The sequence below is a fragment of the Gardnerella sp. DNF01180P genome (assembly GCF_049244205.1).
In the GTDB taxonomy this organism is placed as follows: Bacteria; Actinomycetota; Actinomycetes; order Actinomycetales; family Bifidobacteriaceae; genus Bifidobacterium; species Bifidobacterium swidsinskii.
Window position 1 is genome coordinate 749,728 of the sequence record NZ_CP058386.1, and the last position, 57,671, is coordinate 807,398.

Consider the following 57,671-nt stretch of genomic DNA (forward strand, 5'->3'; position numbering starts at 1 on the left):
ACATGTAGTGTTGTGTTGCAACGCTGCATAATTGTGGGCGAGGCTTCGTACTTTTGTATCGTTCTTCAAGAAGATCCGCCTGCTCAATTACTTGTCGAGCGTACGTCAAAAACTCAGCTCCATCAGCTGTTAATGCAATTCCTTGAGTGGATCTAGTGAAAATTTCAATGTTAAGTTCTCTTTCAAGCTCTTTTACAGAAGAGCTCAATGCCGGTTGTGAAATATATAGTGCTCGTGCTGCTTCATTCATTGAACCGCAGTCAACGATTTTTACAATATACTTCAGTTGTAGCAAAGTCATACGAGCTTCTTTCGTGAGCTAAAAGTTACGATAATCATCAAAAACCACATAAATGAGCCGCTAACGAATCTAGCAAAAGGTATAGGCATAACCTAATTCTTAGTTGCCATAACCATAGTTTCACATAACTATAGTTTTATACATGATCTTAGTAATATAAGCTAAATATTTAAGCAATATTATTAAAGATTTACTCCTACTGAAGCTAAATCTTTACGCGCTTGCTCTGCAGTTGTAAAAACAAAGCCATGCATGCCAACTCTATGAGCTCCATCAATATTTGCTGGTTTGTCGTCGAAGAAAACAGTTGTTTGCGGATTTAATCCAAATCTACTTATAGCAAGTTCAAAAATTTCCGGTTCTGGCTTATGCAAATGCTCAACACCGGAAATAATGGTTCCTTGCAAAAGAGTAGAAAGTTCTGGGAATTTGCGTAACGCAAGTGGGAAAGTTTCTTTAGACCAATTTGTTAAGCCCCATACGCCGTATCCAGCTTTACGTAAATCATGCAATAAATCAACCATTCCAGGCATCATTCGTGTCAAAACTTGGTCATAATGAGCGCAATACCAACGGAAAGCTTCAGCAAGTTCGCTTCCAAAGCGACGTTCGTATTCAGGCATAAGATCTTTCAAAAGCTCGCCGCCATCCATGCGGTCCTCAAATTCATAGAACCCGGCTAAATCGTTCTTTCCAAAGCTTCCATTAGGGCAAATAGTATCAGCTAAATTCGGGAACTGGTTTTGCAAACAGTTTCGGCAATTCCATTCGAGTAGAACTTTGCAATAATCAAACATGACGTCATGGATCTCAATATTTTGTGCGTTAGTCATTTATTTCTACTCCTTCTATTTTGTTTCATACGTTATTTTACATTCGCGTATTTTGTTTCATGCGTTAATTTTGTACACTGCTGATATTATTCCGCGCGCTACTTTATATTAATAAGAATCCCAAGAACATGCGGTAATGCATTTATAATGTCGCTTGCCACAATTGGATGTTCCAAAGTTAAAGCACGCTTTGATTTCACTATGTCTTGCACTAGTTGAGTGTAATTGTTTCCTCCGCTACTGCGTGACGCAAATACTGCGCAAACTCCATGAATCACAGCTGCGCTCGCTGCAATAAGTGCGTAATTTTTGTTGTTCGCATTGTTTTTCTCGTTGTTGTTCGCGTTGTTTTCGTTATCTTTTTCGTGCTGAGCCAGCAATGCTCCTAAAATTCCTGCTAGCACATCTCCTGAGCCTGCAGTTGCTAGCCAGGATGGAGCGTATTGTGCAATATAAATAGGAGAGTGCAATTTTGATGGTGATGCAACTGCTGTTGTTGCGCCTTTAACTAACACAGTTGCTCCAGTAAGATCGGCTGCTTTTTGAGCGTAGTGTGTTGGGTTGCTGGCTATTTGTTGTGCGCTTACTTCTAAATCGTATCTAGTAAAAAGCGAGCTTAATTCTCCTGCGTGAGGTGTGAGAACTACTTTTTCGCAAACTTGTTTTGGTAGTAAGTCTAATGCTCCAGCATCTACGCATATTGGCGGAAGATTGTTATTTAATTGCGTTTCAGCGTTGTCGTTTTTGTTGTCGTTTTTGTTGTCGTTTTCGTTTTCGTTGGAGTATTTTGCAAGTATGCTAGCAATGTATTTTCTTTGAGATAAAGCCGTTTCGTCGTTGCAATGGCTTTCGTCTGGTATGCCGCATCCAACTGTTATTGCGTCGATTTTTCCGTTTAATTGTTCGTATGCTACTACTTCAGGTGATGCTTGCAATACTAAATTTTGTGCACGAAGAGGACCTGAATAACGGACCATTCCAATATTTGCATGTATTGCAGCGCTTGTGCTTAACACTGCTGCTCCGGGATAGTCGTTTGAACCGGTAATTACGCCTAGAACGCCTCTTGAATATTTATTATCGCTTGCATGAGGCGTGCGCAATGGTGTGGAAGCAAGATGAATATCTACTGATATTTCATTATTTGCAGAGTTTTTATCGTCAGTGTGTGAACTGTCAGGTTTTGCAATGTAATTCATACCATCTGTATTGCCAAACATAGTATTAAGTGTAATCGTCGTTAAGCACATGCAGAGTTGGCTAAACATGTGTATTACTGTCTAAACTTATGTATTGTTACAATTTGTAAACATTTTGAAAATATTTGTAATTTTTTTGTTATTCTGCGTGTCGTGAATATTATGGCGTGTCGCTACTAGTTTTGCGTAAAAAATAAACAAAAATGCCTGATTAATAAATTTGTCCAAATGTTATAATCACATTTATTTTTTCGTTGGTATATTAACGTTTTTTAATGCAAGATAAAGCAGAAAGCAGCATGGTCTTTTTTGAAATTTTGCATTATAGCAGATGAAAAATTCACGAAACGCATTTTTGCAAAAATAATTATATTTTTTCACATTTTTTATTGACCGTTACGCATATTTTTCTTATGCTATAAGCGTTATTGCGAATGATTATTTTTTTCATGAATAGCTTTCATGAGTACCTCTCACAATCAACCCATGCAATAACAGTTAAAGATTCCCGAAAGGAACGAGTGTGAAAACTTCACGAATTTTCGCAACTGCAGCTGCGGTTGCATTATTAGCAACTTCTATGGGTGCTTGCGGCTCTGCAAAAAATGCCGAAAATAAGGCGAAGGGCAATCAAGTAAATGTAGTGGCAACTACAACTCAAATTTGCGATTACGTAACTCAAATCGCTTCAACTGCTGACGCAAAATCTGGATTGAGCCTCAATAAGACTGATTCTCAGGGCAAGAAGTCTGTAATCGGAGCTCCTCAAGACAAAGCAAAGTCAACAATTAATTTGACCTGCTTGCTTGCGCCAAACGCTTCTGCTCATGAGCATGAAATGACTCCAGCTCAATCTAAAGCTCTTTCTAAGGCTGATTTGATGCTTGTTTCTGGTGTAGATCTCGAGCACTTCTTGGATCAAGCTGTGAAAGCTACCGGTTTTAAGGGCACTATGGGTGTAACTTCCGGTATTCTCACTGCTGACGAAATCAAGGATCCAAAGGCTGAGACTGCTAAGGAAAAGGATCTTCCATACAAGGTTGATCGCGGTATCGCTAAGGTGCATGCTGAAAAGTGGCCATTCCCTCCAGAAGAAGGCGAGAAGGAGCCTGAATTCCAGTACGATCCACATATTTGGACCAGCACGAAGAACACGATGATTCAGGTTAAGAATATCGGTTATTTCCTCGGAAAAGCTCTTCCTAAGAGTAAATCTATTTTCGATGAGCATGTTGAAAAGTTCGTTAAGTCTTTGACTGATTTGGATGCTTGGGCAACTAAAGCTTTGAATAGTGTGCCACAAAAGCATCGTGTTCTCTTCACTTCTCACGATGCATTCGGTTACTTCTCTCGTGACTACAATGTGAAGTTCATTGGTGCAGCACTTTCTGATTTCAACAGCCAGCAGGATGCTACTGCAGATCATATTCAGAAAGCTGCAGAAGATGTCAAGAAGTCCGGAGCTGTTGCGATTTTTGCTGAGAATTCTAACAATTCCAAGTCTATCAAGGCTGTTGCTGCAGCAGCAGGAGTAAAGGCTGTTATTGGCGACGACGCACTTTATGGAGATTCGCTTGGACCAGTCGGATCTGCAGGCGAAACTTACATCGGTTCCATTGTTCACAATGTTGAAACATTGGTGAAAGCTTGGAATGGTAATGTTCCTGAACTTCCAGATTCAGTTAAGACTGCATTGAAGAAGTAACATATAAATAACAGTAAAAATAATAGTATCGTAACAGTAACTTTAATAGCGAAAGTTTAATAGCGAAAGCAAGAAGTTACTGTTACGAATACTTATTAATAAACTGAAAAGACTGGAAATATAGTGAATAAGAGCGTCCTTGCAATGAAAAATTGCGACCTGGCATACGGTTATAAAACTGTAGTGACTGGTATTAATGGCAGTGTGCAAGCCGGGGAAGCTTTGGCTTTAATAGGTCCAAATGGTTCTGGGAAAACAACGTTTTTGCAGGCTATTATTGGTATCGTGCGCGTAAGTCGCGGTGAACTGAAAATGCCTAAGGCTTTGTCTATTGGATATGTTCCACAGCAGGTTGATTTGGATTTAACGTTCCCGATTACTGCACGGCAAGTTGTTGCAATGGGCTTAAGTAGACAGACAGGTTTTCTTGGATTGCTTAAAAAAGATCAGAAAAAAGCTGTTGAGGATGCTCTTAATCATGTTGGTTTATTAAATCGCGCAGATGTGCGATTTGGTGACCTTTCTGGCGGTCAGCGCCAGCGCATTCTTCTTGCGCGCGCGATTGTTGCAAAGCCAACGCTTATTTTGCTCGACGAACCTTTTAATGGTCTTGATGAACCGAATCGCCGAGAACTTCTTAATATTATGAAATCAGCAAAGCAAGAAGGTATTGCTTTTGTTGTATCTACGCACGATTTAGTTATTGCAGATGCTATTTGTGAAAAAGCGCTACTTTTAGCTGGCAAGCAGATTGCTTTTGGCGCGCTTAAAGAAGTAATGACTAAAGAAAATATTACTCGTGCATATGGTGGAAGCATGCCTGCTGCTTCTGCAGGTCTTACTTTTTCGGAAATTGCGGAAGGCTGATTTTCAATGCTTGCCCAATTAGTTGAGTCATTAAGAAAAGTTCTGGAACCAATTCCTGGTTTTGATTTTATTGCTTCTGCTCCTTATATTTTTCGCCCGTTCTGCTTACTTATAGTTCTATCTATAGCTAGCGGAATCGTTGGTGTATTTGTGAACTTGAGATGTGCTGAATTTAATGCGGAAGCTATTGTGCATGGCATATTTCCTGGAATTGTTGTAGGCGCTTTATACGGTGGCATAGATCAAATTATTCCTGGTGCTGCAATTTGTTCAGTATTTTTAGTTGCTGCATTAGTGTGGGCTTCTCGTTCAACTCGCATAAATGAATCGATTATCGCAACTGTTTTAACTACTTTCTTTGCTCTTGGTGTAGTAATTTCACTAAAAAAAGGTGATATGTCAGGTCAGCTCGAGGCATTGATGTTTGGTAGGCTGCTTGATGTCACTGATGAGCGAATGACTCAAGCAATGTGGATTTGCTTGTTTGCAATTATTGTGCTTTTGGCAACTTGGAAACAGCAGATTATTGTTGCTTTCGATCGAGCAAGTGCTCCATTAATGGGAGTGCATACTCTTTTTGTCGATATTGTTCTTAACGTTGGCATTGCTGCGGTTGTTGTTTCTGCATCTTCAGCTGTTGGTGTTCTTCTTGTGATCGGGTACCTTATTATTCCAGGAGCTAGTGCTCGTTTAGTGTCTAGAACAGTTGGGCGTATGGTTGCAGTTGGTATCTTTGTTGGTATTGCTGGAGTTGTTCTTGGTATGTACGTTATGAATTTGGAGCTTGATCATCCTATTTCTCCTCAAGCTGCAATTGCATTAAGCATGTGTGCAATGTTCGTAGTTGTGCTTATTGTACGCTGGCTATTCCAAGTCATTTCATCTATAGTTTTTGCGCATAAAACTCATACAAGCGGTACCGATATGCATGTTTTAGCAAAATCTTGTAAAGGTAGGGAATAGATGGTAAGTATTTGGCAAATTATTGCTCTACCTATAGTTGAAGCAATTGTTGTAGGTGCTCTATGTGGTTTTGTTGGCTCTCTCGCGCTTCTTAATCAGCGAATATTCTTTACTGAATCTATTACTCATGCTGCTTTTCCTGGAGCAGTATTAGGTGTAGTTTTAACTTCTGCTTATACAATAGATCAAAATATTTTGTCGCTTGGGCTTTTTGTCGGTGCTGCTGTTGCGTGTGTTGTACTTTCTTTAGTAATGTATGCACTTTCGCATCTTAAAGGCATTTCTTCGCAAGCTGCAGCTGGTATTACTTTAACTGTTGGCTTTGCTAGTGGATACTTTTTAAATAAGTGGTTTGCTCCATTGCCATTGCGTATTGAGGGATTTTTAACTGGATCATTGCTTAATTGCACTCCTGCAGACGTAATTTCAGCCTCTGTTGCTTTCTTGCTTGTTTTGGGATTATGGATTTTTAATTCTGCTAATCTTGTGCATTGCTCGTTTGACCCTATTAATTACCGTGCTGCAGGCGGAAGATCAGGTTTTATACAGGGCATGGTTCTTGCTTTGATTATTATTACTGTTTCCGTTATTATTCCAGCAGTTGGTACAGTTGTTTCAGTATCTCTTATTGCTGCTCCTGCTGCAGCATTAAAGGGAAGAATTGCTTCTATAAATAAATTCGTACTTGCATGCGTAATTACTGCTGTTTCAATTGCTTTAATTGGACTAGCTTTAGCTGTAATACTGAAGCTTTCTGCCGGTGGCACTATTGCTATTTGCGCTGGAGCTTTCTTCTTAATAGTCAAGATTGGCGAAAGCATTTTTATAAAAATTAATGATTTTTCATCAAGATTGCATGCAAGGCGAGAAAAAGTAGCCGAAAACGCTATTTAGCAAAAGAGTTTTAAAAGTCGCTCTGTTGTCCTAGAATGTCAACGAATTGCGCGTGAAAAATGCGCGCGATTGACGTCGTTTTTGCGCGTTTTGTTGATTGTTTAATCGCGTAAGTTTATCGACGCCACACAAGTCCAGGTCTGCACATTAGTAACGCAAGACCCCGATAGAAAAGGACAATTATGGCTGAAAATACCATCTCCATCACCGTAAACGAGGAACGCAAGGAGGTGGATGCAAGCTTCACTGGCGCCCAACTTTTCGCGGAAGATAAGAATATTATTGCTGTGCGTTTAAATGGCGAGTTGCGTGATTTGTACACGTCTCTTCATGACGGCGATACCGTGGAATCAGTGGCCCTTGATAGTGAAGATGGCATCGCAATCATGCGTCATTCCGCTACTCACGTGATGGCTCAAGCTGTTCAAGAAATTCGACCAGACGCAAAGTTGGGCGTAGGTCCTGTAATTAAAGACGGCTTCTACTACGATTTCGATGTTGATACTCCATTTACGCCAGACGATTTGAAGCAAATCGAAAAGCATATGCAGCACATTATTAAAGAGTCTCAAAGCTTCCGTCGTCGCGTTGTAACAGAGGACGAAGCGCGCGAAGAAGAAGCAAATCAACCTTATAAGTTGGAGTTGATTGGGGATAAGGAAGCAGCTCTTGATCCTGCTGCCTCTGGCGAAATCAGCAAGCATGAGCTTAGCATGTACGACAATGTAGATCGCGAAGGAAACAAGGTTTGGAGCGATTTGTGCCGCGGACCTCACCTTCCAAACACGCGTTACATTAAGGCTTTTAAGCTTGAGCGTGTGGCTGCAGCTTACTGGCGTGGCTCGGAGCAGAATCCTATGCTTCAGCGCATTTACGGCACTGCTTGGCCTAGCAAGGAAGAGCTTAAAGCTTACACAACTCGCATGGAAGAAGCTGCTAAGCGCGATCACCGCAAGCTTGGTCAAGAGATGGATTTGTTCTCCTTCCCAGACGAGATTGGCCCAGGCTTAGCCGTATTCCATCCAAAGGGTGCTGCAATTATTAACGCAATGGAAGATTATTCGCGCGAGCAGCACAGAAAGCATCACTACAGCTTCGTACAAACTCCGCACATTACTAAGGGTGGCTTATATGAGACTTCCGGCCACTTGCAGTGGTACAAGGATGGCATGTATCCTCCAATGAAGCTTGACGAAGAGCGCGACGAAAATGGTAACGTAACTCGCCAAGGTGCTGACTACTACTTGAAGCCAATGAATTGCCCAATGCATAACTTGATCTTCAAGTCTCGCCAGCGTTCTTATCGCGAGCTTCCTTTGCGCTTGTTTGAGTTTGGTACTGTGTATCGCTACGAAAAGTCTGGCGTTGTGCATGGTTTAACTCGTGTTCGTGGATTGACTCAGGATGATTCGCACATTTACTGCACTCGCGAGCAGATGCGCGATGAGTTGAAGAGCTTGCTTAACTTTGTGCTTGGTCTTCTTAAAGACTTCGGTTTGAACGACTTCTACTTGGAGCTTTCCACTAAGGATGAGCATAAGTTCGTCGGTTCCGACGAGATTTGGGAAGAAGCAACTAATACTTTGGCAGAGGTTGCTAAAGAGTCTGGTTTGGAACTCGTGGACGATCCAGGTGGAGCTGCATTCTACGGCCCGAAGATTTCCGTGCAAGCTCGAGACGCAATCGGTCGCACTTGGCAGGTTTCTACTATTCAGCTCGACTTCAACTTGCCTGAGCGCTTTAAGTTGGAGTACATTGCGGCTGACGGTAGCCACCAGCGTCCTGTGATGATTCACCGCGCACTCTTTGGCTCTATTGAGCGTTTCTTCGCTATTTTGCTCGAGCATTACGCGGGCGCGTTCCCAGCATGGTTGGCTCCAGTTCAGGTAACTGGCGTTCCTGTTGCAGACGAGTTCGCTCCACACTTGCAAAAATTGATTAGCGATTTGGAAGAGAATATGGTTCGTTGCGAAATGGACAACTCTGACGATCGCTTCGGCAAGAAGATTCGTAACGCTTCTAAGTCTAAGGTGCCATTCACTTTGATTGCTGGCGAAGAGGATGTGAACAACAATGCTGTGAGCTTCCGCTTCCGCGATGGCAGCCAATTGAATGGCGTTCCTGTTTCGCAAGCTAAAGAGTGGATTTTGTCCATCATTAAGCAGCGCGTTCAGGTCAATACTGCAGAAGATTTCGAGCGCTACACTAAGTAGCATAAGCTATTTAAGTTATGTAATTTAAATAACGTTACTTAAGCAGCACAGTTTCGCTTGAAAACTAAATTGCAATAAATAAACGAAATAAGCAAAAGTCCACACTTCTTAACGTTGTGTGGGCTTTTGTGTGTATTACAGCCGATTGACTAATATGAGATTGTTTATTGAACCCAAGTTTTATTTGCTTGATTACGCTAGGAAGGTTGCATTCAATGTTGGAATCATTACGCAGCGGGTTTAAGCGCACTATTTCTCCAATTGCAAAATTGCTAGTCCGATTAGGCATAAGTGCTAACTGTGTAACAATTGTCGGAACAATAGCTGTAGTTATTATTGCTTTTGTTACTGCTTTTACTAAACAGTTTGTTGTTGGCACTATATTTTTAACTATTTTTGTGCTTGCGGACAGTTTAGATGGTTCTGTTGCTGCTTTGACAACAGGCGGCACAAAATTTGGTGCATTTCTTGACTCAACTCTCGATCGCATTGCAGACTGGTCATTATTTTCCTCTGTATGCATTTGTTTGTATGAAGCTCACGAAAAAGATATGTGCACTTGGATTTCAACTTTGAATGGCAATGCAATAAAGTGTGTAGGATTATTAAGCTGTTTGGTTGCTCTTATGGCAGCTTTCGTAACTTCATACACTCGCGCTCGCGGTCAGTCAATAAATGTAGATCCTAAAAAAGGTTTAATAACTCGTGCAGATAGAGTTGCTGTGATTCTTGTTGCTATGGGGCTTGTTGGTCTTACAAATCAACTTTTTTGGTTAAGTTTTGCTATGATTCTGCTTGCTATTGGCGGTATTATTACAGTTTTCCAGCGTATTTTTGAAGTAAAGCATGGGCTTGATATAAAAGATAAATAAAATTTGTCGCGAAAGCGCAATAAAATCGTTTCGTTTGATTAACTGTACGTTTTAGGAGTATCATGTCAGGTCATTCCAAGTGGGCGACTACAAAGCACAAGAAGGCCGCTATCGACGCAAAGCGTGGCAAGCTTTTTGCCAAGCTTATTAAGAACATTGAAATTGCTGCACGTTTGGGTGGTGGCGATCCTGATGGTAACCCTACGCTGTACGATGCCATCGTTAAAGCTAAGAAGGCTTCCATGCCTGCTGACAATATCAAGCGCGCTGTAAAGCGTGGTTCTGGTGAAGAAGCTGGCGGCGCAAACTATGAAGAGATTGTTTACGAAGGTTACGCTCCTGCAGGTGTTGGATTGATTATTGAATGCCTTACTGATAACCGTAATCGTGCTGCTGCTGATGTGCGTTCAACTCTTACTAAGGGCAACGGTTCTTTGGCAACAAGCGGTTCCGTGAGCTTCAACTTCGAACGTAAAGGTTTGATTGAAGTTCCATCCGAAGGTGTTGACTACGATAAGCTTTTCGAAGTTGCAGCTGAAGCTGGAGCTGAAGATGTTGCTGATGATGGCGATGTTTATTCTGTTTACACCAATTCCAGTGATTTGGTAACTGTGCGTAAGGCTTTGCAGGAAGCTGGTTTCGACTATGATTCTGCAGATATTATTATGCATCCAAATAATGAGGTTGAATTGAGCTTCGAAGATGCTCAAAAGGTTTCTCGCTTAATCGATAATCTCGATGACTTGGACGATGTTCAGAATATTTACAGCAACTGGACCGCTTCAGATGAAGTTATGGCTCAGCTTGAGGAAGCTGAATAGTCTCCTATGATGATTTTGGGCGTTGACCCCGGGCTTACTCGCTGCGGGGTCGGCGTGATTGAAGCCGGCGTCTCGCGTCGGCTTTCTTTTATTCACGTCGATGTGTTGAGGTCTGAGCCTGATCTTTCGCAAGATTTGCGACTTTTAAAGATTTATAATGGATTAGTTGAAAAAATTGAGCGTTTTTCGCCTGATACTGTGTCTATTGAACGTGTTTTTGCGCAAGAAAATCGAAATACTGTTCTTGGCACTGCACAGGTTGCAGGTATTGCAATGCTTGCTGCAGCTCAGCGCAATATTCCTGTTGCTTTACACACTCCTACTGAAGTTAAACTTGCTGTAGCTGGAAACGGAAAAGCTCAAAAACCTCAAGTAGAGCGCATGGTCGCGCGACTACTTGGACTTAATGTTTTGCCTACTCCTGCTGATGCTGCCGACGCTTTAGCTCAAGCTATTTGTCATGCTCTTCGTCCTTCTGGTGCTTTACAAGGTGGCGAGCGCGAGCAGCATCTAACTGCTGCGCAGAAACAGTGGGCTTTAGCTCAAGCTCAGGCGCGTAAATCTTCTTCTGTCGTTCGAGGCATGTAGGATATTAATAGAACAGATGTTCTATTATAATTGTATTTGACTTTATGTGCTTTAAGCTATGAGTTTTTGTTAAGTGGGAGTGAGTTTATGATTGGAATGCTTGTTGGACAAGTTGCGTCAATTGATGCTCGTTCTGCTCTTATTGTTGTTTCTGGAGTTGGCTATGAGACTTATATGCCTTCTCAAGATTTGTCTTCTTTGCATGAAGGCCAGGAAGTTCGCGTTTATACGTCGCTTCAAGTTTCGCAAGATGCTTTAACTCTTTATGGTTTTACAACTCAAGCTGCTAAACGAATGTTTTTGCAAGTGCAAAAAGTTAGTGGAATTGGTCCTAAAGTTGCTCTTTCTATGCTTTCAACTTTGAATGTTGATCGTCTTTTACAAGCTATTTCTGAGGGAGATGTAACTTCTCTTTCTTCTGCTCCTGGTTTAGGGAAAAAGGGTGCGCAGAAGATTATTTTGGAATTGAAGGGTTCTCTTGATTCTTCAATACTGGCAGATAGTTCTAATGATTCTACTCAATCTAATAAGCAGATTGTTGATTCTAGCGTGCAATGCGTAATAGAGGGTCTTGTTTCATTGGGTTGGAGACAAGTTGACGCTCAAAGAGCAGTTGAGCAAGTTTGTGCAGAGAATAATATTTCAATTCCTATATCTGATGCAGATTTGCCTAATGTTTTACGAATGGCATTAGCTTCACTTGATAGGGGTAGGTAATCATGTTTGTAAAGAATCTAGTATTGGGGGAGTTGAAGTGAGTGAAGAGTATACTTCTGCGCTAAATACTGGTGTTGCTGAAGAATCCTTACGCATGGTTTCTTCAACGCCTTTAGGAAATGAGCAACTCAGTGATGAGGAACTTCGTCCTCGCGCATTAGAAGGTTTTATTGGTCAACCAGTTTTAAAAGCGCAATTGCAACTGTTTTTAGATGCTGCTAAAAAGCGTGATGTTGCGCCTGACCATATGTTATTGGCTGGCCCTCCTGGATTGGGAAAAACTACATTAGCAATGATTGTTGCTAATGAATTGCAAGTTCCTATTCGAATTACTTCAGGTCCTGCTATCCAGCATGCTGGAGATTTAGCTTCTATACTAAGCGCGCTTGACGCAGGTGAGGTGTTGTTTATTGACGAAATCCATCGTTTGCCTCGTGCTGCAGAAGAGTTGCTTTATATTGCTATGGAAGATTTTCGCGTTGACGTTATGGTCGGCAAAGGTCCTGGTGCCTCATCAATACCGCTAACTCTTCCTCGTTTTACTGTAGTTGGAGCTACCACTAGGGAAGGAATGTTGCCTTCTCCATTGCGCGCTCGTTTTGGTTTTACTGCTCACCTTGATTTTTATCCTCACGAAGAGCTTGAAAAACTTATTGAGCGATCTGCTAAAGTCTTAGGAATTCGCCTTATAGATCAAGCTGCTAAAGAGCTATCGTTACGCTCTCGTGGCACTCCTCGTATAGCGAATCGCTTGTTGAGACGTGTCAGAGATTGGGCTATTGTGCATGATTTGTCAGAAGTAAATCATGAAGCTGTTGTTGAAGCGTTAGCTTTATACCAGATTGATACACAAGGTCTTGATCGACTTGATATTGCAGTTTTGAAGGCTATGGTTTGTCAGTTTAACGGTGGACCGGTTGGTCTTAATAATCTAGCTGCAATGGTTGGTGAAGAAGCTGAAACTGTTGAAACAGTATGTGAACCATATCTAGTGCGTGAAGGATTCTTAATTCGCACTCCTAAAGGTCGTGTTGCAACTAGTAAAGCTTGGAAACATTTGGGCTTTAAAGAGCCTAGTAATGTCAGTGAGCTAGCTTAAAATAATTAACTTGGACGGCATTTCGACCGTCTTAGGGTTGGATACTTAAGGAGTTTACTTTGCCTCAATTTTTCCAGCAGTATGGCATGCTTATTATTCTCGTTGTAGCAATGGTTTGCATGATGATGTTCCAGACTCGCAATGCTAAGAAGCGTCAAGCTGAAATGCGTTCCTTCCATGAATCTTTGGAACCAGGTACTGAAATTATTACAATCGGCGGCATTATCGGCAAGATTGTAAGCGTAGATACTCAATATGAAGAGATTGTTATCGATTCAGAAGGTAGCTTGATGCGAGTATCTTTCCGCGCTGTGAACAGATTGTATGTGCGTCCAGCATTTATTAGCGATGAAGAAGCAGAAGAAGCTGCACAAGCTGAAGAAGCTAAGCAAGATGATGCAAATAAATCTGTAAACGAAGATAACGAGCCAGTATCAGAATCTGCAGCTTCTGAAAAGTAATAACTTTTATCTCATAAATTTATAATTTAATACTTAAGTCGTGATGTGTGAGTCAGCACATGTCTCACGCATCACGCGAATATGTGACATTCTTTCCATATTCCAATAACAAGTCTTGTGAAGAAAAGAACGTTAGGATTATGACAGCAACGGATATTACAGTGAAAACGTTGAAAACAGTAAGCAACGATGATGCCGCTTATCTTGCTTCTTTGATTCGTACCGTTCCAGGATTCCCCAATCCTAGTATTATATTCCGTGATTTTCTTCCTATATTTTCAAATGCGCGCTCTTCGCGAATTCTTATTGATTCTTTGATTGATGCCTTGCCTGTGCCAGCTGATTCAATTGATTTGATTGCTGGGCTTGAAGCTCGAGGCTTTCTTTTTGGACCATTATTGGCATCTCGGTTAGGCAAAGGTTTTCTTGCTATTCGTAAAGCTGGTAAGCTACCTCCTCCAGTTATTACTGAGTCATACATGCTTGAGTATGGTCAGGCAAGTATTGAAATTGAAAGCGACGCTATTAAGCCAGGTCAACGTGTGCTTATTGTTGACGATCTTATTGCAACTGGAGGCACTGCAAAAGCTGCTGCAAATATTGTCAAGCGCGCTCAAGGAATAGTTGCAGGTTTTAGTTTTGTTATTGAACTTACTGGTATTAGTGGAATGAGTGAATTATGCGATTATCCTTGCAGCAGTTTAATTACTATGCCAGCTTAAAAGTTTATTATTATCGCTTATTATTAAAGTAATATCCTATTTAAAACAATATATTGGTTTTGCACCTAAAAGAATTGAAAGGAAAAGGCATGGTTGAAAAGCTTAAGTCATCCTTAATAAACATGTCTAAAGGTGTAATAACTCCTGTTATTGTTATTCTTATTTTTTCTCTTACGATAGGTCTTTTCTTATCTCTCACACTTCTTGTGGTTTCTATCGAAGAAGGAACAGGTAATCTTTCTGAATCTGCAATGTCTATGACTTGGGCTGTGTTTATGTTTGCTCAAGGCGTGGGTCTTACTTTTGGAAATTGCATTCTTACGATTATTCCTTTAGGCCTTACTTTTCTACTTATTTCAACGCTTGTATGCTTAATTCGTCGTATTAAAGGTGGGAATATAGCATATTTTACTGGGCTTGTAGTCTGGGCTGCTATTAATGCGATACTTTCTCAAAATACGCATGTTACTTTACTTGATTCTACTTTTATTGTTGCTTGTAAATCTTCTTGTGTTTATTTAATTTCGTTACTTATAGCGGTTTTTCCAAGCAGCTCACTGTTTGTATCTGCTAAGCAGCGTTATAAGCAAATATGTCCTGAGTATATTCAAAAAAATATTCGTATTACTAAGCGAACTGCGGTAATTTTGTTCGGTTTATATGCTTTTGTTGCACTAATAACTGTTGTGGTTTGGGCTTGTACAAATTTTGGTTATGTTAATTCATATTTCAATAAATTAGGCATGCAAAATGGTTCGCGTATTCTTACAACTATTGCTTGCTTAGTTTGGTTGCCTAATGTTGCTATTTGGGCATTATCTTGGATTTGTGGATCTGGATTTAATATTGGATCTGTTGCACAATTTACTTTAACAGTTTCTCAACGTAAATCTTTGCCGCCTATTCCGGTTTTTGGAATATTTCCTGATGCTGTTATTGACGTTGTGCATCGCACTGTTTTTTACTCTATAGTTCCAACTTTATGCTTTATTGTAATGCTTATAACTTTATTGCATAAAAGCGGCTGTGGCTTGCGTTTAAAAAATATTATTGACAAAACCGAGCGTGAGTCTTTTATGTTGAATGCTGTAGAAGCTGCAACTGATAGTGTAGGTGTATCCGCTTTAATTACAATTATGTGGACTGTTGTTTTCTCAATAGCAAATGGTTCATTGGGTGAATGTCGACTTTCTTATATTGGAGTTGACATTATTGAAAGTACTAGGGCTGTTGGTCATCTTACTCTATACGCTTCTGCTGTAGCATGGGTTATTTCGATTTTTAGTATCCTACTTATTTGTGGCGCGCGATATTGCTTTAATCTTATTGCTGCTAGTAAGTCGAATAAACCTGTAAAATCTGCAGAATTAATCGAAAATAAGACTAGTAATAAAAAGAATCAACCTTTGCCTTTGAAAAAAGCTGCTCCTAGGACGGTTTCATCGAAGGCTAAAAGAAAATAATTCCTCACTACTATTTTGGGAAGGAAGGCCGCCGTGCAACAGACACAGAGCAAAGAATCAAACGCAAATGTGCTGATAACCACAGGTGAAAAGCAAATTCGTAGAGTTCTTGTTTCAGTTTTTCATAAAGAGGGACTTGAAATATTAGCTGAAGCATTTAGAAAGGCTGATACTGAAGTAGTTTCAACCGGCTCTACTGCTGCTAAATTGGCTGAACTTGGCGTTCATGTTACTGAAGTTTCTGACGTTACTGGTTTCCCAGAAAGTCTTGATGGAAGAGTGAAGACTTTAGATCCGCATATTCACGCTGGAATTCTTGCAGATATGAGTAATGCTGATCATGTAAAGCAACTTGAAAAGCTAAACATAAAGCCGTTTGATGCTGTAGTAGTTAATTTGTATCCATTCGTAGACACTGTAATGAGCGGTGCTGATAGTGACGCAATTATTGAGAAAATTGATATTGGTGGACCTTCTATGATTCGTGCTGCAGCAAAGAATCATAAGTCTGTTGCCGTTATTACAGATCCTGCAGATTACCAGCTTTTAGCTAATAGAATCGTTTCAGGTGAAGGCTTTAATTTGCAAGAGCGCGAATATTTGGCTGGTAAAGCATTTGCTCATACAGCAGCTTACGATGCTTCTATATCTGAGTGGACAAGTAAAGCATGGCAGAAGCCTGAAAGTTTGAACACAAATGATGAAGAAGATAATCAAAATGCTGAAGCTGTGAAGCTTCCTGCAAACTACACGCGCACTTGGAGTTTAGAGCATACGCTTCGATATGGTGAGAATCCCCATCAGCAAGCAGGATTGTATTTAGATCCTTTGCATAAGGGTGGTTTGGCTCAGGCTGAGCTTCTTGGCGGAAAACCTATGAGCTACAACAATTATGTGGATGCGGATGCTGCTTGGCGTGCAGTTTGGGATTTTGCTCCACAAATTGCGGTTGCTGTTTGCAAGCATAATAATCCTTGCGGCTTGGCAATAGGCGCGACTGCAGTAGAAGCGCACAAAAAAGCTCACGCTTGCGATCCTGTAAGTGCTTACGGTGGTGTGATTGCTGCAAACACTACTGTGACTTTGGAAATGGCAGAAAGTGTGCGCCCAATTTTCACAGAGGTTATTGTGGCTCCAGACTATGAGCCTGAAGCTTTGGAATTGCTTCGCACTAAGAAAAAGAATCTTCGCATTTTGAAGGTTGCAACTCCGCCAGTCTTAGATTTGCAAGTTCATCCTATTGACGGTGGTGCTTTAGTTCAGTCTGCAGATAAGATTGATGCAGTTGGTGATAATCCTGAAAACTGGACGCTTGTTTCTGGAGATCCTGCTGATGCTGACACTTTGCGCGACTTGCAATTCGCGTGGCGTTCGCTTCGTTGTGTAAAGTCTAACGCAATTCTACTTGCGCACGACAATGCTACTGTTGGCATTGGAATGGGGCAGGTTAATCGCGTGGATTCATGCCATTTGGCTGTTGAGCGTGCAAATACTTTGGCTGATGGTGCTGAACGTGCTCGCGGAGCTGTTGCGGCTTCGGATGCTTTCTTCCCATTTGCTGACGGTCCGCAAATTTTGATTGAAGCGGGCGTTCGCGCAATCGTGCAGCCTGGTGGCTCTATTCGCGACGAAGAAGTGTTCGAAGCTGCGCGCAAAGCTGGTGTAACGATGTACACTACCGGTACTCGTCACTTCTTCCACTAAAATTGCTTTAGCTAAGATTCATAGACAAATAAATTAATCAATATTATGGATGCAGCGTTTGTGTACTTCAAGCGCTGCATCTTTGTGTTAGTGCCTAAAACAACTCATGTTTTCTTATCGCGGAGCAGGTATGATACAAGTATGACAGATAGTGAGCATCAGACTAGAAGTGCTAAAACGGAGCATCCGTACGTGTCGGAAAAACGTGAGGGTAAGCCTTATGCTGAATGGATTGTAGCAATTATTATTGCACTTTGCGCATTATTGGCATTTATAGGATATGTAAAAGCCGCCACAGTTGTTATTTCTGTGACGGCTGTACTTCTAGGAGTTATGCGCTTAATTATGCGTCAGCGTAGCCCTTGGAAAGTTCGCTCAGTTGGCTTTGATACTTTCATAAGTATTACGCTCGGCATAGGTTTGCTTATAACATACGCTTCAATTATATTTTTGCTATAACTTTATTTTTAAAGATTGTTCGCAACGTTATTGTCAGATACGTTTTGAACGTACTCATAGCTCATATCTGGCGCTACAGGAGCGTCTGCTTTTGTGTCTGCAAAATTTTGTATTGGTGCAGGATTTGTTTCATTTGATACAGCAAGTTTTTGTGCTGAGTTTGAAAGAAGCTTTGTTAATAGCAAAACTAGGCTAACAAGCGCTGCAGCAAAAATTGGAGCAATCCAGAATACCCACAATTGACTTAGTGGTTTAACTTCCAAATCATGAGAGTTTGCGAATAATGCGATGCCGGTAGAACGAGCAGGATTCAAACCAGCTCCTGTAATTTGATACGTAATGAAAGCGCCAGCTGCGTATGCAATACCGATGTGTGTTGCATAACCGCATTTAGTATTACCTTCATGGTCTGTGCTGCGCAATGCAGTGGCAACAATCAAAATAACAGCAATAACTTCAACTAATAACGCAGATACTATTCCGAAAGACAAGTTTATTTCTTTTAATTGACGTGCAGAAAGAGATGCCTTTTCGAATCCGTTTACTATTGAAACAAACCAATACTTTTTGTCAAAACCTGAGCCTTGACCAACTTGTGACGGATCAATGCTTGAATCCTGCTGAGGAATAATAAGAATAAACAATCCTGCAGCTGCAATAGCACCAAGAACTTGGGCAACAATGTAGCATAATCCTGCAGTGTATGAAGTGCGTCCAGTAAGCATCGAAGCAACTGTTACTGCAGGGTTAAGGTGGCCTCCAGAAATTTTAGATGCAATATATGTCGCTGCAGCATAAGCGATACCAGTGCCTGCGGCAATCATTAAAACGTTGATTCCGTACATTACGGTAGTAAGAGAATAAAAAGTGTAAACAACGAACATCGCTAAAGCTGTAGCAATAAATTCAGTACCAATACGAACAATAAGTGGCGCAGCAGTTTTAGTTGTGCTGCACGGTGTATCTGTAGTTTTAATCATAACTTTCCTTAATTTTAGTTGTGCCGCTTTGTTAATGATTGCAACACAATGAAACCTAGGCTATACTATCACGGCTATGCCATACGGTAACATAGGAAAATGTGGTGTTTTTTGATTTATTGCAAATTTAATAAATTGCCACAGAAATTAGTAAGTTAATGAGTAATGAATTGCTTATATTGCGTATTCTTAAGTAAATTCTGGCGCAAGTATGTATGTAATTCTTTAGGTCACGTTGGGAGAACGATGCCAAACGCATATTCCCGCGCCAATCAGGCGCATTCAGATGACAACAACGCCATTCGACTGCAGAAGCTGCTTGCTGAAGCGGGATTTGGTTCAAGACGCAAGTGTGAAGAGATTATTCTTGACGGGCGTGTTGAAGTAGACGACGAATTGGTTACAACACTTGGTACTCGAGTAGATCCAAAACGTCAAAAAGTGCGCGTTGATGGATCTCGCGTAAAGTTCAACACAAAGCTAGTAACGCTCGCATTGCATAAGCCTAAGCGAGTTCTTAGCGCAATGGACGATCCAAAAGGTCGCTTTACTTTAAGAGATATTGTTGGAGACAAGTACGAGCGAATTTTCCACATGGGACGCTTGGATTACGATTCTGAAGGTCTTATTTTAATGACCAACGATGGCGAGCTAAGCCAGCACGTAATGCACCCAAAGTATGAGGTTGAGAAAACTTATATTGCAACTGTTGAAGGCAAAATCAACGGTATGGTTTGCCGCCGCTTGGTTTCACAAGGTGTAAATCTTGAAGATGGTTGGATTAAGCTCGACCGTTGCGCAATAATCGATCAGAATCACGACACAACCATGGTAAAAGTTGTGTTGCATTCTGGCAGAAATCGTATTGTTCGCAGGATTTTTGGAGCCGTAGGATACCCTGTAAAGCGTCTTGTTCGTACGCAAATTGGCCCTATTAAATTGGGTGACTTAAAAGCTGGATCGTATCGCGTGCTTTCTCAAACAGAAGTGCGCTCGCTTTCTAAGGAGGTTGGCCTGTGATTTGTGTAGCAATTGATGGACCAGCAGGAGTAGGTAAGTCTTCTACTTCTCGTGCTTTAGCGCAATACTATGGTTTTGCGTATTTAGATACGGGTGCAATGTATAGAGCTGCTGCTTGGTGGTGCTTGAAACAAGGTATTGATTTAAGCACGCAACTTGAATTGGATGAAGAAGGAAATCCTGTAAATCCAGCGGATGCTGAACGTTTTAATCAAATTATTGAAGCTGTTGGAGCCTTATTTACTGAAAGTGACGCTGACTTTAGTGTTGATCCTAAGAATCCTGTAGTGACTGTTGAAGGTGAGGATATTAGCGAAGAATTGCGTTCCAGCGAAGTTTCTTCGCATGTGTCTACTGTATCTTCGATTCCTGCAGTTCGCCGTATGCTTATTGCTGCTCAGCGTGCGTATATTGCTTCAGAGTCAGATGAAGATTCTTTCTCTAAAGGTGAGGGAATAGTTGCAGAAGGACGCGATATTACTACTGTTGTTGCTCCTAATGCTCAAGTTCGAGTGCTTCTTACTGCACGCGAAGAAGTGCGTCAAGCTCGCAGAAACAAGCAGAATATTGCGCAAGAAAATTTGCAAAATAATGAATCTAAAAATAATGAATCTGAAGAAGACGATATTCGCGCTCGTGACGCTAAAGATGCTAAAGTTACGCATTTTCTTCAAGCGGCAGACGGTGTTACAACGCTCGATAATTCTGATTTGACTTTTGAGCAGACTCTCGATGCTCTTGTTGAAATGGTTGACGCTGCAATTGAGCAGGATGAGTATGACCGTTATGCGGCTAATCTTGAAGGCTACGATCTTGACGATGAAGACCGTGCGCTTCTTCGAGGCGACGAAGTAAGTCAAGACGATGCAAAAGACTCTAAAGCTGTTGGAGTAATCGCCATTATAGGTCGACCAAACGTTGGAAAATCAACGCTTGTCAATCGTATTTTGGGTCATCGTGTAGCTGTTGTAGAAGATACTCCAGGTGTTACGAGAGATCGCGTAAGCTACGACGCTGAGTGGGCTGGAACTAACTTTAAGCTGGTTGACACTGGCGGCTGGGAAGCAGATGTTGAAGGCATTGATTCTTCTATTGCTCAACAAGCGCAAGTAGCAGTGCGTTTAAGCGATGCTGTGATTTTCCTAGTAGATGGTCAAGTTGGTTTAACAGCTACAGACGAGCGTATTGTTTCAATGCTTCGCGCTGCAGGTAAGCCTATTACTCTGGCAGTTAACAAGGTTGACGATGCTAGAAGCGAGTATTTGACTGCAGAGTTTTGGAAGCTCGGAATGGGTGAGCCTTACGGAATTTCTGCAATGCACGGCAGAGGCGTTGGAGATTTGCTTGATGCAGCTCTCAATTCTTTGAAGAAAGCGAATAAAACTTCAGGATTCTTAACTCCAGAAGGACTTCGCAGAGTTGCTTTAGTAGGTCGTCCAAACGTTGGTAAGTCTTCGCTTTTGAATCATTTAGCTCATGAAGAGCGATCTGTTGTAAACGATTTGGCTGGAACTACTCGTGACCCTGTTGATGAGGTTGTGCGAGTTGACGGCGAGGATTGGCTGTTTATTGACACTGCTGGTATTAAGCGCAGGCAGCACAAGCTTACGGGTGCTGAATACTATTCTTCACTTCGTACGCAAGCTGCGATTGAACGCTCGGAACTTGCTTTGATTCTTTTCGATTCTTCCCAGCCTATTGCAGAGCAGGATTTGAAAGTTATGAGCCAGGCTGTGGATGCAGGTCGCGCAATCGTACTTGTGTTTAACAAGTGGGATTTGATGGACGAATTTTCCAGACAGCGCATGGAACGCTTATGGAAAACTGAGTTTGAGCGCGTAACTTGGGCTGAGCGCGTAAATCTTTCTGCAAAAACAGGATGGCATACGAATCGTCTTGCGCGCGCTATGCGAACAGCTTTAGACAGCTGGGATAAGCGCATTCCTACAGGCAAGCTCAACGCTTTCTTAGGGCGTATTCAGTCTGCTCATCCGCATCCTTTGCGAGGCGGAAAGCAAGCGAGAATCTTGTTTGCCACGCAAGCTTCTACGCGCCCACCGCGTTTTGTAATATTTACAACTGGCTTCTTAGAGCACGGATACCGTCGCTTTATTGAGCGATCACTTCGAGAAGAATTTGGATTCGAGGGAACTCCTATTCAAATCTCCGTAAAAGTACGAGATAAGAAGAAGCGCAAATAAAGCGCGATTAAGTCACAAGTAAGTTGGTGTTAAGTAAAGTAGGAGCGTATATGGCTGGTTTGAGCGAGTTAGCTTTCGATTTGCATCATGCTAGCGAAGATGAGATTTTTCAAGCATTTGTTGATTGGGTTAAAGATAACAAACATGTAGATTTGTGGCCGCATCAAGAAGAATCCATCATGGATTTGCTTGCAGGAGACCACGTTATTTTAAACACTCCAACAGGTTCTGGAAAATCTCTAGTAGCACTCGGCATGCATTTCACAGCACTCGCCACCGGCAGACGCTCCTACTATACTGCGCCAATTAAAGCTCTCGTATCCGAAAAATTCTTCGATTTAGTAGCTATTTTTGGGCGTGACAACGTTGGTATGATTACAGGCGACTCGCATATTAATGCGGATGCTCCAATAATCTGCTGCACGGCGGAAATCTTAGCAAATCAAGCTTTACGTGAAGGCGTAAATGCTGAAGTTGATTGCGTTGCAATGGACGAATTCCACTACTATGGTGATCCAGAGCGTGGATGGGCTTGGCAAGTTCCGCTGCTTACACTTCCAAATACGCAATTCTTACTTATGAGTGCAACTCTTGGAGACGTAACGGATATTGCGGAACGCTTAGAAAAATCAACAAAAAGAAACGTCGATATTATTGCAGACGCTCCAAGACCAATCCCACTCGAATATGAGTACACAGATAAGCCACTTGCCACAACTGTAGAACTCTTATTTAACAAGGGTTTAACGCCAATCTACGTAGTTCATTTTTCGCAAGACGCAGCTCTAGAAACAGCTCAAGCGCTAGCTAGTACGGGAGTTTCTAGCAAAGAGCAGCGAGACAAAATTGCTCAAGCGATTAAAGGCACTAAATTTACTACAGGCTTCGGCAAAATTTTGCAAAGGCTACTGCGCACAGGCGTTGGCGTACATCACGCTGGCATGCTTCCGCGCTACCGCAGGCTTGTTGAACAGCTAGCTCAGCAAGGATTGTTGCCCGTTATTTGCGGCACAGACACTCTTGGCGTTGGTATTAACGTGCCAATTCACTCTGTTGTGCTTACAGCGCTAACAAAGTTTGATGGGAATCGTAGTCGCAAGCTTCGCGCTCGCGAGTTTCATCAAATTGCAGGTCGTGCAGGCAGAATGGGGTTTGATACAGAGGGCTTAGTAGTTGCAGAGGCTCCAGAGTTCGAGATTGAAAACGCGCGCGCTGTTGCAAAAGCTGGCAATGACCCTAAGAAGCTTAAAAAAGTTAAGCGTAAGAAGGCTCCAGAGGGCTTTGTTGTTTGGGGCGAACCAACGTTTACTAAGCTTATTGAAAGTGCTCCAGAAACTTTGAATCCTCATATGGTTGTAACGCATTCAATGATTTTGAACGAAGTTACGCAAGGCGGAGACGCTAGAGCACGCGTTGAAAAACTTATTGAAGATAGTGCGCAAAAGCCGCAAGATAAAGAGAAATTGCTTGAGCGTTGCAACGATATTTTCCAAACTCTGCTCGATACTCAAGTTATTGAATCTAAAAAGCGCGCGAACGGTTCTTGCAATTATGAGCTTGATGTTGCAATGCCTGAAGGCTTTGCGCTGGATCAGCCGCTTTCTCCGTTCTTGCTCGCAGCTTTGGAACTTCTTGACCCAGAATCTCAAAGCTATGCGCTTGACGTAATTTCTATGGTTGAAGCAACTTTAGATGACCCTAAGCCTGTTCTTCGCGCGCAGGAGCGTAAGGCTCGCGATGCTGCAATGGCTGGAATGAAAGACGATGGCGTTGACTACGAGGAGCGCATGGAACGCTTGGCGGAAGTCAGTTACCCTAAGCCTCTTGAAGATTTGCTTGAGCCTGCTTTTGCGCAATATCGCAAGGATGTTCCTTGGGCAAACGACTACTGGATTAAGCCTAAATCTGTGCTTCGAGACATGGTTGAAACTGCTTCCGATTTTACTGGATATATTTCGCGCTATGGCATTGCTAGAAGTGAGGGAACGCTTCTTCGCTATCTTTCGGACGCTTACCGTTCGCTTGCTCGCACTGTGCCAGAAGATATGTTTAACGAAGAATTGCGTGACATTATTTCGTGGCTTCGTCTTGTTGTGCGCTCTATTGATTCTAGTCTTGTTGACGAGTGGGAGAGTGCTGGAGGATCGGATGCTGAAGCTAGCGCTGTAACTACGGCTGCGCCTTCAACTTCTGAGTCTGTAGTTGAGGATCGTCGTGGACTTATTGTGTTGATTAGAAACGCAATGTTTCGTCGCGTGCAGCTTATGGATTTGGAAGATGCGGATACTTTAGGAGAGCTTGACAAGGCTTGGGGTTACGGAGTTCACGAGTGGAATGATGTTCTTGACGACTATTACGATGAGCACGAGTATGTTGGAATAGATGCTAAGGCTCGAAGTGGCGACTTGTTTATTTTGGATGATTCGCTTGAGAAAAGTGAACATTCGTGGAAAGTTCGGCAGATTATTGACGATTCAGATGGGGATCATAATTGGGCTATTACTGGCGTTGTCGATTTAGATACAACTCAAGACGAAGGTGAAGTTGTGTTCTTTGATTACCAAGTTTCGCACGTGTGATTTTTAAAAATGTGTTAACAGAATACGAAATGCAAGACGCAAAATGCAATCGAACGTTTGTTCTATATGTAGTGTAAGCTGGTATTTATGGAGCAGGATTTATTTGCAGCAAGTAGCGCGCCGAGTGATGTAACTCGTCCGTTGGCAGTGCGTATGCGCCCGAGCAGTATTGAAGACGTGCTAGGGCAGTCGCATGCTCTAAAAGAAGGTTCTCCTTTGCGCAGGCTTGCAAATCCGCAATCTAAAGGTTCTCTTACTGCTCCAAGTTCTGTTGTGTTGTTTGGTCCTCCGGGAGTTGGCAAAACTACGCTCGCTTATATTGTTGCCCGTCAGTCTGGTCGCGTGTTTGAAGAGCTTTCTGCTGTAACTTCTGGAGTTAAAGACGTTCGAGCGGTACTTGATCGCGCGCATGAGCGTTTAGTTAGTAATGGTCAAGAAACAGTTTTATTTATTGACGAAGTTCACCGTTTTTCTAAATCTCAACAAGATGCTTTGCTTCCAAGCGTTGAAAATCGCGACGTAACTTTTATTGGTGCTACTACTGAAAACCCGAGCTTTTCAATCATTAAGCCGCTACTTAGCAGATCAATAGTTGTTAAACTTGAGTCACTTAGCGTTGAAGATTTACACACTCTTATAGAACGTGCACTAACTAGCGAAAATGGTCTTAATAATCAGCTTAAAATCGACGATGACGCTATTGATTCTATTATTCGCTTAAGTGGGGGAGATACTCGCAAAACTCTCACTATTTTAGAGGCGGCTGCAGGGGCAGTAACAGGAGATGTTGCGTTACAGCATGGCAAAAAGAAACCTGTTATTACTGCTGATATTGTTTCTAACGTAATGGATACTACTACAGTTCGTTACGACAAAGATGGCGACGATCACTACGATGTGATTTCTGCTTTTATTAAGTCGATGCGCGGAAGTGATGTTGACGCTTCTTTGCATTATTTAGCGCGAATGCTTAGAGCTGGGGAAGATCCGCGTTTTATTGCAAGGCGAATTATGATTGCTGCTGCAGAAGAAGTTGGTATGGCAGCTCCGCAAATTTTGCAAGTAACTGTTGCTGCAGCTCAAGCAGTTGCTTTAATAGGCATGCCGGAAGCGCGCATTATTCTTTCTGAAGCTGTGATTGCTGTAGCAACCGCTCCTAAATCAAACGCAAGCTACAATGCTATTAATCAGGCTTTGCAAGATGTTGATGCTGGAAATATTGGTCAAGTTCCTCTTCATTTGCGTAACGCTCCAACTGCTTTGATGAAAAGTTGGGGAAACCATGACGGGTACAAGTATGCTCACGATTATCCGGGTGCTGTGGCATCGCAACAGTATATGCCAGATGAGCTAGTTGGTCGCGAATACTATCAGCCGTCGAATCGTGGCTACGAGCATGAGCTTACTCAACGCTTATCTCAAATCCGTGCCATTCTTCACAATTCTGAAAATAAAAATAATAAAACTAATTCGTAAATGTTTTATTCATTTATTCACGCACAAGCATAATGTGTTCAACGCTGTCTAATGGGGATACGCGGAACAAAACAAAACGATTGCCGATTACTTGCACGACTTCGGCACCGAGCTTTTGAGCAAGTGCATCAGCAGCTTCTTTGGCGCTTAATCCGGAACCATCTTGCACAGCACACTTCATGAGCTCGTGGTACTGCATGGTTTCGTCTGCTTGCTTCACAGCTGCATCAGTAATATCGTTCTTGCCAACGTATAAAAGTGGGCTAAGCGTATTAGCGAGCGCGCGAAGCTGCTTAATCTGCTTCTTTGTCAATGCCATAAGGAGTCCTTTCAAATGCAAGTTTTATAACGCAAATATTACATAAATTACATAGTGCTTAACGGATTATACAGTATATTGCGAATTGTTGCATGTGATAATACAAATTTATTTATTGCGCATTTATTCCGTAGTTATTCCGTATTTATTGCGCTTGCTGCAAAAGGTGAAATATTTTCAAAATTTTTTATTACAAAGGTAGCATTTTGCACACAATAATCGCGCTTACAACACAAAGAGTAACTACTAATAGCAGTACATCTTTTATACGCATTTTCCATGAGTGCAAGTGAGTTCTTTCAGCTCCAGGCGCGTAGCAGCGTGCATCTAATGCGAGCGCAAGAATGTCAGCATGGCGAATTACTCCTGCAAAACCTGGCACAATTAAAGCTGTTATGGCGTGTACTCGTTGTTTAAAAGAACCATCTCGAATGCTACTTCCTCGAGCGATTTGCGCTAGTGCCACAGAGTGCGCTTCTGCACTAAGTGTTGGTAAGAACCGTAGCGCTAGGCTCATAATAAGTGCTATTTCTTGCGTTGGTATTCCAATATGTCGAAGTGGTGATAGTAATCGTGTGCAAGATTCGTTAAGTGTTGTCTGACTCATTGTTAATACTAGAACTGCTCCAATGATAATAACAAGCGAGAATCGTGTTGCAAAAAGTATTGCATAGTTAATTCCATCGGTTGTAATAGGAATAGTTGCAATATTTGCTAGCACTGTGCCGGTTCGCACTGCGAGAATGTTAAGTAGTCCGGAGAAAACAAATATTGCAATAATCATGTGCAGCGAAGCAATAAGTTTAACGAATGGTATTTTTGCAGCAACAGTTAGAGTAAATGTTACAAAAGCAAGAATAGCTAACTGTATGTAGTTAGTAATACTAAAAGCACTTAGCATAAGAATAAAGCATGATAGAAGCGTCGCGCGTGGGTCAAAAGATTTAAGTAGTGAAGTTGTTTTTGCTTTTGTGGAACTTTCTTTGTTTTTGGTATTTTCAATATTTTTTGCTGTGCTGCATTCTTTATTGCTTGCTTTATTCCTTGTTTTTAATGTTACTAGTCTTGCGCCTAAATTTTCTGCTTCTTGAAGATTATGCGTAATAAGTATTATGGTTACGCCTTGATTATGTAGCATTCCAAGAATTTTTCGGATACGTAACGCAGCTTCAAAATCTAATCCAGCTGTTGGCTCATCCAGTACGAGTACGCGTGGCTTGCAAGCTAAAACGCCAGCTATTGCAACAAGACGCTGCTGACCTCCAGAAAGCGCAGAAGGTGATTTTTCAGCCAAATTCTCAAGGTTCAGTAAGCGTAGTGTTTCATCCACACGTTCTTTAAGAGCACTGTCTTTTAGCCCAAAATTTTTTGGCCCATAAGCGACATCGTTCCGTACTGTATCAGCAAAAAGCTGTTGTTCTGGCAGTTGCATAACGTAGCCAATTGTTTGATGTAGTTTTTGTCGTATTATTCTAGATGTTTTACCTTTAACAGATATGCCATGTACTGTTATATTTCCTGAATTGGCTTTTAACAATCCACACATTGTTTTAGCAAGAGTTGATTTACCGCAGCCGTTTTCGCCCATTATTGCAACTGTTTCGCCGCTTTTAACAGTGAGTGAATAATCGTCAATAACAGCTGGAGAAGTTTTATCATATTGAACAGTTAGTCCGGAAATTTCTACAGCGATATCTGACTTATTTTCTTTGAATCTGCTATCTGTTAAGTTCTTGTTCTCGCTAATTTTAGTTACATGATTATTTGCTAATTCAATATTAGAAAAGTAAGTTTTTAAACCATTAAAGCTTATTTCTTTCAGGTTACCATTTTCTAGTAAAAGTATGCGATTTGCGCGTTTGCATTCCTCAAAATTATGTGTAATTTGAACGATAGTAGTGCCATTTTTGTGCAAATTATCAAATAAAGCATCAACGTCTTTACGTGCGAACGAGTCGAGCATAGAAGTAGGTTCGTCAAGAACAAGCAGTTTAGAATTCATAGCAATAGCACTTGCTAAAGCTACTCGTTGCTGCTGTCCGCCGCTCATAGTGCTAGGGTCAGCGTAACGTTTATCTTCCATATGAACAGTTTTTAAAGCTTCACTGATACGCTTATACATTGCTTTTTGAGGGAATTGCAAATTTTCTAGTCCAAAAGCAACATCTTCTTCAGTAATTGTGGTAATAATCTGGTCTTCAGGACTTTGGAAAAGTGCACCAATATATTTTCGTGCATTTTTATATGATTCAGCACAAGCAGTAGTATTTTCAAAAACTTTTTCGCCGCACAATGTAGCATAACCGCTATCTGGAGCTGTTAAACCTGCAATAATTTTTGCTAAGGTTGATTTACCAGAACCGTTTAATCCCACAATTGCCACGCGTTCGCCAGGATTAATTGTAAGACTTAAATTATTAAGCGTCCAAGTTTTTCCATCATCGTAGCTAAAGCAAATATTTCGCAACACTACTTGCGAATTGTTTTCAATCATGTGCTTCTTAGCTTCGTTCATGCTATTACTTGTGCTGATATTATGCATAACTATTCCGTTTGGGATAATTATTTATTTTCGTGTAGCAGGTTAGAAATTGGTTTGTAAATAAGCATAGTTACTACTACGTGCAAAGCAAGTTTAATAATATTAAATGGCAGTAATGCTGGAAGAATAAGAGCCGCAACCTGCGAAACAGTTATGTGAGCGTAAAGAGGAGTAATAACAAGATTTCCACCTATTGCAAGAGCAATAGCAACAATCGAGCCTGCCAAAAGTGCAATGATTGCGCCTTTTTTGGTATGCATTTTTTTGTATACGATTGCTGCTGTAACGCTAGCTCCTAAAGATACTAGCACTGCCATAACTGTGCCGAGTGGATTGGTAAATAAGTGTGGTGCAAAGCCGAGTATGCTTACGATTGCTGCAGCTGCAGGACCATACGCGAATCCTGCTACGAGACACACGATTCCAGAAGGATCGTATTTAAGATAGCTGAGGTCTGGAATAAGCGGGAATTCTATGAAACTTACCGCCATTGAAAGTGCCACGAATAGAGCGTATTTTGCTATTTTTTCGCTAGACCAGTTAGAGTTCTTTGCATAAGTTTGGTGATTATTTGTATTAGAAATGCCCATGATGGGTCTCCGTTTCTTTCATCCGGACTGTAACCGTTGGCTTCGGAATTTAACCGAATCAGCAGCTTGTAAGCTGCTCGCGGGCTTCAAAAACGTATGAAACACGTATTTTGTTACCGCCAGTAAGGATTTTCACCTTCCCTGAAACTAACTATTCTTTTGTATCTCATGCTAAGAACATTGTTGTGATAATTGTGTGGCGAGGGTAGGTGCGAGAATACAAGTATGAGCAATACGAGTGCATCAAAAAAAATTAGTACTAATAACGCAACTAGCATTGATAAATTAGCTATTGTTGTTGTCACTTATAAGCGTCAAGAGCTTTTGGAGAATTTATTCCATTCGTTTGAATGTTTAAAAGAATGCCCTTGGCGTATTGTTGTTGTTGACAATGAGTGCAGTGACAAAACCGGCGAAATGGTTGCTCGTCTTGAAGCTTCTTTAACTAATCGTTGGGGTAAAGCTCAAAAAGATTGTGAAGGCAATGAACTTCATGTTGTGTATGCTCCGCAAGATGAAAATCTTGGTGGTGCTGGCGGTTTTAGTGCTGGTGTTAAAAAAGCTTATGAACTTGGAGCTAAGTGGTTCTGGGTTATGGATGACGATGTTGAAACAGTGCCTGAATCTATTGAGCGTCTTGCTCCTTGGACTAAGCGTCACGCTGTTGTTCAAGGAAGTCGTTTAGATTACGACGGCGGTAATTTCTACTGGCAGTATGATTTTTTGGTTCCGCTTGGTATTCCAAATCCTATTGCTCCTGCTGCTTTCGGCAGAGCTGGATACAAAGTTATGAATACGATGTGTTTTGAGGGCGGCTTGATTCGTCGAGATATAGTTGAAAAAATCGGCTTCCCGGATTCGCGCTACTTTATTTACTGGGATGATACTACTTACGGGTATCTTGCGAGTAAGGTTACGAACCCTATTGTTGTTCCGGATATTATTCTTCGTCGCACTCGTGATATTCCTAATTGGGATATTGCAGGAGTGCGTCAGCTAAATTCAACATCGGACATGAATCGTTATCATATTATGCGAAATAGAGGCTTTATGGCTCGCTACTTTATGGTTCATGGCGATTTTCGTCCGTTTATGTTTGCGCTTGGAACTGCTTTAACAGCTGCTAAAGAGATTATTCGTTTGATTGCTGTCGATCGTGAGCATATTATTTCGGGTATTGGTAAATTGTTTACCGGTTGGATTGATTCTCGAAAAATTTTGCACGATCAAGACTGGAAACCTATGCCTTCGTTGAAGTAGAAGTTAGTAAACAGTAAGCGTGTCGTATCAGATATACGATAGAATACTGGTAATTGTCCATACAGCACACATTCAGAGGGGAGTGTTAGTGAAATGATTGACACTGCACAAGCATTTGGCGTCGATATTGGTGGATCCGGTATTAAGGCTGCTCCAGTAAATTTGGAAAAGGGAGAGTTCGCAGAACCTCGATACAAAATTCTCACTCCTGCGGTTTCTACGCCTCAAGCAGTTGCAGATATTGTTCGTCAGCAGCTTGAACATTTTGAAGTACCTGCAGATGTTCCTGTTGGAATTGCGTTCCCTGCTCCAATTAAGCCTGGTAAGAAGCTTGATTTTATGGCAAATCTTGACCAGTCTTGGATTGGTGTTGATGTTACTGAAGTCTTTAGCGAGGCTTGTGGTCGTCCTGTAACAGTAGTTAACGATGCCGATGCTGCTGGTTTAGCTGAGCAGCGTTTTGGTGCAGCAAAAGACAAGGATGGCTTGGTTATTGCTACTACTCTTGGCACTGGTATTGGCACGGCTTTGATTTACAACGGTGTGCTTATTCCAAACACTGAGCTTGGTCATATTCAGCTTGAAAAAGGTAAAGGCGATGCTGAAAAGTACGCTGCTTCTTCTGTTCGTGAAAAGTTGGATATGGGCTATAAGAAGTGGGCTAAGCGTTTGACTAAGTACTATGGCTTGATGGAAAAGTATTTCAACCCAGATTTGTTTGTTGTCGGTGGTGGTGTTAGCCGCGTAAGCGAAAAGTTCTTGCCGCATATCGATATTAAAACTCCTATTGTTGTTGCAACATTGCATAATGAGGCTGGAATTATTGGTGCAGCTTACTATGCAATGCAAAAAATGCAGCAAAACTAAAAAATAACTAAATATTATTTGTTATCTATTGAGCTGGGTGAGCAGTTTATGCTGCAGCCCAGCTTTTGTTATGCCAAGTGTTAGGGTAGTTTCGTGCGATTTTCTTCTAGAGTAGATGTGAGTGAGCCAAATCCTATTATTTTAGCTCAGCGAAAAGCTATTTTTAATGGCGTAAAGCTTACTAAATTAAACGATTCCAATCCAACGTCTCACGGCTTAGCTCCTCAATGTTTAAGCGGACGTTACACAGCAGACCCTAGAGGTCCTAAGGAAATTCGCGATATTCTTTCAAACTTCATCAATAAGCGAGATAACCGCACTGAAAAGTCTGTTCCACCAAAGCTTAATCCAGATCAGCTTTATGTGCTTTCTTCAACTTCTCAAGCTTACGCATGGCTTATGATGCTTTTATGCGATGCAGGGGATGCTGTTATGGGACCAACTCCTGGATATCCTCTTATAGAGTCTATTGCACGCTTGCAATGCGTGAATGCAATACCGTATCCTTTGCACTATGATGGTTCTTGGACTATTGATATTGCGCGTGTTAGAGAACTTTTAGAAGATGCGTCTTTGCGTATTAAAGCTCTTGTGCTTATTAATCCAAATAATCCTACAGGCTCATATGTTAAGCCTGAAGAACGTGAAATACTATTGCAATTATGTCGTGATAATGGTGTTGCGATTATTGCAGACGAAGTATTTTATGAATATTCGCTTGAATCTTTTGCTGGCAATGCTCGTTTTGCTGGAGAATCTGCTACTTTAGTTTTTGCGCTTGATGGATTCTCCAAAATGCTTGCTGCTCCTCACGCAAAAGTTGGTTGGATTGAAGTTTCAGGTCCTAAAGATGATGTTTATGAAGCACAAAAAAGGCTTGACGTTATAGCGGATGATTTTTTGCCTATTGGTAATACTGTTTCTGAGCGAATACCAGAATTATTGCAATATGCATCTTCTCAAAGCGCTATTGTACGAAATCGTGTTATTAATAATCTGCATGCGCTTCGAGAAACGTTGGTATCTACGCCTAAATGCTGTGTTAGCGCGTTGCGTGCAGAAGGCGGATGGAATATTTTATTGCGTGTACCATCTTGCATTGACGATGATGTATTAGCTTTGAGATTGATGAAAGATTATAATCTAGTTTCTCAACCTGGATATTATTTCGATATGCCAGTTAATGGGTATTTAGCATTGTCATTATTGCCAGAGCCGCAACAGTTTATTAGCGGATTACATGCGCTTCTTCGAACTGTAGATGCATTGTTAGAAGAATAGTAATTATATAAATAATTATTTAAAACAGTGTCATCCAATTTCTAAACGCGAACCATAAGTTTGGATTAAAACGAAGCGTGCTGTCTTCACGTCCTGTAACAAACCAACTGAGTACAGCGATAGCAATAGATGCAAATAGCAATACTGCTACAAGTAAGCGTATTGTGTAAGCAATAGTTTTTTTATGTAAAGAATTTTCTGATTGCAAGGTGGACGCATACTCTAAAAGCAAGCTAATTCCAATTGCGGCAGCTATGGCAAAAGCCCATGCAAAATCAGCAATATATCTCCATCCGATACCAGCTTTTAAACTGTCAAAAACAATAAGAACAAGCCCAACTATTATAGCTATTACGCTTGTTTGCCAAGCAATATGCGTGCGGCAGCGTTTTTTCATAATAAATACGCATATTATGCCAACTAATGCCAATGGTGAAAGTGTAAACATTCCGCCAATCATAGGCTCTGCATATTGCCAACGGTCAAATGCAATAGGCTGAATACCAATCCAAGGAAAAGTTGGAATAAAACGTAAAGGTAGCGCAATATAGCTGAAAATAGACGGCAAAATATTTTGTGACGGCAAACGCATAGTCGTCATGTCAGTAATAGTTATTTGATACTCATTGCCAAAATTTAACGGTGAGCCAAAGCGCAAAAGATTATAAATGCCAAATGGAATTGCAGTAATTACGCATGGCAGTATCCAAGCTGCAAAATATTTAAAAGGCTTATGCCATGAAGAAACTTGTTTCCAGTTGCGCAAAATATTTGGTAAATCTTTTTCTATATGCGAATAAATTGCAGGAAGTGCAAAAAGAACAGCTATAGAAAAAGTAGGTCTACATCCTAAATTTAATGCAATAAAGAAAGAACCTAAAACAATATTTAGCAAAGAGTGTGTTCTATTAAAACCTAGGTAGCACCACAATCCAAGAGATGTGAAGAAAAGTGAGGCTGCCATAGGTACGGAATAAAATGACGTTCTAAACCACAAATACACTGTATTTGAAGTAATGAAGAATAAAGCAAGAACAATGGATGTCGTTCCTAAAGATACTTTTTTTGAAGTCTGCTCAATAATTCGAATAACCAATAGGGAACCTGCGATAAGAAAACCAATTAAGAATATTATCGTGGCTACTGTTGTTGGAAGCATAGAGCCTTCAGGAGTCCATAGTCTTGAAATAATGCGATAAGGCAAAAATAGCAATACTGCAGGAAGAACTCCAAAGTAGGAGTACCAGTGACCTTTGTAGTATGCGTAATCCCAATACATATGCTGTACTGAGTGGTTTAACAAATTATTTCTAGCCGTAGGGTCGTAAGGATTTTGCAAGTGTTCTAACTCATTAGGAACAGGAAGATTTAAATGCACTTGACCTTTTAACAATGCGTCTGCAGTGTGAGCATATTGATCAAAATCATATGCATAATTACCGTTTGTATAAAAATGCATAGGAGTTGCGTTTCGTAAATTCCAAAAAATAGTTATTAAACCAACAGCAATAAATGGAAGAAGAGAAGCAGCAAAGCAGCAACGTTGAATAAGACTATGAGTGTTGAGTTTAATTTTCCAAAGCTTGGACCAAGGATTCCAAAGCGTAACAAAAAATGCAAAAATAGCAAGTATTAATACGCGACCCCATGACCATCTAAAAGGCACTCGAACGTTTGCTCTTGAGTCTTCAATATTCAATATTGATCCTATTGGATGTTGCAGCCACACTCTAACAATGCAAGATTTCCCTATTGCTTGTTTTGGAAGTTTAAGCAAAGATGGGTTTAGAGAAGCAGTGTTTGTGCTTTGAGGTTTGCTTAAGTATTTGTTTGCTTCAACTAAAACATTGATGTTTGAAATAAGATTATTATTTTTGCTTTTCTTTTTAATAATCGCAGGCTCTAAGCGAATATAAGGCGAACTTCCGTCGGATGTTACTTCTAAATATGCTTCTGAAGGATCCGTTATAAGAATGCCGCCGGAAGCTAAGCGTCTAATTCCAGAACCTATATCGTTGTGCGCAGAAATGCTATCTGTGCTTCCTGTAACACTGCTCCAAAATGGCAGATTTCCAATAGAACATTCAAATAAGGTTATAAGAATTATTACGATGAATGGTATTCGCAAAAAATGTAGCGTACGTTTTATGCAATGTTTGTCAATTTGATTGCTTATACGACTGTTGTCACTATTTGCCGTATTTGGCAAAGTCTTAGACGCGTACGTTGAAATCACTGCTTAACCATTCTATTGCACAATTCAAGTAATTCAGTTCAACATTTTACTCTTCGGCAACTAAATCGAGATATTCGTCATTCCACAAGTCTTCGTCGCCATCAGGCATGAGTAGCACTCGCTCAGGTTGTAAGGCTTGAACTGCACCCTCATCGTGTGTAACAAGAACAATTGCTCCCTCATACTTTGCAATAGCTTTAAGTATTTCATCTCGAGATGCTGGGTCTAAGTTGTTAGTAGGTTCGTCTAGTAGTAGCACATTGGCCTTGGAAGTGACTAGTGTTGCAAGTGCTAGACGCGTTTTTTCGCCACCTGAAAGCACTCTTGCAGGCTTCATTGCGTCGTCGCCGGAAAACAGGAAGCTGCCAAGCATAGAACGTGCTTGCGTGTCATCCAGGTTTGGTGCAACATGCTGAAGGTTTTCCAAAACTGTAGAATCCAAGTCTAATGTATCGTGTTCCTGTGCAAAATAACCGATTTTGCATCCGTGTCCGTATTGAACTTCACCAGTATCTGCTGTTTCTTCTCCTGCCAAAATGCGTAATGTTGTTGTTTTTCCAGCACCGTTATAGCCTAGAATGACAACGCGTGAACCTTTGTCTATAGCAAGATTAATTCCAGCGAAAACAATATTAGAACCATACGCTTTGGAAATATCTTTTGCCATAATTGGAGTTTTTCCGCATGCAGCTGGTTCTGGAAAACGAATATCTGCAACTTTTTCTTGTTTTTGAGCTTCACTTGTTTCGCTTAATAGGCGTTCAGCTCTTCGCATCATGTTTTGAGCAGCAACTGCTTTTGTAGCTTTAGCATGCAAGCGAATGCCTTGTTTCATAAGGCGTTCAGCTTTCTTTTCTGCAACTTCTCGTTCGCGACGACGTCTTTCTTCGTCTACTACGCGCTGATGCAAGTATGCTTTCCAACCCATTGAGTACATGTCTATTTTTGCAAGTTGCGCATCTAAATGCCATACTTTGTTGACTACTTCGTCTAGTAATTCTGTGGAGTGAGAAATTACTAGGAATCCGCCTTCAAATCGTTTAAGATAATTGCGCAACCATATTATTGAGTCTGCGTCTAAGTGGTTTGTAGGCTCATCGAGAATTAATGTATCTGCGTCAGAAAACAGAATTCTAGCAAGTTCTATGCGGCGACGTTGACCACCTGAAAGTGTTCCTAAAGCTTGTTGCATAACTTCTTGTGGAAGTCCCAAGCTTGTTGCCATCGATATTGCTTCAGATTGCACTGAATAACCGCCTGCTTTTTCAAAATCTTGCATTGCTTTGTCGTAGCGGTTCATAGCTTTAGTCATTATGTCTGGATCTGGATCTGTCATTTCTTTTTCCGCTTTGCGAATACGCGAAACGATAGAAGCAATATCTCGAGCACTCATAATGCGATCTATAACACTTTGCTCTGGGTCTGCTGCGTGCGTGTCTTGAGGTAAGTAGCCTAAACCTCCACTAACTCTAACCGAGCCTCCTGCTGGCAGCATGTCTCCTGTAATAACGCGAGTAAGCGTAGTTTTGCCTGCGCCGTTTCTGCCGACTAAACCGATCTTATCTCCCTTTGTGACGTGAAAATCGGTAGGATTTAACAGCGTTCGCGCACCAATCTGAATGGTTAAAGCTTGTGCGTCAATAGGCATAATGTCTGTTCCGTTCCCCAAAATTTAGGCTGTTAGTATTTATTACTTATAAAAGTCATAACCAAACCCACCATTATACTGCTTACTGGTAACGAATACAGCATGTGGTTGATAGTCAAATACTTTACTTTTTCGAACACTTGTTCTATAATTTTCTTGTTAGTAATAAAATTGGGTATTGGTTGGGAATATTCAAGTGATTATGGGGAAGTGTGGAGGTAATTGTGTCAAAACAGGCGAATGAACAAAATGACTCGTTGCAAGAATTGCTTGATAATGCTCCTATGAGCGCTAACAACGGTACTTTTATAGCTGATTTATCTAGTATTCCTTCTGAATGGAAAATAACTATCCAGGGTGCTAGAGAGCATAATCTAAAAAATGTAAGTTTATCGATTCCTAGGAATCGTATGGTTGTTTTTACTGGTCTTTCTGGATCTGGTAAGTCCTCGCTTGCGTTTGATACGCTTTTTGCAGAAGGTCAGCGACGCTATGTTGAGTCGCTTAGTGCTTATGCTCGCCAATTTTTAGGACGTATGGATAAGCCTGATGTTGATTTTATTGAGGGCCTAAGTCCTGCTGTTTCTATTGATCAAAAAACTACGAATCGTAATCCTCGTTCTACTGTTGGAACTATTACAGAAATATATGATTATTTGCGATTATTGTTTGCTAGGATTGGTGTGCCTCACTGTCCTGAATGTGGTCAAATAGTAAGCTCTCAAACTCCTCAGCAAATGACTGATTCGTTGCTTGCTATGCCAGAACGTACGAGGTTACAAATTCTTGCTCCAGTAGTTCGTGGTCGTAAAGGAGAATTTAAAGACACGCTTGAGCTTTTGCGCTCAGATGGTTATGCTCGTGCGATTATTGACGGACAAATGCATGAGCTTTCTGAAGATATTACTCTTACTAAACAGAAGAAACATACAATTGAAGTAGTAGTAGATCGTTTAGTTATTAAAGATGGCATTCGTGTTCGATTAACTGATTCGATTGAAACAGCATTAAAACTATCTAAGGGAGTAGTAATTGCTGATTTTGTTGACGAACCAGAAGACTCACAAACGCGTCGTAAATCATTTTCGGAGCATCGCGCATGCCCAAATAATCATCAATTAGAGCTTGATGAGATTGAGCCTAGAACATTTTCATTCAATGCTCCTTATGGTGCTTGCTCTGAATGTTCTGGCATTGGATACAATCTCGAAATTGATCCTGAACTTGTTATCCCAGACCCAGACAAATCTCTTGCGCAGGGAGCTATTGAGCCGTGGGCAATGAATAAGTCAGCTGGAATGTATTATCAGCACATACTTTCAGGACTTGCTAAAGATTTGCATTTTGATATGAATACTCCGTGGAAGGATCTAGCGGAAGACGTTAAACATGACATCATGTATGGTCATGATTTCACAGTTCAAGTTTCCTACACAAATAGGTGGGGGCGTCAGCGTGAATATTCTACTGGCTTTGAAGGTGTAGTTCGTACGCTTATGCGCAAACATGACGAAACTGATTCTGATCAAATGCGTCAATATTATGAGTCGTATATGCGTGAAGTTCCATGCCAAAAATGTAATGGAAAGCGTTTACGTCCAGAAGTTCTTGCGGTTACAGTATCTAATACTTCCATAGCTGAAGTTTGCGATATGCCAGTAGAGCGAAGTCTAGCATGGGTAAATGCTTTGCATTTGGATGGTTCTCAAGCAGTAATTGCAACAGAAATATTAAAAGAGATTCGTGCTCGACTTGGTTTTTTGAACGATGTGGGTTTAAGCTATCTCACTCTTTCAAGAGCTGCAAAAACTTTGTCTGGTGGAGAGGCTCAACGTATTCGTTTAGCTACTCAAATTGGATCAGGTTTAGTTGGTGTTATGTACGTGCTTGATGAGCCGTCTATTGGATTGCATCAAAGAGATAATGAGCGTTTGATTGCAACATTGCATCATCTGCGAAATCTTGGTAATACGCTTATTGTTGTTGAGCATGATGAAGATACTATTCGTCAGTCCGATTGGCTTGTTGATATTGGTCCAGAAGCTGGCGAGCATGGAGGAGAAGTAGTATATTCAGGTCCGTCTGATGGAATTATTAAAGCTCAGCGTTCAATTACTGGAGATTATATTGCTCACAGACGCTCAATAGATGTGCCAAAACAACGTCGTAGTGTAGACGAAAATCGTATGCTCCATATAATTAATGCCCATGAGCATAATTTAAAAAATATTGATGTAAGCATACCTTTGGGAGTATTCACATGCATAACGGGTGTATCTGGATCTGGTAAATCAACACTTATAAACTCAATTTTATATCCTGTTCTTGCAGACAAACTAAATGGTGCTCGAATTGTTCCAGGAAAGCACAAACGTATTGATGGTATTGAGCTTTGTGACAAAGTAGTGCATGTCGATCAGAATCCTATAGGAAGAACTCCTCGTTCTAATCCAGCAACTTACACTGGTGTTTGGGATAAAATACGTTCATTGTTTGCTCAGACTCCAGAAGCAAAAGTTCGTGGCTATGGTCCTGGTCGCTTCTCGTTTAATGTTAAAGGAGGCAGATGTGAAGCATGTCATGGCGACGGTACTTTAAAAATAGAAATGAACTTTTTGCCTGACGTATACGTAGAGTGTGAAGTTTGTCATGGTAAACGTTATAACCGTGAAACTTTGGAAGTTACATATAACGGAAAGTCTGTTGCAGATGTTCTTAATATGCCTATTTGTGAAGCTGCAATATTTTTCAAAGCATATCCTTCTATTTCTCGATATTTAGATACTTTAGTAAAAGTTGGCTTGGGCTATATTCGTCTTGGTCAAAGCGCAACAACGCTTTCTGGCGGTGAGTCTCAACGAGTAAAGCTTGCTACAGAGCTGCAGAGAAGATCTACTGGTAAAACAGTTTATATTCTTGATGAACCTACTACTGGACTGCATTTTGAAGATGTTAGGAAACTTCTAGCGGTTTTGCAATCTCTTGTAGATAAAGGCAACAGTGTTATTGTAATTGAACATAATCTTGATGTTGTGAAATCTGCAGATTGGATTATTGATTTAGGTCCAGAAGGAGGAGATAAAGGCGGAACCTTAGTTGCAGAAGGTAGTCCTGAGAGCGTAGCGCGTAATGGCGAGAGTTGGACAGGTAAATTCCTTAAGCAAATGTTACATTAAGCGTTCAAAAAAGTTACCGATCTGTAATTTGCTGAACTGAGAAATTTACTCGACAAATCTTATGAATAGTTGCATAAATCTTGTTTAGGAAAGGAGGTGAAAATGAAAGATAATGATCTTAATAAAAATTCTTATAAAGCATATGATTTGCAAGAAGAAAATAGGATGAGAGATAGTGAAAAATCGCGTAAAACGCAAGCAATAATAGATGAACAGTTTTCGAAAGATTCATCATTTGATGATGAAAGAGTAAATGCATTAGGAGCTCCATTGCTTGGTGATACCCGTGATTTATTCCGTCCAGCTTCTCGTGATATTCCAGCGCAACCTGGAGTATACAAGTGGCGTGATGGCGAGGGGCGAGTTATTTACGTTGGAAAAGCAAAAAATTTACGCAATCGTTTAGCGAATTATTTTCAACCTCTTTACCAACTTCATCCTAGAACTCAATCTATGGTTCTTACAGCTCGCAGTTTGGAATGGACTGTTGTAAGCACTGAATTTGAGGCTCTTACACTTGAATATACTTGGATTAAAGCTTTTAATCCTAGGTTTAATGTAGTTTTTCGTGACGATAAAACATATCCTTATGTTGCAGTTTCGCTAGAGGAAACTTTTCCAAGAGTATGGATTACTAGAAATCGTAGTGCGCGGCATGCTAGATATTTTGGTCCGTATGCAAAAGTGTGGCCTCTTCGTCATAGTTTAGATTCTTTACTTAAAACTTTTCCTATTCGCACATGCTCATCCTCTGTTTTTAGCAAAGCTCATAGGACTGGTAGACCTTGCTTATTTGCTTCGATTGGTAAATGTTCAGCTCCTTGTATAGGAAACATAGATCCTAGCGAACATCGCAAGATGGTAGAACATGTAGTTGGCATACTTACAGGCAGTGTTGGAGAGTCTTATATTTCACAAATTAAGAATGAGATGAAAGAAGCAAGTGAAGAGCTAGAATTTGAGCGTGCAGCTAAATTGCGTGACGAAATTGCTGTTTTGAACACTATTTTGCAACAAAATGCAGTTGTGTTTGACAATGATGTAGAAGCAGATGTTTTTGGATTCTGCGGAGATGAGCTTGAAGCGTCAATTCATGTATTTTTTGTCAGAGCTGGAATGATTCGTGGAGAGAAAAATTGGTCGGTAGAACGAAATGAGCATATCAGTGACAGTGATCTTATAGCTGATTTATTAACTCGCGTATACGCAGAATATGAGCAAAATTACACACAAAACCATGAAGATACTATTAGCATTAAGAAAGTTCGCGACGCTGTTAGCTCTACGCAGCAAGCTACTGCAACTGATGTAATATTGCGAGCGCAAGCTACTAAAACTCGTCGTGAACGTCAAGAGAGAACAGGTCGTGAGGATTTACTTGCTCCTATTTCGCCTGTTCCTCGTGAGATTATAGTTCCAATTAAAATTTCTGATGAACGTAAGCAAGAGCTTGAATTGTGGCTTAGCAATATTCGTGGTTCTCAAGTAAGTATTAGAGTTGCAGAGCGCGGAGAAAAACGTGCTCTTATGGATCGTGCAAACGATAATGCTAGTCAGGAATTGAAACGAATAAAATCTAGCCGTATTAACAGCATAGATATGAGAACAGAAGCTATGAACGAAATAGCAAAAGCGCTTGGAATGAGTAAATCTCCTTTGCGAATTGAATGTTATGATATTTCAAATACAGTTGATGGCAGTTATCAAGTTGCTTCTATGGTTGTTTTTGAAGATGGTGTTGCTCGTCCTAGTGAGTACCGTCATTTTGCGGTTCGAGGTGAACATGGTGATGGTAAAATAGATGATTTAAGTGCTGTTTATGAAACATTATTGCGAAGGTTTAAGCATAAAGATGTTTATGCAGAAAATAGGCTTGATGCATCAGATTCATCAGATACATCAGATACATCTGACTCATCTGATATTAATATTTGCGATGCTAACAGTATTTCTAATAAGCATTTTTCAGGTAATTCATTGACTAGTGCGCGGCATTTTGCTTATAAACCTCAATTAATTATTGTCGATGGAGGAAAAGAACAAGCAAAAGCTGCTAAAAGAGCTATGAGAGATGCTGGCGTAAGTGATATTACTGTTTGTGGTTTAGCTAAGAAGCTTGAAGAAGTGTGGCTTCCTGACGAAGATTATCCAATCATTTTTAAGAGAAGCTCAGAAGGATTGTATTTATTGCAGCGTGCTAGAGACGAGTCTCATCGTTTTGCTATTTCGTATCATCGTAAATTGCGAAGAAAAGGTTCATTGCATTCTACTTTTGATGCAATTCCTGGAATTGGAGCAGTGTATCGCAAGCGTTTGCTTGCATCTTTTGGTTCAATAAAATCTTTGAAAAATGCTTCATTAGAAGATTTGCAAAAAGTACCTGGAATTGGCGAGAATAAAGCAAAAGCTATATACAGTGCTTTGCGTAAAAATAATGATAAATAGCTTTTGAATTACTATGAGTCTTACTATGAGTCGTAACTCGTCAGCATAAGGCACTAGCCTAAGAAGTATGTCTCAGGAAATTGAAATTGGTTTGGGCAAAAAAGCCCGAGTTGCATATTCGCTTGACGATATTGCTATTGTTCCTTCGCGCCGCTCGCGTGATCCTCAAGCTGTATCTACTTCATGGCAAGTAGATGCTTACACGTTTGATATCCCAATTATTGCTGCTCCGATGGATTCTGTTACTAGCCCGGATACTGCGATTGCAATTGGTCAAATGGGTGGTCTTGGAGTTCTTGATCTAGAAGGTTTATGGACTCGATATGAGAATCCAGAACCTTTGTTAAAAGAAATAGCTGAGATGCCGTCAAATATTGCAACCCGCCGCATTCAGGAGATTTATACTGAGCCAATCAAACCAGAATTGATTGCAAAGCGTTTGCATACAATCAGAGATGCTGGAGTGACAGTAGCAGGAGCTCTTTCTCCACAACGCACGCAAGAATTATATAACACTGTGCTAGAAGCTGGTGTTGATTTATTTGTGATTCGCGGAACAGCAGTATCTGCGGAACATGTTTCTAAAGATCATGAACCTCTTGATTTAAAGAAGTTTATTTACGATCTCGATGTCCCTGTTATTGTTGGAGGTTGCGCGGATTATACTTCTGCTCTTCATTTGATGAGAACTGGAGCTGCAGGTATTTTAGTCGGATTTGGCGGCGGAGCAGTATCCGCAACAATGAATACTTTAGGTGTGCAAGCACCTATGGCTACTGCCATTGCGGATGTTGCTGAAGCTCGTAGGGATTATATGGATGAATCCGGCGGTCGTTACGTGCAAATTATTGCTGATGGAGGAATGGGTAATTCCGGCAGCTTTATTAAGGCTCTTGCAGTTGGAGCTGACGCAGTTATGCTTGGTACTCCATTAGCTCGCGCAACTGAGGCTCCTGGTCATGGCACTCATTGGGGTGCTGAGGCTCGCCATTCATCACTTCCTCGTGGCATGCGCTCAAATGTTGGCACTGTGGCTCCGTTAGAAAATATTCTTTTCGGTCCAAGTCATGAAGCAGATGGTACTACAAACTTTGTTGGTGCATTGCGCAGAACAATGGCTTCTACAGGTTATGTTGATGTTAAGAGCTTCCAGCGTTGCAACGTAGTATTTAACCCATTCCATCAGGATATTCGTTAGTGTTATAAGTATGATGCTTATTGCATAAAATATGGCGGTTCAGTAATTTGCTCTGAGCCGCCATTTTTGTTTTCAAAATTGTTATATCTATATGAACATTCTATTGATTTATGCATAAATATGATTTTTTAGCTATATTTGCTATTCTTTTAAACCGTAATGTGTATAATTCAACACGCATAAAATCGTTTATTTTCAATAAAAACGACGAATATTTTGTAATTTATCCACATTTTTATTAATTACGCAGTTAGAGAAAAATTACGTTGTAAGCTTTTATCTAAACTCGTTTAGTTTGTAGAAATATAAGCTTAACAAGTTTTAAATAACAACAGTTTTAAATAATTGTTAAAACAGGAGAGAAACATGAAGATAGATTTTGCTGATGCCTATGGCATGGAAGATAACGATTACAGTGATGATGAGCTGAAAGATAAGTCCTCAAAGACTAAGAAAAACAATGACGAGGATCCTCCACATGTTTTCTGTAGACCTCGTATTAGCTTGCCTGTATATGAGGGTGAAGTTAGTGTTGGTTTTTCGCGTGAATGCTTGAAATACCATGTTGGAATGTGTTATTTCGACAGTAGAGATGAGCAGGCTTTTGTTAATTTAGCTTTAAAAACTTGTCAAATTGCTTGCATAGCTGCAGATATTTCGAGAGGTAGGCCTATTTCTCCAGCAATGTCGCAGCTTTTAACAAAAAGTTGTATTACTAAATTAACTAACATGTGGAAACTGATGGATGAGTATTTCACTGATAATAACGATTCGGAAACTCGCTCTGCTGTGCGTAGTTTTCCTGCAGTTCCGAGTTTGTTTAATGGAATGCTAGTCAGCCCGAATCATTTTGAAGGTGTTGTGCGCATTTGTGCAGGACCTGTGAAATACTGGGCGTCGTTATCTTTGGAATTGAAAAATAATCGTTGGATTTGCACGTATGCAGATCTAGGATAAAATCGTCGCTTATAGTAGGTAGCTGAAATAAGACATCTATGATAATGCGTTTGAAGACTTATGTACATATATTCAAATAAATATGAGCCCCTTATTGCTTGATTTGCTGATTTTTCAACAATTTTAGCAATAAAGGGGTTCACTTTTGTAAGATTAAACATTCTAACTTGTACGACTTGTAGAATCTAAGTTTTTTCCCAGTGTTTGTTTGTAAATGACAATATTAAGTATTATTTTTTGTACTTCGTGCAGTCGTGTCGATTCTGTTATCAAGTACAATAAATAATATGCTCCGAGAATTTGCTGTAGAAGCCATTCACCCAACTCAAGACGGTGATACCATTTATTCCTTACTCGCCAATCGTGCTATGCGTAGCCCACAAGACTTGGTTGCTCAATGGCAAGACGATGAAACTCGTCGTTGGCATGATGTTACTTCATCTGAAATGCTCGCGAAAGTTCGTGCAGTAGCTCGAGGCTTAATAGCACTCGGAGTTCAGCATGGCTCCAAAGTTGTTATTTACTCTGCTACATGTTATGAGTGGGGTATTGTCGATTTTGCTTGTGCATGTATTGGTGCTGTAAGCGTTCCTATTTATGAAACAGATTCAGCATTGCAGGCAGCTGACATTATCGATGAAGTTAAGCCAGTTATTGCTTTTGCTGGAGACGATGCGCATGCTCAATGCTTAGAGCGTGTTCGTCAGGATCATAAACATATAACTTTGAAAACCGTATTTAATTTCAAAGCTGGTGGCTTGGAAGCAGTTGTTGATTTTGGTAGATCTATTACTGAGGATGAGCTTAATAAAGCTGTTGATGTTGTTAAGGCAGATGATTTAGCTACTATTGTTTACACCTCTGGCTCGACTGGTAGACCTAAAGGCGCAATGCTTTCAAATCGTAATTTTACGCATATTGTTTTTGCTGGTTACGATGTTCTTAACGATATGTTATGCAAACCAAATCGTTTGCTTTTATTCCTTCCATTGGCGCATTGTTTTGCTCGGTACATTCAATATGTTGCTATTGGTGCTCACGGTGTTATTGGATATGTGCCTAATGCTAAGCATCTTTTGGCTGATTTGCGTAGTTTTAAGCCTACGTATTTACTTGGCGTGCCTAGAGTTTTTGAAAAAGTTTATAATGCTGCGTCACAAAAAGCTGGTGCTGGCATAAAGGGTCGTATCTTTGCTAAAGCTGTAAAGCATTTCATTCAATGGTCTCGCGACAATGTTGAAGGTAAAACTCATTCTCTTGCTGCACGCATGAATCATGCGATGTACATGAAAACAGTTGGTTCTTCTATTCGTTCAGCTTTAGGTCCTAATCTTTCATGGTTAGCTTGCGGTGGAGCTCCAATGGATGCTGATTTGGCTCATTTCTTTAATGGTCTTGATGGTATTACTTTTATTCAAGGGTATGGAATGACTGAAACTGCCGCTCCTTGTGTAGTTAATTTTGAGCATGCAAATCAAGTTGGATCTGTAGGTCGACCTGGTCCTGGTATAGCTATCCGTCTTGCTGACGACGATGAAGTGCTTATTAAAGGTCCTAACGTATTTATGGGATATTTCAATAAGCCTGAGCTTACTGCAGAAGTTATTGACGAAGATGGATGGTTGCATTCAGGCGATCTTGGCTCAATAGATGATGAAGGATTCTTGTCTATTACTGGTCGCAAAAAAGATATTATTATTACTGCCGGTGGCAAGAATATAAGTCCTGCTCCTATGGAAGGTATTATTGCTCAATGCCCATTAGTTTCTCATGCTGTAGTAGTGGGCGATGGTAAGCCATTTGTTTCTGCTTTAATTGAGCTTGATCCAGATATGGTTCGTTCTTGGCTAAAGAATAAGGGTATGGATGTTAACCTTACTATGAGTGAGATTGCTACTAACGAAGCAGTGCGTTCAGTAATTCAGCAATTTATTGACCAAGCTAATAGTACTGTTTCTCGCGCTGAGTCTGTTCGTAAGTTTGTTATTTTGCAAGATGAATTTACTCAAGATGCTGGAACCTTGACTCCAAGTATGAAGATTGTTCGTCCGAAGATTCTTGCTCGCTATGCTGATATTATCGAAACGCAATTGTATGCTCCAAAGCCTAATACTCGTCCTTTGCCAGCAACTGTAAAGATTCTCGATAAAACTACTGAGACTGTTAAGCAAGCACAGGAGACTGTTAAGCAGGCTCAAGAAGCTGTAACTCCTCGAGTACGTCAAGCTATCGATCAAGCTGCGAATCATTTGAAGCGTTTTGGTGAAGAATCTTCATCAGATTCCTCTTCGACATCGCATAGTGATCATAATGAACATGTCGAGTAAAAAGCTTACATATTTGTAGTTGTTTTTTCGTTATTCCTACTTACATAAAAGAAAGAGTAATCGAGTGTCTATTAGAAAAATTCGTATTGTTCCGGATCCCGTATTGCGAACTCCTTGTGATGAGATTCGTGAAATTACGCCAGCTGTGAAACATTTAGTCGATGATTTATTGGAAACGGTAAATGATCCAGGTAGAGCTGGATTGTCTGCTAATCAGATTGGTGTAAGTTTTAGAGCTTTTTCTTACAATATAAATGGTCGAATTGGCTATATTCTAAATCCAGTAATTGAAGAGCTAAAAGGTGAACAGTACGACGACGAGGGTTGCCTTTCTGTTCCGGGATTATGGTACAAAACTAGGCGTGCAAATTATGCTAGAGCTTGTGGAATTGATTTAGATGGTAAGACTGTAGTGCTTGAAGGTGAAGGTCTTATGGCTAGAATGATTCAGCATGAGTGTGATCATTTAGATGGTCATATTTATTTAGATAGGCTTGAAAAGGATGTGCGCCGTCAAGCGTTGCGTGAGTTGCGCAATAATATGCGTAGCTAAGTTTTAGTTTTTATGCGTTATGTGTAAATAATTTTTTAAAAGTTATCGGCATTTTTGTTGCTTTTATTGCTACAAGGATGCCGATTTTTGGTATTGAGTATCTGATATAATCACTCTCTGCGTGTCCATTTTGAGCATGAGTATTGCCGCGTTATATGATTGCTCGCTTTTTATTGTCTACACGGATTCGCAAATACGCGCCATGTACGCGTCCGTTCGTGTCGGTCGGCTTGGATTTAGGCATGTGTCAGCCAAGTTGCATGCGAACAGACATGGCCAGGAAATAACCGACAAGAAAGGTATATAGATATGGCACAGATTACCATGAGCGAAATGCTGAAGGCTGGTTTGCACTTCGGTCATCAGACTCGTCGCTGGAACCCAAAGATGAAGCAGTTCATTCTTACCCAGCGCAATGGTATTCATATCATCAATTTGTTCAAGTCTCTCGACATGATCGACAAGGCTTATGACTTCATCAAGCAGACTGTTGCTCACAACGGCACTGTTCTCTTCGTGGGTACTAAGAAGCAGGCTCAGGAAGCTGTACAGAATCAGGCAACTCGCGTAAACATGCCTTATGTTTGCGAGCGTTGGCTTGGTGGTATGTTGACTAATTTCCAGACTGTTTCTACTCGCGTAAAGCGCTTGAAGGAACTTGAGGAAATGGACTTCAGCGATGTTCGTGGATCCGGCTTGACTAAGAAGGAACTTTTGCTTCTCGAGCGCGAGAAGGACAAGCTTTCCAAGCAGCTCGGTGGTATTCGCAACATGAACCGCACTCCATCCGCCATGTTCGTTGTTGATATTAACAAGGAAGCTTTGGCTGTTGAAGAAGCCCATAAGCTTGGTATTCCAGTTGTGGCAATTGTTGATACCAACACTGATCCTGAGTCTGTTGAGTATCCAATTCCTGCTAACGACGATGCTATTCGTGGCATTGAGTTATTGACCAGCTTGATGGCTGATGCTGTAGCTGAAGGCTTGCTTGAGCATGCCGGTAAGGGCGCTAAGTCTGAAGGTAATGATGCTCAGCCAATGGCAGCTTGGGAGAAGGAATTGCTCACCAAGGAAGGCGAAGCTGAAGCTAAGCCTGCCAAGGAAGAAAATACTGAGGCAAACGCCTGATAAGCTAATTTGCAACCAGATTCTTATTTAGAAGCTGCAAAATCCAATTGATTTTGCTTTTTGCAGCTTTTAAGAATCATATTGATACGAGGAGAACAAAATGGCAGCAATTACTGCAGCGTTGATTAAGCAGGTGCGTGAAGAAACCGGCGCCGGCATGATGGACGTTAAAAAGGCTCTTACTGAAGCTGAAGGCGACGTTGCCCGCGCTAAGGAAATCATCCGTGCTAAGGGTATTCAGGCAGCTGGTAAGCGTGAAGGTCGTAAGGCTCAGGAAGGTACCGTCGCTTCTAAGGTTGTTAAGTCTGCTGAAGGCGAAACTGGTTACGCAGTTGAGTTGAATTCTGAAACTGACTTTGTGGCAAAGACACCAAAGTTTGTGGAATTCTCAAACACTGTTCTTGACCATGCTGTTGAAGCTAATGCTTCTACTGCTGAAGAAGTACTTGCAGCACCAGCTGATGGTACAACTGTTAAGGAATCTGTTGAAGAAGCAGCAGCTTTGTTCGGCGAGCATGTCAAGGTTGGTCAGGTTGCTAAGGTAAGCGGTCCACACGTTGAGATTTATGCTCACAAGAAGTCTGTGGAATTGCCTCCAAGCATCGTTTCCATGATTGCTACTGACGAGGCTGGTGCAAAGGTTGCTCACGAAGCTGCTTTGCAGATTTCCGCTATGGGTGCGCAGTGGCTTCGCCGCGAAGATGTTCCAGAAGAAGTTTTGGAATCTGAGCGTCGCGTTGCAACCGAGAAGTCCTTGGCTGAAGGCAAGCCAGAGAAGATTGTTCCAAAGATTGTTGAAGGACGTATGAACGCCTTCTTCAAGGAAACTGTACTTCTCGAGCAGGCATACGTTAAGGATCCATCCAAGAGCGTTGGTGACTTGTTCAAGGAAGTTGGCGGCACCGCTCTTGCCTTTGCTCGCGTTGAGGTTGGCAAAGGTGCTGCTGAATAAGCACTAATTATATAAGAATTTATTTTTGTTCTTGTATATAGGGTTGCGTGCACAAGTTGTGCGCAACCCATTTTTATATTCATTGTCCAGCTTAACGTGCGTTTTGAGTGTCGTTATTGATAGATAAACTGACAAAGATATACCTCATTCGCCGTTATGACTGGAGGAATCTGTATGGCTATTGCACAAACGGATGAAGGAAAGTCCCGTAGGGTTTTATTAAAGCTTTCTGGAGAAGCATTCGGTGGTGGTGCTGTTGGTATTGATACTCATGTCATTCGTAGGATTGCTGGCGAAATAGTAGCTGCAGTGAATCAAGGCGTTCAGGTTGCTATTGTTGTCGGCGGCGGTAACTTCTTTAGGGGAGCAGAACTGCAGCAAGCAGGTATTGATCGTAGCCGTGGCGATTATATGGGTATGTTGGGCACTGTAATGAACTGCTTGGCTCTTCAGGATTTTCTTGAGCAAGCAGGGCAAGCAACTCGCGTACAAACTGCTATTACAATGGGTCAGGTTGCAGAACCTTATATTCCGTTGAAAGCAATTCGTCACCTTGAAAAGGGTCGTGTGGTTATTTTTGGTGCTGGTGCCGGAATGCCATATTTTTCTACTGATACTGTTTCTATTCAACGTTCATTGGAAATTCATTGCGATGAAGTTCTTATGGGCAAGAATGGTGTGGATGGCGTATATAGTGCTGATCCTCGTAAAGATTCTACTGCTCGTAAGTTCCTAACATTAAACTACAAGCGCGCTATCGTTGATGGTTTAGCTGTTATGGATGCGTCTGCGCTTTCTATGGCTCGCGATAATAATCAAAAAATTCGTGTGTTTGGTCTTGAGGGCGAAGGTAACGTAACTAGTGCTCTTGTTGGAGAATCTATTGGCACATTAGTGTCTAATGCAGAGCCAACATTTGCTTAAATATTATAAAGGAGAACACATGTCAGCAATAATTGATCAAGCCCGTGAACAGATGAATAAGTCTGTTGAAGCTACTAAAGAGAATTTTATGGGTATTCGCACCGGTCGTGCTAATCCTGCTTTGCTAAACGGAATTATGGTTGATTATTATGGTGCTCCAACTCCAATTAAAGCTGTTGCATCTATTGGTGTTCCAGAGCCTAGAACTCTTTCAGTTACGCCTTTTGACGCTTCTCAAGCGAATGCTGTTGAAAAGGCTATTCGCGATTCTGATTTAGGTGTAAGCCCTAATCGTGATGGCAATGTTATTCGTGTTACTATGCCAGAGCTCACGGAAGAACGTCGCAAGGAATACGTCAAGCTTGCTAAGAATAAAGCAGAAGAAGGCAAAGTTGCAGTTCGCAATATTCGCCGCAAAGCTAAGGAATCTATTGACAAGTCTGTTAAAGATGGTGAACTTGGCGAAGATGAAGGTGATCGTTTACAAAAAGAGCTTGATAAAGTAACTAAGCAAGTTACTGATTCTTTAGACGTTTTGCTTGAAGGTAAGCAAAAAGAAATTATGGAAGTCTGAGATTTTTGTAGTTTCAAACTGAATGGGTGCCGTATGAGTCAAATAAAACAGCATAATTTTGTCAATGAAGTCAGTAAAGCAAATGCTGAAAAAACTGCATCAGAAGTAGGATTGTCTTCTGACAAAGCAGATACTGCTACACATGGCACCCATGAAACTTTAAGTGATATTAATCGTCGCACAGGCAGGAATATGCCTCAGGCAATTGCTACCGCCGCAGTACTAGTTGTTGCAATTGTTTCTTGCTTAATTATTAGCATTGATGTCTTTATAGTGCTTATGGCCATTTTTATGGTTCTGGCATTGTGGGAATTACATGTTGATTTTGCAACTCTCGGTTTGCGTATTCCTTTCGTGACGTTATCAATATGTTCGCTTGTAACTATTTTTGCAACATACTATGCAAAATGGCATGCTGTTGCTATGGCTAGTGGAATTACTGCATCTTTGCTTCTTACAGTAATTTGTGCGACTCTTAGCAGTACTATTTCAGATAGAACGATGCAAGCTGTAGAAAAAAAGCTCGATGGTTCTAACCGCTCATCATACGAACATACTTTATTTACGAATACGTCTGTTTCGCTATTCGTGGTGTTGTACATTCCACTTTTAGCTTCTTGCATCGTATTAGCTCTTACAAATACAAAATACGCAGTTGCTCACGCTATGCTTTTGGTATTTTTACCTGCATTAAGTGACACTGGCGGATTATTTGCTGGTGCATGGTTGGGCAAACATAAGCTTTCTCCGCGAATCTCTCCTAAGAAGTCTGTAGAAGGCTTAATAGGCTCAATGCTTTTTGCAATTATAGGAGCATATGCAATTATTGCAGGTTTTTATGGTTCCTCTTGGTTCAATTTCTGGTGGATGCCATTAGTCATGGGTATTTCTTCTGGAATTATTGGCACATTTGGTGACTTGTGTGCTTCTATGCTTAAAAGAGATATTGGTATTAAAGACATGGGACATTTGCTAAAAGGTCATGGTGGTGTTCTTGACCGAGTAGATTCTATTTTGCTGTGCGGTCCTGTGCTGCTTGTGCTTTTGCAACTTGCTCATTTCTGAATTTATCTGTCGCAATCGTGGGCTTAGACTAATATCGACGCCATGACAGTCTGTTTTATCCCGTCGCCAAGTATTTCGCAATTTTCTCTTGGCTTTGTAAACATAAAGTTTTACGCTCTTAGTATTCTTGCCGGTATTTTGGTTGCAATGTGGATTACTACGCGTCGATGGAAGCGTCTTGGAGGAGATTTTAACCAGATACTTGATCTTGTTTTAGTCAGTCTTCCTGCTGGAATAATTGGCGCGCGTTTGTATCACGTTATTACAACTCCAGAAAAGTTTTTTGGCTCTAATGGTGATTTTTTAGAAATTTTTAGAATTTGGAATGGTGGTCTAGGAATTTGGGGCGGCATATTCTTAGGCGCATTGGCTGCTTGTGTGTTATGCAAGTATCGTAAATATCCTATTGGATTACTAGCTGATTGTGCAGCTCCTGCAGTGCTTATTGCTCAAGGTATAGGAAGATTGGGGAATTGGTTTAATCAAGAACTTTACGGAGCTCCTACTAACTTGCCATGGGGTTTGAAGTTAAATTATGATACCACACAAGCAATAGGTCATAGTGAAAGATGTTATGATGGGTTAACGTGCCCAGAAGGCACATTATTTCATCCAACATTTTTGTACGAGATGATTTGGAATTTCATCGGTGCTGCATTGCTTATTTATTTTGGCAAAGTTATAGCTAAGAAGTTAAAAGCCGGTTCCGTATTCGCACTTTATGTTATGTGGTACACAATCGGACGAGTATGGATTGAGGCATTGCGAATTGATTTTTCACATGTTTTCTTAGGTGTTCGCATTAATGTTTGGGTTTCTATTATCGTATTTATTTGTGCAACTATTGTTTTTGCTTTGCTGCAAAAGAGTGCTAGTACTCGTGATTCTCTTGTTGAACGACTTATAGATATAACTTCAGATGAAAGAGAACGTGAGTCTCAGAATACTTCTAGTAAATAAGTTTCAAGTATTTGAAAAAACAATTTTAAAAATTTTGTTTTTATAAAACTAGTCGCTTGCATTTTCTAGAATAGTACACATGAATATACAAATAGCACCTAGCATTCTTTCCGCAGATTTTTGCAATCTTGAGCGTGACCTTGATGCAATATCTAATGCGGATCTTGTTCATGTCGATGTAATGGATCATCACTTTGTACCTAATTTGACTTTGGGTGAACCAATTGTTAAGCGAATTTGTGAGGTTACTAAACTTCCAGTTGACGTACATTTGATGATTGAGGATCCAGATCGTTGGGCTCCAGAATACGCTAAGCTTGGAGCTGCTTCTGTGAGTTTCCATATGGGTGCTACTCATGCTCCAGTGAGATTAGCTCGTCAGCTTCGCGATATGGGTTGTAAAGCTTGCTTTGCTGTGCGCCCTGCGGAACCAGTTGAACCTATTTTCGATATTCTTGATGAATTCGATATGGTTCTTATTATGACTGTTGAGCCTGGTTTCGGTGGACAGAAGTTCTTAGCTAATCAAATGAATAAGGTTCGCCGTTTACGTGACGAAATTACTCGTCGCGGATTGCAGACTCATATTCAGGTCGATGGAGGAGTTAGCCCTTCAACTGCAGCAATAGTTGCTGAAGCTGGTGCTGATGTGCTTGTTGCAGGTTCTGCAGTTTATGGAGCAGAAAGTCCTAAAGAGGCGATTGAAGCTATTCGTAATACTGCAAAAGCTGCTTGGCACGAATAAATATTAGATGTATGTTGGGGACATGAAATATGTCCCCAACATATTAAGTATTGCACAACAAGCGAGTTTTTTTGATGCGAATATATGCTGATTAATTGAGTGATTTCGTATGAGGAAGATATTATGACTAAGTTCGTTATTAATCAGGAATATAGTCCTGAAGCAATGAATCGAGTTTTGACAATACCTAATCTAATCAGTTTTTTGCGCATATGTTCAATTCCTTATATTGCTTGGCTTATTACACAGCATCAGATGACTTTTGCTCTTATTGTTTTAGCAATATCTGCGTTTTCTGATTGTCTTGATGGTTATATTGCTCGTACTTTGAATCAAGTTAGTAAGTTGGGTCAAATCCTTGATCCTATAGCTGATCGTCTATTGATTTTTTGCAGTACGTTAGCTTTAGCTGTTGCAATGATTATCCCTTGGTGGGCACTTTTATTAGTAGTATTGCGTGATGCTATTATGGCTGTACTTGTAATAGTACTTGCGCAAAGAGATTATGGTCCTTTGCCTGTTAACTTCGTAGGTAAAGCTGGCACGGCGCTTCTTATGCTTTCAATCGTTTCTTTAATGATTGTTTATGCTGTAGCTACTGAGTCTATGTTCCTGCTTTATGCTGCTGCACTTGCATGTGGAGTGTGGGGTATTGCTCTATATTGGTATGCTGGCTTGCTTTACTATATGCAAGCTTATTTGTTACTTGCTAAGTCAAGAAAAAACTAAATAAGGCGTGTACGCACATATGACTAAGCAAGATGAATTTGTTAGTTTAAAAGATAGTATCAAAGATTTAGATGTAAAACATACGTCTCATAAAAGCACTATGCCAATGTCTTTTGCTGCTCCTGATGGAATGTTGTTAACTAGACGTAGAGCATTATTCTCGCACTCATTTACTGGTATTTCAACGCATCATGTTGTAATGTCTCCCAGTGGTTTTGCTCACAATCATGATCGTAGACGTTATATTGACGATTATGCTTTGCGTCTTATTGATGATTTAACTAATCGTCCGGTTGATCCAATGTTTATGGATGCAAGATTAAGTAAACAACCTGTTAAACCGTTTAATCTGTGGTTCACTAGAGCTATAGTATTTTTATTGTGTGTTTCTATCGGTACTGTTGGGAGTCAGTTTGTTCGTAAGTTACACACTGATCCTAGAAAAGCAATACGTTCTTCATTAGCTAATGAGTTGTCAGGTTATACGTCTCGTTTCGATAAGCTTGTAGAAGAAGTAACGTTATTGAGAAATAACGTAGATCATGAGTCGCAAAAAATTACTACGCCTGAAGAGGATGAAGTTAGTAAATCAGATGATATGGTTAATGGCACTCATGCTGTAGAAGGTTCTGGGATTACTGTAACTATTGCTAATCCTATTTCTGCTTCGAGCGATGTGAATAGCGGTTCTTTGCCTCGCGAGAGTAATGGCGCAAGAATGCGATTAGTTACAGATCGCGATATTCAACAATTTGTATCATTATTGTGGAAAGCAGGCGCTGAAGCTATTTCTGTTAATGGGCATAGACTTGGAGCACAAACTTCTATTCGTGTTGCTGGTCAAACTATTCTTATTGGAGTTAATCAAACTCAAAGTCCATATGTTATTGAAGTTATTGGCGATTCTGATGATTTAATTAAACAGTGTAATGATATGAAACGCATGAAATGGTACGCATCTTTAGCTAATGCAGGCATTAATCCACAGGTTTCACCTTCGAGAGTTATACGACTCAGCGCAGCAAACACAGGCGATATCAGTTTTGCCAACGAGAGAATTAGGAGATAAGCATGGCAGCGATTTTTGGATTAATTTTGGGAGTATTAATTGGAGTTGTTGTTCATCCAGATATTCCTATTGTCATTCAGCCTTATTTACCTATTATGGTCGTTGCAGCACTAGATGCGTTGCTTGGTGCCGCACGTGCATATTTTGAGAGAAACTTTTCGGATAAAGTTTTTGTTATTTCATTCTTCTCAAACGTTATAGCAGCTACGTTGCTTGTTTTACTTGGAAATCAGCTTGGTGTAGGTGCACAATTACAAACTGCAGTTATCGTTGTTTTAGGAATTCGTATTTTCTCTAACGTTTCTGCAATTCGTCGTTTCATCTTCAGGAGTTAGCATATGGTTTCAATGTTTTCTCATTCTCCACAAGGTGATGATATTCTTCATAAAATGCGTCGTCAAAAAGCGCATGATCGTGAAAGTGATGAAACTCAAACTGGATCTTTCCCAGCAGTTCATCGTAAAGTAAAATCTTCACTAAGTGGTCATGTGACGCGGGCGCGTATATTTACGGGCTTTTTAATGATGTTGCTCTGCGCTTTATTAGGTTTTGCGTACATGATTCAAGTTAATCGTAGTAACTCACTTTTGTATGAAACAATGAGTGAAGAGGAGTTGACACGTCTTATTACAGAAACTCATTCTCAAATTCAGAGTTTGGAAAGCCGAAAAAGTGAATTAACAGGTCAGCTTAATTCGTTGCGTGAAGCAGTAGATAAACAAGATGAAGCTCGTCGCATTGCTCAGCAGAATGCTCAAGCAAATGGTCTTATTTCTGGACGTCTGCCGGCAGTAGGTAAAGGTATTGTAGTTCACATTACCGCAGGTGAAAAAGAGAATATTGATGCCGCTACGATGTTTCAGCTAATAGAGGAATTGCGAAATGCTGGCGTAGAAGTTATGTCTATTAACGGTGTGAGAATAGTTACTTCAAGCTATATTTCACAAACTAAGCATGGTCTTATATGTGACAATATTATGATTGATCCTCCTTATATTGTGAAAGCAATTGGTGACCCTCAGAATTTGCAAAATGCTGTTAATATTGCAGGCGGTGTTGGGTCGCGTTTAAAAATTAAATTTGGTTCTTCTGTAATGGTTTCAGTGCCTGATGAGGTAGAAATTACTTCGACACGCGAACCAAAACAGTACGAATATGCAAAACCAGTCGAGTAACAAGGTAGAATAGCAAGTATGACTGAACCGATTCCTACAGCTGGCGAAACCACTATTATTGGTATGCCAGCTATTCATATTCCAATGAATACAACTTCAGATCGTCCTATGCAGCAGGATGATTTTGATACTATAGCGAAACTACGTCCTGGTACTGCGTTGTTGATTTCAACTAGGGGAGCAGTGTCTGGTTCTCGCTATCTTCTCGATGAAGACTTAGTAACAGTTGGGCGCGATTCGCATGCTGATATTTTGTTAGATGATTCTACTGTTTCGCGTGCTCATGCAGTGTTTAAGCGCCATAATGGCGTGTTTAGCATTTCAGATTCTGGAAGTCTAAATGGTACGTATGTAAATCGTGAACGTGTTGATGAATCAGTGCTGCATAATGGCGATGAAATTATGATTGGCAAATTCAGACTGGTATTTTTCGCACATGACGCAGTCACAGTCCGATAATGTGATTAACGCAGTACAGGGGGAGCTTTTTAATTTTTCTCTGTCTGCTGATCACGCTTCAGGATACCGTGGTAGTGTCGCTATGAAGGTTGCCGGTATTACTTTTACCGGCAACTCGATTATTGGGCTCGTAAAAGCATTATAGAGCCTTCAATTCATGCATCTAGCGGTTCTGGTTCTCGTCGTTTGTATTCTTTTAAGGATATTGCGATTATGGCTGTAGCTAAAAGGCTGCTTGATGCTGGCGTTAATTTAGTTAATGTTACTACGGCTATTATTTTTCTTAATCGATACTCAGAAGAGCGTTTGAGAAATATGACTATTATTTGTGATGGTCAATCTGTTCAAGAGTGCG

General features: G+C 40.8%; 49 protein-coding genes, 1 pseudogene and 1 riboswitch (2 of these 51 only partly in view). Of the genes and pseudogenes, 41 read left to right on the top strand and 9 right to left on the bottom strand.

The window, feature by feature from the left end; all coding sequences use genetic code 11:
* The 3 genes from HXT40_RS02845 to HXT40_RS02855 form a co-directional block, all read right to left on the bottom strand.
* Positions 1-301 carry the start of a LysR family transcriptional regulator gene (locus tag HXT40_RS02845; protein WP_012914223.1) on the bottom strand. 632 nt of this gene lie to the left of the window's left edge, so 301 of the gene's 933 nt are visible here — the first part of the coding sequence; the start codon lies at positions 299-301; the stop codon falls past the left edge of the window.
* A gap of 182 nt (positions 302-483) precedes the next feature.
* A complete protein-coding gene (locus tag HXT40_RS02850; RefSeq protein ID WP_248893383.1) occupies positions 484-1,134 on the bottom strand; it encodes an HAD family hydrolase in 651 nt (216 codons plus the stop codon).
* Between the two features lie 98 nt (positions 1,135-1,232).
* Positions 1,233-2,384: an ADP-dependent NAD(P)H-hydrate dehydratase gene (locus HXT40_RS02855; protein WP_416091196.1), complete on the bottom strand. Its 1,152-nt coding sequence runs from the start codon at positions 2,382-2,384 to the stop codon at positions 1,233-1,235.
* Between the two features lie 472 nt (positions 2,385-2,856).
* Between HXT40_RS02855 and HXT40_RS02860 the strand changes: the two genes are divergently transcribed.
* The 15 genes from HXT40_RS02860 (at position 2,857) to HXT40_RS02930 (ending at position 17,881) form a co-directional block, all read left to right on the top strand.
* Positions 2,857-4,038: a metal ABC transporter substrate-binding protein gene (locus HXT40_RS02860; RefSeq protein ID WP_004108796.1), complete on the top strand. Its 1,182-nt coding sequence runs from the start codon at positions 2,857-2,859 to the stop codon at positions 4,036-4,038.
* Between the two features lie 144 nt (positions 4,039-4,182).
* Positions 4,183-4,905, top strand: a complete 723-nt coding sequence (locus HXT40_RS02865) for a metal ABC transporter ATP-binding protein (protein WP_004574322.1) — start codon at positions 4,183-4,185, stop codon at positions 4,903-4,905.
* Between the two features lie 6 nt (positions 4,906-4,911).
* The gene (locus tag HXT40_RS02870) at positions 4,912-5,868 is read left to right on the top strand and encodes a metal ABC transporter permease (protein ID WP_012914218.1); all 957 of its coding nucleotides are present in this window, start codon (positions 4,912-4,914) and stop codon (positions 5,866-5,868) included.
* Positions 5,869-6,762, top strand: a complete 894-nt coding sequence (locus tag HXT40_RS02875) for a metal ABC transporter permease (protein ID WP_004108805.1) — start codon at positions 5,869-5,871, stop codon at positions 6,760-6,762.
* A 182-nt stretch (positions 6,763-6,944) separates the two neighbouring features.
* Entirely contained in the window at positions 6,945-8,975 is a 2,031-nt protein-coding gene (gene thrS / locus HXT40_RS02880) for a threonine--tRNA ligase (RefSeq protein WP_012914217.1), read from the top strand.
* A 215-nt stretch (positions 8,976-9,190) separates the two neighbouring features.
* Positions 9,191-9,847: a CDP-alcohol phosphatidyltransferase family protein gene (locus tag HXT40_RS02885; protein WP_004108811.1), complete on the top strand. Its 657-nt coding sequence runs from the start codon at positions 9,191-9,193 to the stop codon at positions 9,845-9,847.
* Positions 9,848-9,909: 62 nt separating this feature from the next.
* Positions 9,910-10,668, top strand: coding sequence for a YebC/PmpR family DNA-binding transcriptional regulator (locus tag HXT40_RS02890; protein ID WP_004108813.1), 759 nt, complete (start codon positions 9,910-9,912; stop codon positions 10,666-10,668).
* A gap of 6 nt (positions 10,669-10,674) precedes the next feature.
* Entirely contained in the window at positions 10,675-11,256 is a 582-nt protein-coding gene (ruvC, locus tag HXT40_RS02895; protein WP_012914216.1) for a crossover junction endodeoxyribonuclease RuvC, read from the top strand.
* 87 nt (positions 11,257-11,343) lie between these two features.
* A complete protein-coding gene (ruvA, locus tag HXT40_RS02900; RefSeq protein WP_004108817.1) occupies positions 11,344-11,973 on the top strand; it encodes a Holliday junction branch migration protein RuvA in 630 nt (209 codons plus the stop codon).
* Between the two features lie 94 nt (positions 11,974-12,067).
* Entirely contained in the window at positions 12,068-13,072 is a 1,005-nt protein-coding gene (gene ruvB, locus HXT40_RS02905; protein WP_217431467.1) for a Holliday junction branch migration DNA helicase RuvB, read from the top strand.
* Positions 13,073-13,131: 59 nt separating this feature from the next.
* Entirely contained in the window at positions 13,132-13,533 is a 402-nt protein-coding gene (yajC, locus tag HXT40_RS02910) for a preprotein translocase subunit YajC (protein WP_004108823.1), read from the top strand.
* 140 nt (positions 13,534-13,673) lie between these two features.
* A complete protein-coding gene (locus HXT40_RS02915) occupies positions 13,674-14,255 on the top strand; it encodes an adenine phosphoribosyltransferase (RefSeq protein ID WP_012914213.1) in 582 nt (193 codons plus the stop codon).
* Between the two features lie 89 nt (positions 14,256-14,344).
* A complete protein-coding gene (locus tag HXT40_RS02920) occupies positions 14,345-15,718 on the top strand; it encodes a DUF6350 family protein (protein WP_421777321.1) in 1,374 nt (457 codons plus the stop codon).
* A 33-nt stretch (positions 15,719-15,751) separates the two neighbouring features.
* Positions 15,752-17,422, top strand: a complete 1,671-nt coding sequence (gene purH / locus HXT40_RS02925; RefSeq protein WP_101886055.1) for a bifunctional phosphoribosylaminoimidazolecarboxamide formyltransferase/IMP cyclohydrolase — start codon at positions 15,752-15,754, stop codon at positions 17,420-17,422.
* A 141-nt stretch (positions 17,423-17,563) separates the two neighbouring features.
* On the top strand, positions 17,564-17,881 hold the full coding sequence (locus HXT40_RS02930) for a DUF3017 domain-containing protein (protein WP_421777322.1): 318 nt from the start codon (positions 17,564-17,566) through the stop codon (positions 17,879-17,881).
* A gap of 8 nt (positions 17,882-17,889) precedes the next feature.
* Here HXT40_RS02930 and HXT40_RS02935 read toward each other — a convergent pair whose 3' ends face one another.
* Entirely contained in the window at positions 17,890-18,861 is a 972-nt protein-coding gene (locus HXT40_RS02935) for an MIP/aquaporin family protein (protein ID WP_421777323.1), read from the bottom strand.
* 246 nt (positions 18,862-19,107) lie between these two features.
* Here HXT40_RS02935 and HXT40_RS02940 point away from each other — a divergent pair, with 246 nt between their 5' ends.
* The 4 genes from HXT40_RS02940 to HXT40_RS02955 all read left to right on the top strand — a co-directional run bounded on the left by HXT40_RS02940 (position 19,108) and on the right by HXT40_RS02955 (position 26,137).
* Positions 19,108-19,881, top strand: coding sequence for a pseudouridine synthase (locus HXT40_RS02940; RefSeq protein WP_101886054.1), 774 nt, complete (start codon positions 19,108-19,110; stop codon positions 19,879-19,881).
* Positions 19,878-22,082 (top strand): bifunctional cytidylate kinase/GTPase Der, encoded by a 2,205-nt coding sequence (der, locus tag HXT40_RS02945; RefSeq protein WP_101886053.1) that lies wholly within the window; start codon positions 19,878-19,880, stop codon positions 22,080-22,082. Before HXT40_RS02940 ends, der begins: the two co-directional genes overlap by 4 nt.
* 50 nt (positions 22,083-22,132) lie before the next feature.
* Entirely contained in the window at positions 22,133-24,661 is a 2,529-nt protein-coding gene (locus tag HXT40_RS02950) for a DEAD/DEAH box helicase (protein ID WP_012914207.1), read from the top strand.
* 87 nt (positions 24,662-24,748) lie between these two features.
* Positions 24,749-26,137, top strand: coding sequence for a replication-associated recombination protein A (locus tag HXT40_RS02955; protein ID WP_416091192.1), 1,389 nt, complete (start codon positions 24,749-24,751; stop codon positions 26,135-26,137).
* Positions 26,138-26,150: 13 nt separating this feature from the next.
* Here the strand turns inward: HXT40_RS02955 and HXT40_RS02960 are convergent, their stop codons facing one another.
* From HXT40_RS02960 to HXT40_RS02970, 3 genes are all read right to left on the bottom strand, one after another.
* Positions 26,151-26,456, bottom strand: a complete 306-nt coding sequence (locus HXT40_RS02960) for a YhbY family RNA-binding protein (protein ID WP_004108863.1) — start codon at positions 26,454-26,456, stop codon at positions 26,151-26,153.
* Between the two features lie 190 nt (positions 26,457-26,646).
* The gene (locus tag HXT40_RS02965) at positions 26,647-28,971 is read right to left on the bottom strand and encodes an energy-coupling factor transporter ATPase (RefSeq protein WP_421777333.1); all 2,325 of its coding nucleotides are present in this window, start codon (positions 28,969-28,971) and stop codon (positions 26,647-26,649) included.
* 47 nt (positions 28,972-29,018) lie between these two features.
* Positions 29,019-29,588: an ECF transporter S component gene (locus HXT40_RS02970; RefSeq protein ID WP_004108872.1), complete on the bottom strand. Its 570-nt coding sequence runs from the start codon at positions 29,586-29,588 to the stop codon at positions 29,019-29,021.
* A 6-nt stretch (positions 29,589-29,594) separates the two neighbouring features.
* Positions 29,595-29,741: riboswitch (FMN riboswitch) on the bottom strand.
* A 72-nt stretch (positions 29,742-29,813) separates the two neighbouring features.
* Here HXT40_RS02970 and HXT40_RS02975 point away from each other — a divergent pair.
* The 3 genes from HXT40_RS02975 to HXT40_RS02985 all read left to right on the top strand — a co-directional run bounded on the left by HXT40_RS02975 (position 29,814) and on the right by HXT40_RS02985 (position 32,996).
* Positions 29,814-30,848: a glycosyltransferase family 2 protein gene (locus tag HXT40_RS02975; RefSeq protein ID WP_102703134.1), complete on the top strand. Its 1,035-nt coding sequence runs from the start codon at positions 29,814-29,816 to the stop codon at positions 30,846-30,848.
* Positions 30,849-30,941: 93 nt separating this feature from the next.
* On the top strand, positions 30,942-31,715 hold the full coding sequence (gene ppgK / locus HXT40_RS02980; protein ID WP_004108876.1) for a polyphosphate--glucose phosphotransferase: 774 nt from the start codon (positions 30,942-30,944) through the stop codon (positions 31,713-31,715).
* Between the two features lie 93 nt (positions 31,716-31,808).
* Positions 31,809-32,996, top strand: a complete 1,188-nt coding sequence (locus HXT40_RS02985; RefSeq protein ID WP_102703133.1) for a pyridoxal phosphate-dependent aminotransferase — start codon at positions 31,809-31,811, stop codon at positions 32,994-32,996.
* A 19-nt stretch (positions 32,997-33,015) separates the two neighbouring features.
* On the opposite strand, the gene HXT40_RS02990 is transcribed toward HXT40_RS02985, so the two are convergent.
* Positions 33,016-35,232: a beta-carotene 15,15'-monooxygenase gene (locus tag HXT40_RS02990; RefSeq protein ID WP_421777324.1), complete on the bottom strand. Its 2,217-nt coding sequence runs from the start codon at positions 35,230-35,232 to the stop codon at positions 33,016-33,018.
* Between the two features lie 46 nt (positions 35,233-35,278).
* Positions 35,279-36,880: an ABC-F family ATP-binding cassette domain-containing protein gene (locus tag HXT40_RS02995; RefSeq protein ID WP_012914200.1), complete on the bottom strand. Its 1,602-nt coding sequence runs from the start codon at positions 36,878-36,880 to the stop codon at positions 35,279-35,281.
* A 284-nt stretch (positions 36,881-37,164) separates the two neighbouring features.
* Between HXT40_RS02995 and uvrA the strand changes: the two genes are divergently transcribed.
* The 19 genes and pseudogenes from uvrA to HXT40_RS03090 form a co-directional block, all read left to right on the top strand.
* Positions 37,165-40,056 (top strand): excinuclease ABC subunit UvrA, encoded by a 2,892-nt coding sequence (gene uvrA, locus HXT40_RS03000; protein ID WP_223293644.1) that lies wholly within the window; start codon positions 37,165-37,167, stop codon positions 40,054-40,056.
* A gap of 102 nt (positions 40,057-40,158) precedes the next feature.
* Positions 40,159-42,501 (top strand): excinuclease ABC subunit UvrC, encoded by a 2,343-nt coding sequence (uvrC, locus tag HXT40_RS03005; RefSeq protein ID WP_421777325.1) that lies wholly within the window; start codon positions 40,159-40,161, stop codon positions 42,499-42,501.
* Between the two features lie 67 nt (positions 42,502-42,568).
* Entirely contained in the window at positions 42,569-43,699 is a 1,131-nt protein-coding gene (locus HXT40_RS03010; RefSeq protein WP_004106592.1) for a GuaB3 family IMP dehydrogenase-related protein, read from the top strand.
* A gap of 366 nt (positions 43,700-44,065) precedes the next feature.
* A complete protein-coding gene (locus HXT40_RS03015; RefSeq protein ID WP_004106594.1) occupies positions 44,066-44,656 on the top strand; it encodes a hypothetical protein in 591 nt (196 codons plus the stop codon).
* Between the two features lie 287 nt (positions 44,657-44,943).
* Positions 44,944-46,983 carry an AMP-dependent synthetase/ligase gene (locus tag HXT40_RS03020; protein ID WP_004106596.1) on the top strand — a complete coding sequence of 680 codons (2,040 nt, stop codon included), beginning with the start codon at positions 44,944-44,946 and terminating at the stop codon, positions 46,981-46,983.
* Positions 46,984-47,047: 64 nt separating this feature from the next.
* Entirely contained in the window at positions 47,048-47,536 is a 489-nt protein-coding gene (locus tag HXT40_RS03025; RefSeq protein WP_064621633.1) for a peptide deformylase, read from the top strand.
* A 309-nt stretch (positions 47,537-47,845) separates the two neighbouring features.
* Positions 47,846-48,664, top strand: coding sequence for a 30S ribosomal protein S2 (rpsB, locus tag HXT40_RS03030; RefSeq protein ID WP_004574276.1), 819 nt, complete (start codon positions 47,846-47,848; stop codon positions 48,662-48,664).
* Between the two features lie 100 nt (positions 48,665-48,764).
* Positions 48,765-49,616 (top strand): translation elongation factor Ts, encoded by an 852-nt coding sequence (gene tsf / locus HXT40_RS03035; protein WP_421777326.1) that lies wholly within the window; start codon positions 48,765-48,767, stop codon positions 49,614-49,616.
* Between the two features lie 174 nt (positions 49,617-49,790).
* Positions 49,791-50,540 (top strand): UMP kinase, encoded by a 750-nt coding sequence (gene pyrH, locus HXT40_RS03040; RefSeq protein WP_004108906.1) that lies wholly within the window; start codon positions 49,791-49,793, stop codon positions 50,538-50,540.
* 19 nt (positions 50,541-50,559) lie between these two features.
* Positions 50,560-51,114: a ribosome recycling factor gene (gene frr / locus HXT40_RS03045; protein WP_004106603.1), complete on the top strand. Its 555-nt coding sequence runs from the start codon at positions 50,560-50,562 to the stop codon at positions 51,112-51,114.
* 33 nt (positions 51,115-51,147) lie between these two features.
* Positions 51,148-52,179, top strand: coding sequence for a phosphatidate cytidylyltransferase (locus tag HXT40_RS03050; RefSeq protein WP_116994705.1), 1,032 nt, complete (start codon positions 51,148-51,150; stop codon positions 52,177-52,179).
* 42 nt (positions 52,180-52,221) lie between these two features.
* Positions 52,222-53,139, top strand: a complete 918-nt coding sequence (lgt, locus tag HXT40_RS03055; RefSeq protein WP_004106607.1) for a prolipoprotein diacylglyceryl transferase — start codon at positions 52,222-52,224, stop codon at positions 53,137-53,139.
* Positions 53,140-53,218: 79 nt separating this feature from the next.
* Complete coding sequence (rpe, locus tag HXT40_RS03060) at positions 53,219-53,884, top strand: ribulose-phosphate 3-epimerase (RefSeq protein ID WP_004574269.1); 666 nt, start codon at positions 53,219-53,221, stop codon at positions 53,882-53,884.
* Between the two features lie 123 nt (positions 53,885-54,007).
* A complete protein-coding gene (locus tag HXT40_RS03065; protein WP_004574267.1) occupies positions 54,008-54,613 on the top strand; it encodes a CDP-alcohol phosphatidyltransferase family protein in 606 nt (201 codons plus the stop codon).
* 19 nt (positions 54,614-54,632) lie between these two features.
* Positions 54,633-55,682 carry a DUF881 domain-containing protein gene (locus tag HXT40_RS03070; RefSeq protein ID WP_004106613.1) on the top strand — a complete coding sequence of 350 codons (1,050 nt, stop codon included), beginning with the start codon at positions 54,633-54,635 and terminating at the stop codon, positions 55,680-55,682.
* Positions 55,683-55,684: 2 nt separating this feature from the next.
* A complete protein-coding gene (locus HXT40_RS03075) occupies positions 55,685-56,017 on the top strand; it encodes a small basic family protein (protein WP_004106615.1) in 333 nt (110 codons plus the stop codon).
* Positions 56,018-56,020: 3 nt separating this feature from the next.
* Positions 56,021-56,857, top strand: a complete 837-nt coding sequence (locus HXT40_RS03080; RefSeq protein ID WP_004574263.1) for a DUF881 domain-containing protein — start codon at positions 56,021-56,023, stop codon at positions 56,855-56,857.
* A gap of 18 nt (positions 56,858-56,875) precedes the next feature.
* Positions 56,876-57,316, top strand: a complete 441-nt coding sequence (locus HXT40_RS03085; RefSeq protein ID WP_004106618.1) for an FHA domain-containing protein — start codon at positions 56,876-56,878, stop codon at positions 57,314-57,316.
* 16 nt (positions 57,317-57,332) lie between these two features.
* Positions 57,333-57,671 (top strand): annotated as a pseudogene (locus HXT40_RS03090) (MerR family transcriptional regulator); its annotated part runs 110 nt beyond the window's last position; the annotation flags it as partial.

Excerpts from the sequence above, each read along its gene's own strand:
- HXT40_RS02875 (WP_004108805.1), top strand. The coding sequence starts at position 5,869 with ATGGTAAGTATTTGGCAAATTATTGCTCTACCTATAGTTGAAGCAATT.
- lgt (WP_004106607.1), top strand. The coding sequence starts at position 52,222 with ATGACAGTCTGTTTTATCCCGTCGCCAAGTATTTCGCAATTTTCTCTT.
- HXT40_RS02885 (WP_004108811.1), top strand. The coding sequence starts at position 9,191 with ATGTTGGAATCATTACGCAGCGGGTTTAAGCGCACTATTTCTCCAATT.
- frr (WP_004106603.1), top strand. The coding sequence starts at position 50,560 with ATGTCAGCAATAATTGATCAAGCCCGTGAACAGATGAATAAGTCTGTT.
- HXT40_RS02915 (WP_012914213.1), top strand. The coding sequence starts at position 13,674 with ATGACAGCAACGGATATTACAGTGAAAACGTTGAAAACAGTAAGCAAC.
- uvrC (WP_421777325.1), top strand. The coding sequence starts at position 40,159 with ATGAAAGATAATGATCTTAATAAAAATTCTTATAAAGCATATGATTTG.
- HXT40_RS03080 (WP_004574263.1), top strand. The coding sequence starts at position 56,021 with ATGGTTTCAATGTTTTCTCATTCTCCACAAGGTGATGATATTCTTCAT.
- rpe (WP_004574269.1), top strand. The coding sequence starts at position 53,219 with ATGAATATACAAATAGCACCTAGCATTCTTTCCGCAGATTTTTGCAAT.
- HXT40_RS02940 (WP_101886054.1), top strand. The coding sequence starts at position 19,108 with ATGCCAAACGCATATTCCCGCGCCAATCAGGCGCATTCAGATGACAAC.
- HXT40_RS02865 (WP_004574322.1), top strand. The coding sequence starts at position 4,183 with ATGAAAAATTGCGACCTGGCATACGGTTATAAAACTGTAGTGACTGGT.
- HXT40_RS02855 (WP_416091196.1), bottom strand. The coding sequence starts at position 2,384 with ATGTGCTTAACGACGATTACACTTAATACTATGTTTGGCAATACAGAT.
- HXT40_RS02995 (WP_012914200.1), bottom strand. The coding sequence starts at position 36,880 with ATGCCTATTGACGCACAAGCTTTAACCATTCAGATTGGTGCGCGAACG.
- HXT40_RS02965 (WP_421777333.1), bottom strand. The coding sequence starts at position 28,971 with ATGAACGAAGCTAAGAAGCACATGATTGAAAACAATTCGCAAGTAGTG.
- ppgK (WP_004108876.1), top strand. The coding sequence starts at position 30,942 with ATGATTGACACTGCACAAGCATTTGGCGTCGATATTGGTGGATCCGGT.
- HXT40_RS03050 (WP_116994705.1), top strand. The coding sequence starts at position 51,148 with ATGAGTCAAATAAAACAGCATAATTTTGTCAATGAAGTCAGTAAAGCA.
- HXT40_RS03075 (WP_004106615.1), top strand. The coding sequence starts at position 55,685 with ATGGCAGCGATTTTTGGATTAATTTTGGGAGTATTAATTGGAGTTGTT.
- HXT40_RS03015 (WP_004106594.1), top strand. The coding sequence starts at position 44,066 with ATGAAGATAGATTTTGCTGATGCCTATGGCATGGAAGATAACGATTAC.
- HXT40_RS02955 (WP_416091192.1), top strand. The coding sequence starts at position 24,749 with ATGGAGCAGGATTTATTTGCAGCAAGTAGCGCGCCGAGTGATGTAACT.
- HXT40_RS02975 (WP_102703134.1), top strand. The coding sequence starts at position 29,814 with ATGAGCAATACGAGTGCATCAAAAAAAATTAGTACTAATAACGCAACT.
- HXT40_RS03070 (WP_004106613.1), top strand. The coding sequence starts at position 54,633 with ATGACTAAGCAAGATGAATTTGTTAGTTTAAAAGATAGTATCAAAGAT.
- HXT40_RS03085 (WP_004106618.1), top strand. The coding sequence starts at position 56,876 with ATGACTGAACCGATTCCTACAGCTGGCGAAACCACTATTATTGGTATG.
- HXT40_RS03010 (WP_004106592.1), top strand. The coding sequence starts at position 42,569 with ATGTCTCAGGAAATTGAAATTGGTTTGGGCAAAAAAGCCCGAGTTGCA.
- pyrH (WP_004108906.1), top strand. The coding sequence starts at position 49,791 with ATGGCTATTGCACAAACGGATGAAGGAAAGTCCCGTAGGGTTTTATTA.
- HXT40_RS02960 (WP_004108863.1), bottom strand. The coding sequence starts at position 26,456 with ATGGCATTGACAAAGAAGCAGATTAAGCAGCTTCGCGCGCTCGCTAAT.
- HXT40_RS02935 (WP_421777323.1), bottom strand. The coding sequence starts at position 18,861 with ATGATTAAAACTACAGATACACCGTGCAGCACAACTAAAACTGCTGCG.
- HXT40_RS02920 (WP_421777321.1), top strand. The coding sequence starts at position 14,345 with ATGGTTGAAAAGCTTAAGTCATCCTTAATAAACATGTCTAAAGGTGTA.
- HXT40_RS02970 (WP_004108872.1), bottom strand. The coding sequence starts at position 29,588 with ATGGGCATTTCTAATACAAATAATCACCAAACTTATGCAAAGAACTCT.
- HXT40_RS02950 (WP_012914207.1), top strand. The coding sequence starts at position 22,133 with ATGGCTGGTTTGAGCGAGTTAGCTTTCGATTTGCATCATGCTAGCGAA.
- HXT40_RS03065 (WP_004574267.1), top strand. The coding sequence starts at position 54,008 with ATGACTAAGTTCGTTATTAATCAGGAATATAGTCCTGAAGCAATGAAT.
- HXT40_RS02890 (WP_004108813.1), top strand. The coding sequence starts at position 9,910 with ATGTCAGGTCATTCCAAGTGGGCGACTACAAAGCACAAGAAGGCCGCT.
- HXT40_RS02870 (WP_012914218.1), top strand. The coding sequence starts at position 4,912 with ATGCTTGCCCAATTAGTTGAGTCATTAAGAAAAGTTCTGGAACCAATT.
- rpsB (WP_004574276.1), top strand. The coding sequence starts at position 47,846 with ATGGCACAGATTACCATGAGCGAAATGCTGAAGGCTGGTTTGCACTTC.
- HXT40_RS03020 (WP_004106596.1), top strand. The coding sequence starts at position 44,944 with ATGCTCCGAGAATTTGCTGTAGAAGCCATTCACCCAACTCAAGACGGT.
- HXT40_RS02850 (WP_248893383.1), bottom strand. The coding sequence starts at position 1,134 with ATGACTAACGCACAAAATATTGAGATCCATGACGTCATGTTTGATTAT.
- tsf (WP_421777326.1), top strand. The coding sequence starts at position 48,765 with ATGGCAGCAATTACTGCAGCGTTGATTAAGCAGGTGCGTGAAGAAACC.
- thrS (WP_012914217.1), top strand. The coding sequence starts at position 6,945 with ATGGCTGAAAATACCATCTCCATCACCGTAAACGAGGAACGCAAGGAG.
- HXT40_RS02930 (WP_421777322.1), top strand. The coding sequence starts at position 17,564 with ATGACAGATAGTGAGCATCAGACTAGAAGTGCTAAAACGGAGCATCCG.
- ruvC (WP_012914216.1), top strand. The coding sequence starts at position 10,675 with ATGATGATTTTGGGCGTTGACCCCGGGCTTACTCGCTGCGGGGTCGGC.
- ruvA (WP_004108817.1), top strand. The coding sequence starts at position 11,344 with ATGATTGGAATGCTTGTTGGACAAGTTGCGTCAATTGATGCTCGTTCT.
- uvrA (WP_223293644.1), top strand. The coding sequence starts at position 37,165 with ATGAGCGCTAACAACGGTACTTTTATAGCTGATTTATCTAGTATTCCT.
- ruvB (WP_217431467.1), top strand. The coding sequence starts at position 12,068 with ATGGTTTCTTCAACGCCTTTAGGAAATGAGCAACTCAGTGATGAGGAA.